This window comes from Pseudobdellovibrionaceae bacterium (assembly GCA_020635075.1).
Lineage (GTDB): Bacteria > Bdellovibrionota > Bdellovibrionia > Bdellovibrionales > UBA1609 > JADZEO01.
Map to the genome: position 1 here is coordinate 690,500 of JACKAM010000002.1, position 57,671 is coordinate 748,170.

Below are 57,671 nucleotides of genomic sequence, written 5' to 3' on the forward strand. Positions count from 1 at the left end.
GCAAAACTCTCGCTAGCCGTCCTGAGATCTTCAGGAAGTTTGTCTACTTCGCCCTTAAGAATGGGCAACAAGGTGTCCACACGAGAATCCGAAAAAGCCCGACGTCTTTCGTCCGCGGCACCAGTAGGGAAAACTCCCACGCCATTATCGGGAGCTGCAATAGCGCCATTTGAAGGCAACACATGGACAACGGTGTTGGTGCCGGTCACCACAGTTGCCGGCTCTTCGGCCACACGCTCAATCACAGCAGGGACTGTTCCATCTGAGGTGGACACAATCACCGTCGAACGGGGGTTGGCCGCCGTGGGAATCACCACCTGGGGAGTTCCGGTAGCGGTTGGTTGCACAGTCGGCTGAGTGGCCGTGGGCTGCACGGTCGGCGTTTGTTGAGCCGGTGTCTGTTGAGCCGGACGGGTTTTACCGTCGCGGATCGGGGCCTTTTTCTTTTTGCCCGAACAGGCAACAAAGCTCACAGCCAAAGCTGCAACTAAAGCGACTTTTACCACTTGGTTCAAACGTAACATCATCTTCCAAACCTCGATTGGCGTTGATTAAAAACGTTCACTCCGTAGTGAGCAATTGGAGGGCCAATGAGGTGGCTATCAGATCGAAATTAGGTAGGTTTTACAGGGTTTAGGTGACTCTTTTGGGCACCTGAAGCTCAACTAGGGCCAATTCAGGGACTATATAGAGGTGGCTTCCACGTGGGCCACACAGGAGTCAAAGCTCCCGCCGGTGGAAACTTTGACCTCGCGGCCGTCGTTCATAGCCTGACGAAGAAGAGCCATTTTGTCTTGGTTCATGACGTGGCGAAAGAGCTGACCGTTGTACTCAGGACAAACTTTTATCAGGATTGAACCCTGCTCCCGACTGGCCAGCCGCACGGTGATCTCTCGAGTGTTGTCGTCGACGGCAATGGACTTGACTCGTCCAGACACTGCAGTTGTGTCGCGCTTGATTTGCTCCCAAATGGAGATGTTTTTCCGCTCGCTCCATGCAGCAGCGGTCACAGTTAATACAGCAAATAGAGTCGTTATGCGCCAAGCTTTAGTCATCACCGGTCATCCTTTCGGCGAGGACCTAGAGCAGAGCTTGTGCCAAGTCATTGTTAGTTTATTTGCAGTTCGGCTTATTGGGACCATTAATTTTAGCGGTGAGGGACGACGGTGAGGGGCACTTGTCTAGGACTTCGACAAGAGGATCTACTCCTCCAGGGGGTGGATTTCGGATTCTTTGGCGAGGAAATCAAATTCATATAAATGATCGCGCAGCCACTTGCGGTGCTTTTTGTGTTGTGGCGAATGCTGGGAAACCAACTTCCAAAAGCGATCCGAGTGATTGAGGTGCTGTAGGTGAGCCAATTCATGAATCACCACGTAGTCCATGACCTCTTCGGGTGCGGCCACCAGTCGCCAATTTAGGCTAATGGAGCCCTCGGGAGAACAACTCCCCCAGCGGGTTTTCTGAGAGCGAAAAGACACTGCGGTTGGGATTAGCCCCATCGCCTCTGAAATATCGTGCACCCTTTCGGCCAGGACTTCCCGCCCCTGCTGTTCATAAAATTTCATCAGGTAGGGTTTTATCTGCGGTTGGGGCTTCACGTAATAAGCGTTCGACCATTGAGCCTTGGGGATGTAACAGATTAATTGTAGATCTTCGCGCAGGATTTCAAACGTAGGCTTTTTGACTTTGGCGCTGGGAGTGAAATTTAAATAATGGTATTCGCCGGCGAACAAAACTCCTTCACCTTGGAGAAATTGTTTGCGCGGATACTGAGTGCGAAGGTCTTTGAATTCGCCCAAAACTTTTTTGAGCCACTGCTCGTTATGGCGCAAAAACTTTTGAATCTCGTTGATCGAAGTTGTTTTGCTACTAGTAACGCGAATGTTGCCGTTTGGTTTTACAGTCACGCGCATCGATCTTTGATAAGCGCGACGCAAAAGTTGCACACGATGACCTTGAAAATCCAATTCGTTGCGAACGGATTTTTCTTTCTCAGCTGTGGTCTTCTTTTGCGTTTTGTTTTTTGAATGGCTACGCCATTTAAACAAATTGAGCTGGTTCACAAAGGCCCCGGTCCCTTTTTCAATTCCCGGACGAAGACCAACCTACCACAGGTAAAAGTATGAAACCACACAGTTTTTAGGTGAGCTCCCGGAGGGCCCTTTTGCGCGCGACCGGGAAATAAATGCAATCTGAACAAATTCACCTGGCCCTCGATGGCTCGTTGCGTTATTAGGTTCCTGCGATCTTGTCCCTGGGGCATTGGGGCAAGTAGCACGGGTTAATTTGGAGGCAGGTTTAATACTCTAAGAGCACAGACGGCAGGGGGCTGCCATCTGATCGGGGCTCTTAAATATTGAGACTCTTGGTTCCTTCTCTCCTTTTTCCAAATAACCCAAAGATTTGAGTGTGACCCGCCATAGGGGTATGCCCGGGCCTCGGCTATGGGGCCCGTGATTTTTGAGCAACGTGAGACCTATGTGACTCCGTTCTATTTCGACCAATCACTTTTGGCGCCAGCTTCAGAGTTCTCTGGAGCTGGCGTTTTTCTTTTCGCCCGCCTCATAAAAGAATGCTAAGTATCGATTAATGGACTCCTTTTACGACCTCACCCCTGAAACTGTGATGACCGGAATTGAGCAGGCGGGACTGATCCCCACCGGGGAATACACCCAGCTGAATTCCTATGAAAATCGGGTATTCGACATCCGCCTGGAATCTGAAGGCAATCCCGAAAACCTCAACGGCCGGGTCATTGCCAAGTTTTACCGTCCGGGACGATGGGATGAGGCCACTATCCAGGAAGAACATGACTTCCAAATGGATCTGCGCGACTCGGGCCTGCCCGTGGTGGCCCCACTGAAGCAGGCCAACGGCAAGACCATCTCCTCTTGCCAGGGGATGTACCTGGGACTTTTCCCCAAGGCCGTGGGAAGGATGCCCCAGGAGTTGTGGCTGAACGACTACGAAAAAATCGGCCGCACCCTGGCCCGCCTCCACAACGTGGGGGAACTCAGACCTGCCCAACACCGACCCAAGCTTCATCCGGAAGTCATGGGCTGGCCGTCGTTGCGGATATTAGAAAAGTGGGCGGCACCCGAGGTGTGGTCCCGCTATGAAAGAGCGGCGGTTGATATTTTGGAGTGGCTCGAAGAGGCCCTTGAAGATGTGAACTATCAGCGTATTCATGGCGACTGCCACAAGGGGAATCTCTTACTCAAACAAGTCCGCGAAGAGCCTGAAGAGTTCTTCCTGGTCGATTTTGATGATTTTTGTATGGGACCTGCCGTTCAGGATTTTTGGATGCTCTTTTCAGGAGACCACGAAACCCTGAACGAAGAGGAACAAGCCATTTTGTCTGGCTATGAAGAGCTGAGAAACTTCGACGACCGCGAGCTGGACCTGATCCCCGGGCTGAGGGGCTTAAGGATCATTCACTACGCCGCCTGGATCGCCCGCCGTTGGGAAGACCCCTCATTCCCTCGCCTGTTCCCCACCTTTCGCGAGTACAACTACTGGGCGGAAGAAGTGGAAGCTCTCGAACGCATCGCCTGGGCCCTTAAATAGCTGAGTCATTCCAAAATTTTAGACTCGCTGTAAGAGCTCTTTTTGCCGATAGTTCGTTGATGAGGACTGTCTTGTTTTTACTCTTAGCCTGGGCTTTCGTCTTACCGCCGGCATTTGCCGACAAGCTGGTGTGGGACCAGTCCGAAGAGGGTTCACTTTGGCTTTATCCCGAGTGCGCGGATAAATTTATTCTCAACTGCGAGACTCTCCCGCCCGTTCTCGCCACCAAGATCGACCAATGCAAGATCGCCAAAGTGGCCAACAAATGCGACGAGTATTTTAAGGGCCAAACCGAAGTCCGAGAGTATGTGAAATCCTGCACTCCTGAAGAGATCTGTGCCGAGTATGTATTCGAGTCGGCCTACAAAGCCTATGGCTGCACCAAGGGTTTTGGCGAAGTGGCCTGGGATATGGCTGTGGGGATTGTCGATCTCGGGAAAATGCTCATTGATCATGTCTCTAAAACCGCCCGCCAGAAATCCGCTTTTTTTGCCTACTGTGAAAAGAGCGTCGACTGTAAGAGAGCTTTGGTTGCGGACCACCCGGCCTTCAGCCGTTATAGTGACGAGCAACTTCAAGAAATGTCAGCCTTTGATCTCTACACTCGCGCCCAACACTATGAAGAAGCCAAGAGACGGAGTGATTCCTATCAGTTTGCCATGAAGTCGTGGACCGAGAGGCAGAAGATCCTGGATGAAAAAGCCAAAAAGGCCAAGCCCCCCGAGACGCCATTTAAGATTGAAGCCTTGGCCGCAGCGGCCACCAAATATCTTGAAGACAAAAACATTAAACTTGCTTGCTTCAATGCAGAGGCGCGCACCCAATTAGTGTGTTACGGCATCTTTTCCATTCTTGATCCTGCGGCGGTGGCGGGTGCAACCATTAAGTCGGCTAAACTGGCTAGGTGGATTAAACGCCTTGATCCACCTAAGTGGTCAGATGATGTCGGTCGGAGATTTCGTTCCCGCGCCACCAGTGGGTCGCGTGATGTCCTTACCGAAGCTGTGCGCAGCACTTTTATAAAGGACTATGCCGAAACGGTTTTCACCACTCCCGATCAAAATCGGGGATGGATACGGGCGGCCCAATCCACCAGGGCCGGATCAGGCACATTATTTTTTGATGTGGAAAATGCTGTTCTTAAACAACTCAACGACGGACTTAAAAATAAAAATCTGGTCACGGCGCTCACCAACCGCCACAAGGAGCTTCTGCTCGATAAGATGACCGCCTTGGAGAAGCGCTATCCGGGACTTAAGGTCGAGCGCTATTCGGATTTTAAGTCCACCCGCTTTGCTTTTTCAGGGGAGATTCCGCCCAATCTCAATAAGGAACTCAATAAGCTTTACAAAGAAGTGAACGATGCCTTTTTCTCTGACGAAAAAGTGCGAGCCATTGTTCGCGATGATGACCTGACCGGAGATTGGTTTCGCGCCGGTGTTGGAGAAACCGCTGATCAGGCGACGACGGCAGCCAGATATGCCCGTCGGCAGAAGCCCGATCAGATGTTTGTTCAGAGCTTTCAAAGTCGCATCCTGCAGCGCCGACTGGAGAAGGACCGGGTTGCGGCCGGCAATATCCGACTAGACCTTGAAGCAAGGTTTAAGGACACGGGCATCATGACCAAGGCCGACCGGTCAGATGTTTTGATTCCTGACGAAGGAGTCTTTGATTTGGTTCGCAAGATCGAAGATCCGGCAGAGCTCAAGGCCGCTATTGAAGCCAGGTATGGGATTAAAAACCTAGAGGCTCGCGACATTGAAGACTTCAAAAGGTACTCCGCTCTGGTGGATGAGTTTTCCCCCGGCATTCACGTGGCCAAACGTGAGGTGGTCAACTTTGATGAAGCCGTCCATGGTGGGCTTTCCATCGACTTTGCCGGCATGGGCTCTCACAACGCGCGGGCGACAGCCGAGGCTCTGGCCGCTAGTAACAACTTGGACGAGGCCGTCGATTTAGCACGCGTGGGAGAGCAAAAAGTGACCAAGGTTTTTAATCAGAAAAAAGAAACCCTCACGCAAATCATGAATGATGTCTTCCCAGAGGGCACCGTCCGCACTATTTGCACGGGCGACGACTGCGCGGTGATCCCTGTGCGTCCACTGAATCCCCGCGACAAGAAAGCCATCATGAGCCGCATTGCCACTCAATCCGATCCGGCTTCGGTGCGCTTGAGCTTTATCCCGGACAATGTCACCGTCCCACTTGATCGAACCTTGCTGGGTACTCATGGAGAGAGCATTGAAAAGGCTTTACGCAAGAGCCTGAGTGGCCATATGGAGCCTGCAAAACTCAAGGGTTTGCTTTTTGCCGTTGATATGCAAGGGACACAAGCGGGAACGGGCAAGGTGGGGCTGTTGATTGAGTCGGCTCCATCACTAAGGCTTTCTACCTCTGAACGGCGGTTGATCGAAAACCGATTCAAGGACGCCATTGAGAGCGTTAATCAAAGCTTGATCAAGCAGGGCGATGCCAGCGCCTATAGCTCCTCTGGTGTCCTCTGAAGCCCTGACTCACACGACCAATAATGCAATGCGTTTTTCGGGTGGGATTGCCTCCTCAAACTTGAAGCCCCTAGGCCCTTCCGTTAGAGTGTCGGCTCTTTGCCTTGGCCCATGAAAGTGGCCCTCAGACTGGCTTTTTGCCTGGGTTGGGGGAATGTTTTGTGAGATAAGGCTGTATGGCCGGGTCCCATACAATAGCGAACCCAGTGAATCCCGCCAGGTCCGGAAGGAAGCAACGGTAGCTAGGATCCTATGTGATATGGGGTGCCTGGCCGCTTTTTTGGAGGCTGATTTGTCCTATCAGGTGATCGCCCGTAAATGGCGGCCTAAAACCTTTGCAGAACTCGTTGGGCAATCCCACGTCAGCCAAACTCTGCTTAATGCTCTTCGCAACAATCGTTTGCACCATGCCTTGTTGTTTACGGGACCACGTGGAACCGGCAAAACTTCTTCGGCGCGGATTTTGGCTAAATCCCTTCGTTGTCCAAATGCTGTCGACTTTGTTCCTTGCCATGAATGCCGCGACTGTCAGGATGTGGCCAACGGCCGCTCCATTGATGTGATTGAAATCGACGGAGCCAGCAACAATGGTGTGGATGCCATCCGCGAGCTGCGCGAGACCGTGGGCTATATGCCTTCGTCAGGAAAGTACAAACTCTACATCATCGATGAAGTTCATATGCTTTCCACCAGTGCTTTTAATGCGCTTTTAAAAACTCTGGAAGAGCCGCCTGAGCATGTGATTTTTGTGATGGCTACAACTGAAGCGCACAAGATCCCCAATACGATTTTGTCCCGCTGTCAGCGCTTTGATTTTCGCCGTATTCCGGTGCGTGACATTGCCGCCCGCCTGGGTGAGATCTGTCAGGCCGATGGCATTAAGTGTGATGAAGAAGCCTTGTGGCTGGTGGCTCGCCAGGGCGATGGTTCCATGCGCGACAGCCAAAGTCTTTTGGATCAGGTGATCACCTTTAGCGATGGACAGGTGACGCGAGATAAGACCATTGAGGTCCTTGGTCTTACGGATCGCACCTTGCTCCTTGAAACTGTGCAGGCTCTTGTCGATCGCAACACGCAAACCGTTGTTGATATTATCGAGCGGGTGTTCACTGCCGGATATGATCCCAAGATTTTTGTTCAAGATCTGCTGGAGGAGCTTCGCCATTTGCTGTTGGTTAAAATCACCAATGGCCAGGTGGGTTCGATTGTTGATCTTCCTGATTCAGAAGTAACTCACTTGCACCAACTCTCTGAGTCGCTAACGGAAGAAGACATTCATTTGCTTTTTGATATGGCCTTAAAAGGTGGCAACGACCTATTGCGCTCCCAGGACACCCGTGTGGTTCTGGAAATGATTCTTCTGCGTATGTCGTCGGCCCCCCGGGTGGCTCAACTGTTGAGTTTAAATCTCGGCCAGGCTCCGAGTGCTTCGGCAGCTCCGGCAAGACCTGCAGCTATCTCTCGTCCCACACCTACGCGGTCGGCTGAGCCAGCAAAGAAGAGTCCGGCCCAAACCGCAGCTGAAAAGCCCGCAGCCCCACAACCCGAGCCAGAGGTGGTTGCACCTGCTCCGGTTATGTCGGCGACACCGACGGTTTCTGGTGATGAGCGGTGGCTGGAGTTGATTAAGAAAATTAAACGGGTGAACCCCATGGTCAGCGCCAAGCTTGAGCACTCGTGCTTACTTGGCATTGAAGACAAGGTGATTCGCCTGGCTGTGCCGGATAAAATGAAGTTTTTGTCCGGACAGATTGAAGACAAGGAGTTTCAGAAGAAGCTTTTGAATTACGTGGGAACTTTCTGGGGACCTGGTTACCAGGTCGAAGTTGGCTCCGGCGGCACAGAGGCGGAAAAAAAAACTCCAAAAGCAATAGAGAAACAACGCCAGGAGGACCAGGTTAAGTCCACGCGCGAAGAGGTGGAAAATCACCCCTTTGTGCAATCGGCGCAAAAAGTTTTTAAATCCCAGATAAAGGCGATTAAGGAGACAACATGAAAGGAATGGGCGGCGGCTTGCAACAGATGATGAGACAAGCCAATCAGATGCAGAACCGTATTAAGAAGCTTCAAGAAGAGCTGGCGACCCGTGAGTTTGAAGGGACCGCAGGCGGCGGTGCTGTTCTGGCCAAAGTCAGTGGCGACAACAAAGTGGTGGCCATGGAAATTAAGCCTGACGTGGTCAGTGCTGATGACATTGAAATGCTCCAGGACTTGATTGTTGCTGCAGTCAACGATGCCCTGAAAGTGGCTAAGGAGACTTCTGATCAGGAAATGTCCAAGATCACTGGCGGCGTTAACTTCCCTGGCATGTTTTAACCTGAGCGAGCATCAAGGATGATTCAAAACGTTCCTTCGTTGGAAAAACTCACTCATGAGCTGGCAAAGCTTCCTGGTATTGGTCCAAAAACCGCCCAGCGGTTGGCCTATTTTGTTTTAAGGTCTTCGGATGAGTATGTGGCCTCTTTGCGCCAGGCCCTGCAAATGGTGAAAGACAATATTCATGAGTGTCCTGAGTGCTTTTCCTACACCGAAGAAGACGAGCTGTGCCGCTTTTGCCAAGACGCAAACCGGGATGATCACCTTCTGTGCGTGGTCGAAGACCCGGCGGACATTGGCCGTATTGAGTCCTCGGGTGTTTTTCGTGGGCGCTACCATGTCCTGCATGGGTCCATCTCCCCTCTTGATGGGATTTCGCCCCAGGATTTGAAGATTCCGCATTTGCTGCAAAAGATCCAAAGTGGCCTGGATGGGGCCCGCCCCAAGGTGACCGAAGTGATTTTGGCCCTGGATGCGGACCTGGAAGGGGATACGACAGTTCTTTATCTTGCCAAGGTGCTCCGAGAAAAGGGGATTCAGGTCTCCCGGATCGCTCACGGTGTTCCCATCGGTGGTGATATCGACTATATTGATCACAGGACCCTGGGGAGGGCCCTGGAAAACCGGGTAGTACTTTAATGTCATTTGTTAATCGAGATACCAAAGAAATCCACTGTAAGATCGTTTATTACGGTCCATCTCTCGGCGGCAAGACCACCAATTTACAGTGGGTCTATCACAAGGCCGTTAGTGAGGAGAAATCCGACTTGGTTTCTTTGCCTGGTGATGTGGACCGGACTTTGTTTTTTGATTTTCTCCCCATCGATATTGGCGACATTCGCGGCTACCGCACGAGATTTCATTTGTACACCGTGCCCGGCCAGGTTGTTTACGAACCCAGCCGCAAGTTGATTCTTAAGGGTCTGGACGGAATCATCTTTGTTGCCGACTCTCAGGCCGAGAGGATGGATGAGAACATCCAGTCCCTTGTTGATTTGGAAAAAAACCTGAAACTTCAGGGTTACGACATCGCTGACTTGCCTCTTGTGTTTCAATACAACAAGCGCGATCTTCCTAATGCACTTCCTGTTGCGGAATTGCGCAGTAGCCTGAACCGCTTCAACGCCCCTGACTTTGAGGGAACTGCTCGCGAGGGAACCGGTGTGTTTGAGGCCCTTAAAACGGTTTCAAAATCCATTATTACGGTTCTCAAGGGCGGCGAGATCTATTAAAAGTCTCTTACGTCTCTATTAAGGGAGGCTCATGATGAAGGCCTTGGCCCGTGATATCCAAGAGCTCAAGAAAGAAAAAAACGCCGTTATCCTTGCTCACTACTACGAAGAAGGTGACATCCAGGACATTGCCGACCATGTGGGCGATAGCTTGTTTCTCGCGCAAATGGGGCAAAAAGTGGACGCCCCGGTTGTGCTTTTGGCTGGCGTTTATTTTATGGCCGAATCGGTAAAGATCCTTTCACCGGAAAAGACGGTACTTGTACCCGATCTGGCGGCTGGGTGTTCCCTGGTGGATCATTCACCTGTCGAGAAGTACCTTCACTGGCGGCAACAACATCCAGACGCCTTGTGCATGACCTACGTCAACAGCAGTGCGGCCGTAAAGGCCATCTCGGATGTGGTGTGCACATCCAGTAACGCGGAAAAGATCTTGGCTGGTATCCCCAAAGACAGAAGAGTTTTGTTTGGCCCCGATCACAATCTTGGCAGCTATCTCTCCAAGAAGCTGAACCGTGAGATGATCCTGTGGCCCGGTGCCTGTGAAGTCCACGTGCTGTTTTCAGCGCGCAAGTTGTTTGAGCTCAAAAGCCAGTACCCGGAAGCACCAGTGCTGGCCCATCCAGAGTGCTTGGATTCGGTCCTTCAATATGCTGACGTGATTGGCTCCACATCGAAACTTCTGCAAGAAGTGAAGGACAACCCTTCCCATCAGTTTATCGTCGCTACCGAATCCGGGATCTTTCATCAGATGAAAAAGGTGCGCCCCGAAGCTGAGCTCATCCAAGCTCCGGCCGAAGGAAGTTGCTCGTGTAACGAATGCCCCTACATGAAGCTCAACACTCTTGAAAAAATCAAAGCGGCTCTTGAAAACCTTAAGCCCGAGGTCACGCTGAACGAAACCATTCGCCAGCGAGCGCAGGTGCCACTGGATCGTATGATGACCTTAACTCAAGGTGGATGTGTGGAGTGGCCTGAGACATTTGCCGTTTCCAAAGAGGAGCTGGCTCTTGTTTGAGGTGCCCCTTAAAGACATTCGTCACCACCTGGGTGATGAGAGTTTTTATTTTGAAGTCAGCGAAGACTGGGCTTCCCGGCATGAAAATCACCGGCGCTCCATTCGCCATCACTTGTTTAATCACCTATCTGATCTGGGGTGGAGTCCTTCCCGAGGAGTCCTTGAGCCCGGTAGTGAACGCCTGGCGAGTGATCCCCCACTGAGCTTGAGTCATTGCCCCGCAGCCGGAGGCTTTGCCTATTTGTCGCCAGAATCAAATACCCATGTGGGCTTTGATGTGGAAGATCCGGACAGAGTCACGGTGGAAGTGGTGGCGAGGATTTCCCGCGATGAAGAAGTGCAAATGGCCCCTGATCCGGCCTCCCTCTGGGTGGCTAAAGAGGCCACTTATAAGGCTCTACCAAAGGAAATTCAGCCCCTGGTGATTGGTCAAATTGAGATTCATAATTGGTTAACACTTGGCCACAACTTCTACACCTTTACTGGTGGGGTTTTTGGATCACAACACTTTCGAAACGCCCAGGGCCTCGTATTAGGATCTGGGGGTCTAAAAATGGGATTCTTTCTTTTTCCCGCTTAATATTCTTTGACCCATACCGATAGATTTTACAGCAGGCCTTTAGTCATGGGTGAAGTGATGCGGGGCCAAATGTGAAAATGAGAGCGAGGAACCGACATGCCTGTAAGAGCGGAAAGAAGGCACGCGGACAGAAAGTCAGTGGATAGTATTGAGGTCTCGGACCTGACAAGTCTGTCGAATTACCGTGTCATAGCAAAAAAGGGAAACATTGTTGATGCCTCAACAACAGGTTTCATGATTCAGATCGAGCGCAAAGATCTGCTACCTACCGACTTAAAATCAAATTTGAGTTTGGACTCTTTGATTGGACAACAAGTTGTCCTATTTCTTCCTCAGATGAACTTGGACCTTGATGGCACGGTCAACCGCACAGCCCACAAAGGTAAGGGCTGCTTTGAAATTGCCATTGAGTTTTCTCGTGATGTGCCAGAGTACTGGCGGGAATGTCTGATTGATCTTTTGCCCGCACCGGGCGAAATGGAAGACGAAGAAGAGGCCGGTTGAGACCGGCCTTTTTCATTTATGCGAGCGACGTAAACTCCGGAAGCCCTTCCTCACCAATTAACACCAAAGAATAACTAGCGGGAAAAAACCAACTTAAGGCCTCAAGTATTCCCATGTGCTCTTCCTGCGGGGGATTTCCCAAGGACTCGGCCGAAAAACAAAGATCAAATGCATCTCCTTGCTCCGACATCACCAACACCCGTGGGTCTTCAACCCCTTGTTGGCTGAGAAACTCCTTCACAATTTTACGGGCATAGGTGGGAAAGTACTCCTCCGTGGGAGGGCCTGCAACAATCACCTCCCCCTCAGCGATCTCAAAAAGACCACCACCCTCCATGACCGGCTCGTGATCGGCAAAAAACTTACCTGTGGTTTGATAGAGCCACAGCTGGCCATAGGTGAGAACGTAATCCGGAGTGGGCTTTTGCGGATTTAGGGCCAAGCCGACGCCTTGATTCAGAAGCCACTGAAAGACCTCGGTAACAGGCTCACCCTCAACGCCCTCACCAATTTCCACAAACAGATAGGGCCACCCATCCGGGCCGGTCTGGGGGGTGTCCGTCAAAATGCGACAGTCCAGAGAGGGGAGCAGACCAAGAAGCTCCTCTTCCCACTGTTCATTACGTAAGGCATCGGGCTGAGAAATAAGCTTATTTAGATTCATGGGTCGGGATATAGCACAGACCTGAGGGATTGCAATAGGAGGCTGTGTGTTACTTCTTCTCTTCTTCTTGAGGAGGAAGTTCAACCGCGCCAATGTCAGGACTGGCGTCCCTTTCTTTGCCTTCCAAATCCAGCTCGGCACCGACAACGACAACGCCTTGGTCACGGACTTTGCTGATGACTTCTGCGTGCTCAGGGTCGAGGCGAATACCCAGATCGGGATCCGATTTAAAGTACTCGGGCTTAGAGATCACGTTGGCCAAGTAGGTGTTCGGTGATCCTCCGCCGCGTGTGTAAGATGTGGGATAAAGCAGGTTATTGGCCACATCAGGGTTTGAGTTCACAAAGCGAATGTCGAGAGCGGCAAAGGTGGCGGCATCGGTTGAATACACCGTATTGTGGTGAACCTTGGCATCGATGGCCTGCTCAAGGCCAATACCGGTATCAAAGCGGTTCTGCGTAGAAGCCACAATCAGATTATTGCGAATCACTCCACCGAAGTGGCCGACGTATTTGGCAGCCTCAGTTGTCACTCCCGGATAATCAGTATAGGATCGACCGATTTCATCTTTTGTTTCGCCCAGGCCAAAACCAATTCCTCTGGCGCAATTGTGAATAAAGTTGCGCTCCACCAAGGTATCGCGACTGGAGTTCCAAAAGTGAACCGCATGCTCAGCCAGTCCGCCATTGTTACAATAGATGTCTTTAAAGACGTTATCGCGCACCCACCAATTGCGACTCTTGTGGGCATCGATGCCGCCCGTGTAGCAGCCACCACCAGATGGATCCACTTTGGCCCGCCCGCTGGCGGTTAGCACAAAGCTGGAACAGGCCACTTCCACGTTGTCACTTGGGGTGTTGAAGGAACTCGACTTGATAAACTGTTGCCTGCCATCTTCCAACTGAACATTGTAGACCTTGCCGCCCACTCCCCCATCCACAAAGTGAATGAGATGATAAAAGCTTCTTCTCACCGTCACGTTGGCAATGACCACGTTTACGGCACTGATTTGGATGATGGAACCACCCTGGTGATTGCCATCGAGAATCACATCCTCCGGACGACCCGTAGATGAAGCCAATCGCAATCCAGCGGTGTTGAATTGGAGGGTGGCGCTGAGGTTGTACACTCCCGGCGAAAGAATAAAGGCCGTGCCCGGAACCGCACTTTGAATAAGCCCTGGGAGGGCACTCGCCTGGCTCGGATTAATCTGCTCCACTTGAACTGAGCCCTCGCGCACGTCCAGCTCTGGACAAAGCTTGCTGGCTTCAGGAATGACCGGGCCACCGGGGCCGTTGTTGTTATTGTTATTATTATTGTTGTTGGTGCTACCGCCCTGGTTCTGGGCCTCCTGGCCGAGGAGCTTGTTGCCTACGCCCATACCGCTGCAGTTTTGATTGATCATAAGGACCCCTGTCACCATTAACATGACAGCGGCCATCAGGCCCACACGACGCAAATTTCCCCCTCGCAGGCCACACTCCTGGCCCTCGACAATTGTAGCATGAGGGCTAGCTGTTAGGCGCCCCCGTGTTTCATCTTGAGATGCTATTGAGGAATTCCCGACCACTCGAGTTCGTTAGGGTCGTCGATTGGTCTGAAGTCAGACAGCCACAGGGGCCTTGGCTTCCTTCACAGCTACAGGGGGTGAGGTGGTTGAGCATGTCCTCAAAGAGGCTTAGGTTGCGCCCGGGGCGGTATTTTTCAACTGAAAAGTCAGAGCCAAACAAGATCCTGTGGACGCCAAATCGGTTCCACTCTGAGAATGACGGTGCTCTCAAGGATTTAACGATCGGAGATGCGGGCAATAGTGCGCTGGCGACGATACTGACAGCACGAAAGGTGGTTGAGGACTCGATCCACAGATTGGCCAGACGACTACCCGCTTCGAGATCATTGATCATCTTAAGGTTGCGCCAATCATTAGCCCCGTGAGCAAAAATAAACTGAACGCGGGAGAACTTTTTGACAATCGGAAGCACCGCCTGAAGCTCGGCTGCATTTTGGATTTCCGTAATTTCATTTTCCTGGGCAATATGTCGAAAGCCTTCGGAGGCGAGGGCCTGCTGGCGAATAGCTTCGCGCTTTTTGCCATCGATATCCTCATCCTCACTTTCAGTGATCTCTATCATCGCATCGTACTCAATGAAGTCCTCAAGAAGCTCATCGCGATACTGAAAAAAGGGCAGATTAAGGTGGATGAGGACAAACTTCGCCTTATCACCAGCCTTTGCGAGAGCTCGGCTCAAGCCCTCCGTGTTTTGTATGTTGGTAAAGGACACCTGGTCTCGGGTGAATTGCTCGTAGGGGTTGGACTCATTGCGCAGCTTTAGTCCCTTCATACCCGGGAGATTCAAGCAATCGTTCAGATAGGAATCTAAATCCGGCCAAAGCAGATTGCCACCACACAAGCCCGTGGCACGATCTTTAAGTAGGCCAACCACTTCGGAGGTGATGCGATCACCCAGCTGACGGTCTTTTTGCCAATCACCGCTCGGACTATATCCCGAAGTAATCAGATAAGAAGGTGATATCAACAAGAGGTGATCGACCCTTTCCAGGATGCCGGAGGCTTTGAGCTTTTCTACCTGTGCTTCGGCTGGCTCGAAGTTTAAGTGAACATGAGTGTCTAGACTTGCACGCAATGGAGCCACCTTGCCTGCCTGGGCCTGGATCAGCCACGACAAAGTCAAAAGGGCAAGAAATGTCTTAGTCCGCACACAAGTCACCGCTCTACTCCCTATTGTTGAGACTTCTTTTTTAGTGCTTCTTCAGCTGCATCATGAAAGCCCTGGACGAAATCCTTGAGTAAGAAGGGATCAGATGTCATGCCGACTAGCCGGCTCATGCGCTCATGGAGGGATTTCCAAATGCGCTCAGACTCCCAAACCTCAGCTGGCGTTGGTTTTCCGCTATCGATGTAAGGAAGATAAGCCTTGGCGTGGGCAAGCAGCTCCTCACCGTGAGCGGCAGAAAGAATAAAAAACTCAGCCAAGACATCAAGATCAGAGGCAGTGGGAGTTCCAAAGTAGTAATTTCTGCGGAACATCTTGTTCAATTCAGTATCAAGAATCTGAATGGCTCTCAAATCGCCATCGCTCAGCTTGTCCGGATCAATTGAGGGTCCACTGATTCTCCCTGCCAGACGGGCTTCGACATAGGCAACCGCTGCATCCACTTTTTGCTGAGGGGAGACTTCTTCTTTTAGGCGACTGAGATCCATTTCTTTGCCGCCATGTTTTTTAATGTTTGTCGCCATGATTCCCACGGCCTGGGAGAAGGTAAGCGAGGGCTGAGTGAGAATGGCCTGAGATGTGGCTCCTTCACTCAGGCAGCTGCGCCAACCATACCAGCGCAGGTTGTGCTGGGTGAGCATCAAGGGGTCCAAACGACGAAATGTGGAGCCGTCTTTTGTTCTCGTCGTGATGTCGTCGGACATTTGCACGGGAAAGCTAAACTTGGTCTTGCCGTTCTCGTCACCCTTGTACAGAAGCTCAAAATTGAGGTTACGCGCCAGTGATCGACAAACGGCCGACCAGGTTTCGCGTAGGGGTTTGTCGATCGTTTCTGCTTCCGCATCACAAAGCTTAACGGCTGCATCCCAGGCTTTGTCCGAGGCATCGTCTTTCTTTTCGCCTCGAGCGACGTGAATAGGAGCGTACAACAATGCCCCGGCCATACAAAGGGGGCCCGTGAGTACACAGGCCAAACCGCCCACATAAAAAGCCGTGATAAATCCAGCCGAGCTCTCCTCGATGTCGGTCGGGCAATAGTGCCTTCGGCTTGGCACCTCCTTTAAGACCTTTTCATCGTCGGCGTCTGCGGCAAAGGCCGGAGGAGCAGCAATCATTGCGGCAAGGAGTAGGGTCAAAGGAAACTGGGCCAGTGAATCGGGGCATTTCATGGCACGACCTCTTGGGGTAAAGGTTGGGGGCTTTTTTCGAGGCTCCAGGGTGCAAAGGGCAGTCCAGTCCCTTTCCTGGCTAGCTTCCAAGCCAAGACCCAGCCCTGGCCATTTTTCTGTCACCCCTCACCCAAAATTGTCTCTTCTTTCCCAGGACTTATTCGACATCAGACCTGTCCGGAGGTTCTCCTCAAGTTACACGTACTGGCCTTTCATCTCGATGGGATTAGTCTAGAAGGCTTCGAGAGCCTTCTGATTGGGGGCGGTTGGAGATATACTGAGCGCAGTTCTCCATTGAATCGAGGCACTGGCATGGCTGATGTAAAAAAGACCTTTTTCTGCATTGGTTGCCTACAACACATGAAGATGCCCATTCCTCTGCGGGGACCCCTCGCCTGGCCTTTTCGGGTTTTTGGCATCAAGCCGAGCCAAATGAACCCAAACCTTTGCACCATCTGCGAAGTGATGTTCACCAAGGTCAAGAAATCGAAGCAGATCTCCATAGATTCGACCATTATGTTTGCCGACTTGCGCGGCTATACCAGCATGTTCGAAGCCAGCGAGTCGGATAAAATCATGAGCCTTCTTCATGATTTTTACGATACCTGCTCAAACGAGGTGTGGGCCCGGGGGGGAATCATCAATAAATTCATTGGTGATTGTGTACTGGCAATTTTTAACTTTCCTATCATGCAGGAGCGCCACGGGAGAGCAGCAGTACTCGCTGCCCTTGAGCTGCTTCGCCAATGTGTTGAAAAGACTTGGCTGGATTGTACGTCAGATCCAAATATGTGTATTCCTGTGTGTGTTGGTGTTGGCATCCACTCCGGCAAGACTTCGATTGGCGAAGTTGGCTCCTCTTACAAGGATTTCACGGCAATCGGTCCGGTTGTGAACTTGGCCTCGCGCTTACAAAGTGCTGCAAAGCCAGGTGAGATTCTCATTACCCCTCAGGTATACAGTGAAGTTCAGGACATATTTCCCAACCTTAATCCTAAGACAATTTCCATCAAGGGATTTAAAGATCCCGTTGAAGTCTATTCCATTGACCAGCAGGTGATCATGCAAGCCAAGGAGGCCATTGACCGGGCCCTAGGCCCTTCAGGCGGGGAAAAATCCGACCACGCATCCGCCTAATGGGAACCCGGCAATTGTCTCAATTTGAGACAAAAGTTGGCTGAATTTGCGAACAGCACACTCATAGCTGTAACATGAACATACTTTGGGTTGGTGAGTTTCCATGGATGTGGTGGTGCCCTGGGCGATAGGGCCTTCGATCTTACCCTTGACTATAACCAATAGTGGAATGTTGTTGGCTTAAGCAATTAAGGGTGTTTCATGCTTAGAATATTAGTGCTCGGAATCTGCATAGGCGGGTTCACATCTGCTTTATATGCCAAGGAGCCTTCCGTCCATGATCAGGTGACATGTCGTAAGATCGGCGAGTGCCAGGACTTCTTTTTCGAGCAGGGCTGCGAAGACTTGGCTGTCGATCGCGAAATACGCTCCATGATGATCACTTGCTCAGCCAATGAAATCAACCAATCAGATTCAAAGACAATGGAAGAAGTAGTGAAAAGCTGTGGTATTTCCGTTGGTGATTCCGTCGTCAGCGCTCTTGAGGGCATTGCTTCGCTTCCTGCCTTCGCACAGAATAATTTGGAGAAGCACATTGCCGAGAACAAACTAGCCCAGGAAATCTGTTCCTCGCAACTAGGGTATACTTATATTGACGGTACAGTCCTCGACTCCCAGCTTTTTGGTCAATATAAGGAAAAGGACAAGCCATCACTCAAGTGGAAACGCTGCTATGGAGTTGAAGTAAAAAAACTTAGAAACTACAGTTTCCCAACGATTCCTGACCTAGAAGAACTCGTAGAGGCCGCAAGCGAAGTTTACACGACTGCTCGCTGTATCAAACCTGAGGCCCAAGCCAAATTTGTCTGTCCAACACTAGCCAGTATGGTGGCTGGTGGCGTTGCCGGCTTTGCGGCTAAAAAAGCCTTCCTTCGTCTGGCCTCTCGTATAGGTAAAGGGCCAGATGTCAGTAAATACATGGATGACCTGGAAGACAAAGCTAAGTCCCGCAAAGAGATTTTGTCCATTGCCCACCAGGATGATCTGCTGTCGGCCACCGAAAGTCCGGCCGGGACCAAAGCTATTCGCGAGGCCGGACTTGATAAAGATCAGATGCTCATGGGTGTGATGGACTCAGATGTAGGTAAAATCCAGGCCTTTTGGACCTCCAATATCATGACTCCGAGTCGTACCAGTGACACCTTTATCCGCAACCTTCAAGGGCGGGGGCGCTCACCTGCGGGTGTTGCGATGAGAGAGGTGTTTGATGATATGGGCTTTAAGGGCAAGGGTCTGTTGACCCCGGATCTCAATCCAGATCAGGTGCGGGGGGTGATTACCAAGAACCCGGCTCTGTTTGGCTACCTTCACGAACTCCCTGGCCTTAAGCGAGCAATGGACGATTTAGATGCCGGCAAGATCACCAAAGCTCAATTTAAAACCCGGGTTCGCGCCAATCTCTTTCACAACGGACCCAACGACGGCTTTTGGAAGATCTTTAGCGATGTCATTGTCGGCGGTGGATTTTCCCAAGGCGATGACGTAACCAAGAAGTTCTTTCGCAATACCGTTTTTGATCAGGGTCCGGACGCTAAAGGCGTTCACGTCCCCAAGTACCCCGGGGCCACCTCTCCAGAAGGGGCGTTTCACACCTTGTTTGATCGCCTGAGCCAGGGGACCAGGGGTGGTATGGTTAAGATCTTCCATGAAGTTGGCGGCAAGCCCTTGGCTGATAAGCCCAATATGAAACTCCGTGAAATTAAAAACATGAAAGGGGACCCCGCTGGCTTGAATAACCTGGGTGAAGTCGTCATCGGCAATCCGCAGAAAACCATGTCCCAGGTGTCAGCTCTTAAGGAGCACCTCAAAGACATGGTAGCAAAAAACCAGCTGAGTCCCAAGCAGCACAAGGCCCTTGATGGTCTTGTCCTGCAGGCTGAAAACCGACTTAAAAAGCAAGATGAGTTTATCAGGCGCCACGTGCGCACCCATCCTGAAAATCCGGGCTCGCCACCCAACTATTCAAAAATTGAAATCTCCTACAGAGACTCGACTGGTCGACAGGTAGTCGAAACGATAACCGACGACAGCCCGTCGGACAGGGCCGTCGATTCGCTTAATCGCCTGATGCTCGCGGAAGAAAGGGCCAACGGTGACCCGATGAGAGACCTGGGCAAATCCTCGGTCCCAAGGCTTGATCCCGCCGTCGTATTAGGATCAATCGGTGGCGCCTTTGTTCCCGCCGATTCCGACGATGAAAAGCTCCAGTGCCCGCAGCGACCGGCAAACACCATATCCAATGGCGTCCGCCGCACCAACGCCGAAGGCACAAACTAGTCTCCGCCACTCAACAAACGGCGAAGCTCCTTAAGATAGGCCTCGCTCTTACCGCCGGGCTGGGCCTGTGCAAGATCATAGATGACCTTAAGTGGCGCCATCTCCGAAGTAATCATGAGGTCCTCATAGGTCCACTGCCCCTGGAGCCGCATTCTGTGAAGTGATTCACTGGGGGCTGATAGCTGCCCCAGCCTCATTTGCTGAACAAGCTCTTTTGCGACCAGGAAGTATTTATTGACCAAGGGGCTTTGATCCAAGGCCTCGACAAGACTCTTATCGAGCATCAAAACATCTAGATCGCCCTTTTCGATTTCCAATCGCAATCTCTTGCTAAGATTATACCTGTGATAGTCATTGACGTCCCGGCGAGCGGACATGAGTTCGCTCATGACCATTTCTGGAATTTCTCCGCGCAGAATGAAATACTGATTGAGCGCCTCTTCGAACATATAGTTCCGATAATGATCATAGTCCCCGCGCATGACTGAGCGAACAGGGTCGGTCAGCCCACGCCAAATGGCCATGGAGGAGATTGCCAAGGTGTTGCGCACCATATTCTCCAATGCGTTCGGAGTTACGGAAGGGTCTAAAGGTGAAACCCCACGGTTTTGAACGAACACATTGGTTGCTTCGGCCACTTCGCCAATCGTCAAGGGTACTAAATCCATGGTTTCCAAAATTGCCCGAGGGACCGGACCAATGTTTCCATAAAAGGAGCGAAACTCGCGAACCAAATTCATCAATTCCGGATTTTTCAATAGGGCCAATTCGAACTCTGAAAATCCACGGTGAGGCTTGTCAGCTCCGGCCTTTTCGGCAGCCAGCAGTCGATCACACAGTTTCCAGGTAGATTTCAGTTGGCCGGTAAAAAATGGGTAAGAAAACAGCTCAGCAACGAAACGATTGATGATCAGATCAATTTCCCGACTTCCCGTCGATTGGCGCAGTCCCCGCAGAGTGGACTGAAGCTCAGCAATCACTTCGGGATTCAGGTCACCCCGCCCACCAAGTTCTTTCGCCACCTCTTGATTGATACGCACAAAGGCTTCCATAGCCACGTTTAACTGGTCAATCGTCTCCACCACGTTTTGTGGCTGGGTTCCCCGTCGTCTTCCCGTATACAGGGGCCCCTCAGGAAGGGTTCTTGGCAAGCGACCCAGGCGGCTCAGCACTAATTCCTTGGCGTCGATGTAACTGGTTTTTCCTGGCTCTTCGCCAAAAAACATGATCACCGGAGTTGGTTTGTCATGAGCAATGCGCACCACGCGGCCCGGTCCTTGGATGTATTCTGGAAACTTGACGTACTTTTTAAACGACAAATACCAACCGGCCTGAGGGAAATCGAGGCCCTCTTTGATGGTGCCAACAAGAGCGTGAATCACCTCACCTCTGTAAGGTGTACCGGTGCGGAAGGCCTCATAGGCCTTGGTGCGCTGGTTGGCGGACAAACGCTGAAGGGAAAGAAATCTTTTCCCTGTCAGCTCCGTTAACATCGAAGCAACCGGCTCCGCATCACGCGGGTAAGTATGAATAAGTCCAACGCCATGACCATCGATAAAGGTCTCTATGTCGGGCCAGGCCTTTTTAAGTTTGGTGAGGCTCACTCGCGAGTGAGTTCCCGTCGCTCCCCTTTCAAAGATAGAGGCAAATTCAAAACCCCTGCTGGAAGCATCGTAAAAGATAGGATCGGAGGCATTGAGCTCTCCCCTGTGCCAGGCCTCCTGATACTGATCGGCCATCCGCTTCCATTCGAGATTAATATCTCCATCCGGATCCGCCCGAGTCCCACGGAGGCGTCCGATTTGATGTCTTGCCCATAGCCCTGGCTTATCTAGAGCTGCCGAAAAGGTGGCGTCGTAAAGTTCCGAGGTCAAAAGGGTTCTGGTAATGGGAGAAGCGGTGACTCCCAAGATATCAAGGGCAAAAGACACATCAGAGGCCGCACGATCCCGAGTGGCCACCCTTAAGGCACTATTGAGGACCTGAGTGAAAACGTCGCCCGTTGCATTGTGAGCTTCGTCCACCAACAGGGCTCGCGAACGTTCGAAAAAGGCCTCTTTGGCCGGCTCGCCACGGACTCGCATACCGAAGGTTGGATAACTGGTAACCAGCACCACGGGAATGGGCGAGCGATCGACAAAATCAAGGAACTCCTGATTCGAGATGTGCTCTGATCGGCCACCTCCCCACTGGACGATGCGGAACTTCTGGGCTCCCACCTGTTCATTGAGTTGTTTGCCAATATTCAGTGCCAATTCACTGGTGAGATCCGGAGTTTTGGTCATGACAATGACAAGCTTTCTGGGCCCGGCCTCTAAGATGTGATCGGCTATGGTGTCGACCAGCACTCGCGTCTTTCCAACTGCTGTTGATGCCGTGAAGAGCAAGGACCTGACACCTTTGCGCAGCTCAGGTGACTGTTGAATTTCCTGGCGAACGGCGATGGCTTCGTCCTGGGTCGGCCGATTAAAGGAAGCCTTCCCCAGGTGCAGAAGAGAATCAATCAGCATTAGAGGCGAACTCTCTGTACTTATGTAACGGTTAAGAGCGCTTCCAGAAATCAAGGATTGGATGATCGAGGGATTGATTTCACCAAGTAGTTGACGGGTTCGGAAACCAACGGGCAAGTCCAAGACCTGGGTCAATACCCCGTTGATGGACTGAGCCTGAACGGGCTGAACTTGGTTGATCCCTTCGCGCCAGCGCACCATTAGGGGCATGGCATCCGCCTGGTGCTTGATGACCAGGGTGGCGTCATCAAGCTTTTCAAAATTCATAAACGGCCGGCACAGTCCCCTAAGTCCCGTCACTTTTTGAAATGGGCCTTCGAGAAAGAAGATCATTGGCGCGGTTAACTCGGACAGGTCGACGCGCAAGGTGCGGCCGCGAGCCTTTTCAGTCATCGACTGCTCCACTTTGCGTGCTGTCTCCGGATCCGTTTCTTTTAACTTCGACACCTGAACCCGAAGCTGATCCTGAGGCTCAAGAGGGGGTTTGCTCTGAGGAAGGGCCTGTTCAACCAAACTTAAACGATCATCAAGTCGTCGACCCGAACGCACCTTGGTATATTGAGTTTCTCGAACTTCGGCCCGACAGGCACCAATGGCCCACGCCGACTGGCCGTAAACTGCCAATGATAAACTCACGCCTAATATATAGATGATGATCCTCATAAAAGGATTCGCCTCCCGTATTCCTCGTGCCATGGGCCGCTCAGATGCAAGCCAATGGCCAGTTACAAAGGCGAGGCTTTCTTCCTCAATTCCAATTAAATCAGGATTGGCTTCACCCATCAGTCTAGGCATGGGCCTTTTTTGTTAACGATAACAAACCCCTAGCTCAAATTGGTCACTTGCGCCGACCCGAGTGCTCGCTTTCATTTCCAAAACAAGACCTTCTAAAGGGAGTGCCGGGTTTCGAGAACGAAGTGGAACCGGCGCCACTGCCGCGCCGACCAGTTGGGTCGGCTCGTCACTTGCGCCGAGTTTTCTTTTTCGCCTGAGCCTAGGCTCCGATGGAGCCCTCAGGCTTACGTAGCCGAGAAGTCCGACTGAGACTTGCGAGCGAATGGCTCGGAGACCATCAGGGCGGGGCGCCCTCACCAAATAAAAGAACCCTCTTAAATGAAGGCCAAAATGGCGTTCGTTTAAGAGGGTTCTTTTATTTGGTAGGGAGTGCCGGGGTCGAACCGACGACATCCACCTTGTAAGGGTGGCGCTCTACCAACTGAGCTAACTCCCTATTCCATTAAGATGTGGGAGAGAAAGTAAAGAAAAACGCCCTGGATGTCCAGAGCGTTTTTCAGGGAAACCACATCTCTACCAGTTGATCGCCCCCCAGCTAGAGGGGAGATCGATAAGTCCAGCCCTAAGGAGCAAATTGCCCCTGTTGGGTGCACTCATTTTTCTTAATCTTTTCAATAACATAGTGGCTGTCCTGGCTCTTATCTGAAATGTAAGAGCGGACAGTCACCACGGTGTGAACCTGATCGTGCTCGCAAGAGAACTTGTCTTTTTCCACGTAGTTACCCACAAAGGCGGTGTAACTGCGAGGCTGAACATCAGGATCCACATTGTACATGGCAAGGCGAACCACGGTTTGGCCCTTGGGAGAAAGGCCGCGGCCTGTGGCAATAAGCTCCATGTTTTCGTCGTAGCGATTCACTTCAATGATACGAGCGCCCGTCTGGGTGGTGCTGACTACGTGAAACTCAAAATAGTCGGTGATCTGACCGTCAACAACCTGCCAGACACCATCTATAGTCTTCCATGGGAATGGGCAACGAGAGGCAAATGGCCACGGAACTGGATCATCTCCTGCCGCCAAGCTGACCTTCGCTGACGCACCCATCGTCAGCCCGAGAGCCAGTATCAATAATAGTTTTTTCATCCCATCCCCCAAGTCAGTCACAATTCCTAAGCATTGTTGTGATTATCAAACAGTACTCGAGCATTCTTATTCAAATAGTAACCATTCTTCGCACGGTAGATGTACTTCGGCTTGTCGTAATCAGGTTCAATCATCTTCCGCAAGCGCTTGATGGTTACGTAAATCTTATTGTCATGCACAGCCGGGTCGTATTCCTGCTTCCAAACTCTCTCTACCAGAGCTTCCTTGGTGTAAACCTCACCCGGATTTTTCAGGAACAAGCGGAGCATATCCAAAAGGATAAATTGATTCTTAAAGTCCACTTTTCCCTTTTTCTTTTCCATCACCGTGTTGGTGCTGGAATCAAAAACAATGTCGTACTCAGAGTCTTCCATGGCCCCTAGGCGCTTAAGCCTGTCGTCGATACTGCGAGCCAAGTAACGAAGGTTGGCCGGATCTACAGATCTCTTGGCAAGAGTCAGGTACATGCGACCCAAATCCACTTCGCCGGAATCCGCATAGGTGATCCCCATGGCAAAGAGAAGACTCACATACATATAGAGATTTTTTTGCTCTTTAAGAATGTCGTAGCACTGCCAGAACACATCAAGTGCCTGCTCGTACTTACCCATCTTCAAGAGAATATGTCCATTTAAGACCTGGCTCGACAAACGCAGCTCAGGAAGATCCAAAACCTGAAAGAACACCTGCAGATTGTAGATCTCTTTGAGTGCATCTTCATAGCGGCCGAGGAAGTGATAAACAATGGCCAAACCATGAATGGCGTAGCAAATGTCTTCTTTAGCATCAGCCGAAAGAGCTAAGGCCAATGACTTTTCCAAATACTCAAGAGCAACTTTGTGCTGTCCCTTATAGGAAGCACAGAGAGCCAGGGTGTAATAGGTCTTGGAATTCAGTTCGACATTTTTGTTGAGAACCAAGTCCTGAAGAGTTTCTTTGATCGATTGGATCTTTTCACTCTCTTCCATCTCGGCATACATACGCAGCAAAACGTTTTGGCACTTAAGGTAAGCCTCAAAGTTTTTTTCGGTATAAAAAACTGCTGCAGCTTTTGTGATCTTATCGATGGCGACGCGGAAATCCCCACGCTCAAAATAGAGCTTGCCGACTTCATATGTTGATTCCGGCTTTATGATCTTTTCTGCCACCGAGAGGTCCCGCCCTTTAAGAATCTGTATTTGGTCTTTCATTTTCTTACAAAATCTGACCTGAAGGTCAATCATTTGTAAAAGAATGCCAGGAAAGCCCCAAAATTGGGGTAATTGAGCGGAGCATCAAATGAAATTGGGAAAATTTTAATGTTGCCGACTAAGAAAGCAACGAGGGCCGGACACTGCCGGCCCCTAACTTCAATGATGCTGCATGGAATGGCCCGTGTATTGGGCCTTAATCCCTGAGCCCCGTTCTGTGCGGACTTTAAAGATCTCTTTGGCGTTTTTCACATCCAAGGCGTTCACCAAAACCTGATCCACATGGTCGACCAAGATAATTTTCAACTCCTTGCGAATCTCTGCGGGTATATCTTTCAGGTCTTTTTCGTTTTCCTTGGGCACAATCACGGTTTTGATGCCACCCCGGTGGGCTGCCAGCACCTTTTCCTTCAGGCCTCCGATGGCCAAGACCCGGCCCCGGAGGGTGATTTCACCGGTCATGGCTACCGTCTTTTTCACCGGAATCTTGGTCATGGCCGAAACGATACTGGTGGTAATGGCAATGCCCGCAGATGGGCCATCCTTGGGGATAGCTCCCTCTGGGACGTGGATATGGACATCGATGTTGGAGTAGTATTCCTTATCGAAGCCAAACAGAGGGCCCCGCGAGCGCACATAACTCATGGCGGCAGAACAAGACTCCTTCATCACGTCTCCGAGTTGACCAGTAATAGTGAATTTGCCCTTGCCCGGCACCACGGAAACTTCCACCACCAGAAGGTCTCCTCCCACTTCCGTCCACGCCAATCCATTGGTGAGGCCGATCTCGTTTTGACCTTCGATCTTGCCGTACCTGTATTTGGCAGGCCCCAAATAGGTGACCAATTTTTTCGGTGTCACCGAATAGCTGGTCTTCGGGGCTTTGGCCTTCGTGGTCTTTGCCTTCTTGCCGCCCTTTTTCGACATGTCTGCCACGATCTCGCGGGCCAGCTTTCGACAAACAGTTCCGATCTGACGCTCCAGATTTCGCACGCCCGCCTCCTTTGTATAGGAACGGATGATTTCGCGAACAGAAGCATCAGTAAAGCTCACCTTGTAGTCGTCCAATCCATGATTGGAGATCTGCTTGGGGATCAAATATTTTTTGGCGATATTGAACTTTTCTTTCTCGATATATCCCTCAAGGCTAATCACCTCCATCCGGTCAAGCAAAGGTCTGGGGATGGGGTGCAGTGAGTTGGCTGTAGTGAAAAAGAGGACCTTCGACAAATCGTAGTCCACTTCCAGGTAATGATCCTGAAAGGTGCAGTTCTGTTCCGGATCCAATACCTCAAGTAAAGCTGAAGAGGGATCGCCCCTGAAATCCGTACTCATCTTGTCGATCTCATCGAGAAGGATGAGGGGATTTCCTTTTTCCACTTTTCTTAGAGACTGAATAATCTTGCCCGGCATGGCCCCAACGTAAGTCTTACGGTGACCGCGAATCTCAGCTTCGTCCCGCACGCCACCTAGGGAAATACGCGCAAACTGACGATCCAAAGAACGCGCCACTGAGCGAGCCAGGGAGGTTTTTCCCACACCAGGAGGGCCCACCAGGCACAAAATGGGACCCTTTAGCTTGTCGTTCAGAGCCTGAACGGCCAGGTGCTCAAGAATTCTCTCTTTGACCTTTTCCAGCCCCCAGTGGTCCTCATCCAGAATGCGCTGGGCCTCTTCCAGGTCATGCTTGTCCGTTGAGTAATCCATCCACGGCAGATCCAGCATCCAATCAATATAGTTACGGACCACGGTCGCTTCGGCACTCATGGGTGACATCATCTTAAGTTTTTTGATTTCCTTTTGGACCTTGTCCCGGCCCTCTTTGCTGATTTTCTTCTTAGCTAGCTTTTCTTCCAGCTCCATCAGCTCAGCCTGATAGTCGTCCTTTTCACCCAGCTCTTTTTGAATGGCCTGCATTTGCTCATTCAAATAATATTCCTTCTGGGAGCGTTCCATCTGCTTCTTCACGCGATTGCGAATCTTCTTTTCGACCTCGAGAATCTCGATTTCACCACTCATCATGTTGAGCAGCTCTTCCAGACGTTCAGATGGATCAGAGATCTCAAGGATTCTCTGCTTGTCTTCGAGCTTCAGGTTTAGTTGGGCCACAATAATGTCAGCCAATTCACCGTAGTCCTCAATGGTCGATACGCGCATGAGAATTTCAGGCGGAATGCGCTTGTTGAGTTTGACGTAATTTTCAAAGGTATTTTTGACGGAGCGAATAAGGGCTTTTGCCTCAAGCTCGCTTACCACCTTTTCAGGCAGTTCCTCGGCTTCGACCATAAAGAAGTTGTCGGTTTGGACAAATTCCTTAATACGCACCCGCCGCTTGCCCTCGACAAGGACTTTCACCGTCCCATCGGGCAGCCGCAAAAGCTGAATAATAGTGCCGATGCTTCCCACTTCATAGATGTCTTTGGGCTCCGGATTATTGGTTTTAGCGTCCTTTTGGGCGGCCAAAACAATATCGGTCTGCTTACTCATCGCCTCTTCCAGCGCATTAATACTCTTTTCCCGGCCCACAAACAGAGGCATCATCATGTGGGGGAAAATAATCAAATCCCGCAGGGGAAGCAGGGGCAAAGTTTGAGTATTAGATTTACGAGTGCCTTCACTCATAGGTTCTCCTTCCCTAAAGAAGCCTGAGCTGAGCTCAAAAGCTTAATTGTCTTTTGAGTCGAGATGGAATCGTGGTCAAGCACTCTCTGCAGAATCATCTTTGGGTGCCGCAGCCTTCTTAGCCGCTTCTTCACCCATTTCTGCTTCGGTCTTGTAGACCAAGCGAGGCTTCTCTCGCTTAGTGATTACATCCTCTTCAATTATACATTCTTTAACATTCTGCTTGGAAGGAATTTCATACATGATGTCCAGCATAGATGATTCCAGGACTCCGCGCAGCCCCCGGGCTCCTGTATTGCGCACAATCGCCTCTTTGGCCACGGCACGCAAAGCCGGGTCAGTGAAGGAGAGGTCCACTCCCTCATAGCTAAAGAGTTTCTTATACTGCTTAGTTAAAGCATTTTTAGGTTTGATCAGGATGTCGATAAGCGCTTCCTCGTCCAATGGATCCAGGACGGCAATCACCGGCAAACGGCCAATAAACTCGGGGATCAGACCATAACGGGCCAAATCATCCGGCTCCACAGCCTTCAAAGGATTGGAATGGTCGTGCAGGCGCTCTTCTTTAGTCCTGATATCAGCCGCAATACCCAATGCCTTGGCCGTGGTCCGGTTTTCAATCACCTTATCCAGTCCCACAAAAGCTCCACCGCAGATAAACAGGATGTTCGAGGTGTCGACCTGGATGAACTCCTGTTGGGGGTGCTTACGACCGCCCTTTGGTGGCAAATTGGCCACCGTGCCCTCAAGGATCTTGAGCAGGGCCTGCTGCACTCCCTCACCGCTTACATCGCGAGTGATGGATGGGTTTTCCGACTTACGGGAGATCTTGTCGATCTCGTCCACGTAGATCACTCCACGCTGGGCCTTTTCCACATCGTAGTCAGCGGCCTGAAGAAGATTGAGAACCACATTCTCCACATCTTCACCCACATATCCAGCCTCAGTGAGGGCTGTGGCATCGGCCATCGCAAATGGAACATTTAAAATCTTGGCAATGGTTTGTGCCAATAGGGTTTTACCCGAACCTGTCGGACCAATGAGAAGAATGTTGGACTTGGAAATCTCCACATCATCCTTTTTGGTATTACCCTTAGACATAGCGTTGATTCGTTTATAGTGATTGTGAACGGCAACCGCCAAAGACTTCTTCGCCGCATCCTGCCCAATCACGTAGTCACTGAGGAAGGCATTAATATCCACCGGCTTGGGAACTTTAAGAGTGGTCTTTGTCCCCTCTTCTCTCTCCCGCTCCTCGGCAATGATGTCATTACAGAGCTCAATACATTCATCACAAATGTAGACGCCAGGACCGGCAATCAGCTTTTTAACTTCTTTTTGGCTCTTGCCACAAAAACTGCAGCAAAGAGTGCCGTATGTATTGTCCTTTTTACTCATCAGCTTTGGTTCCCTTGTTTGGTTGCTTTCCGCTCTTCCACAATTCTATCAACCAGACCGTAGTCTCTTGCTTCCTGAGCTGTCATAAAATTGTCGCGATCCATTGCTTTGCTCAGCTCATCAAAAGACTTCCCCGTGTGGCGCTGGTAAATCTCGGTGAGCCTGTTCTTGGTGCGAATCAATTCTTTGGCTTGGATTTCAATATCGCTGACTTGTCCGGAAATCCCGCCCCCCATGATGTGAGGTTGGTGTATCATCACCCGAGCATTAGGCAATACGTATCTTTTTCCAGCGGTGCCCGCGCAGAGTAGAAGAGAGCCCATGCTCGCCCCAAGCCCTATGCAATAAGTACTCACATCACACTTCACGAACTGCATAATATCGTAAATGGCCAATCCAGCTGAAACACTGCCCCCGGGAGAATTGATGTACAGGTGAATGTCCTTCTCCGGGTTTTCCATTTCGAGAAAAAACATCTGGGCAATAATACTATTAGCAACGTCGTCGGTTACAGGAGTCCCTAGAATAATAATCCGGTCCTTGAGAAGACGGGAATAGATGTCATAGCTGCGTTCACCGCGGGGAGTTTGCTCAATGACTATGGGAACTAGAGACATGGGACCTTCCTTCATTGCTGCTCTCTTCCAGTAGGGTTGTTCATCTCTTCATTTTAGAGTCAAACTGCCTGGGAGCGAATCCTTTTCCTAACCACTTGGCCCTTCGGAGGGCCTCACTTTTGGCTGCCCTCAATATGGGTCCGCATTCACTCCTGACAAGCTACTTGTCGGGCTTTTAAGGTCCTGACTTTATCAGTGAGAAAAATACTTTATTCCCCCGCCGCCATGTGCTAGACGGTTCGCTTATTGATCTCATTCTGAATAAATTCTGTAGCGCGTTATTCGCCCAAGGAGAACTCACATGAAGCTGACTCTCGGCAAGTCGACGAAGGAACTCTCAGCCAACACAACCTTGGTCGTGTTTGTCCCAAGTGTAGGCGATTCAAAGAAGGACAAAAAGAAAAAATCTTCTCTTCCTTCTGTTTCGGAGCTGGATGGTGAATTAAATGCGTTGTTGAAAGAGGCAATGACAGAAAAATCCTTCCTTGGTGGTGAGAAGGAAACCTGTTTTTTTCGCTCCTGCCATGTGGGTGGAGTTAAAAATCTTCTGGCCATAGGTCTGGGTGACAAGTCAAAAGTGACTCACGAAACTCTGCGCTCAGCTGCTGCGACGGCCCATGGAGTGTTGGGTGCAGCGAGGATCCCAAAGGCACATTTTCATTTGGCCTCGGCACTTGGTGGTCAGAAGGACGGCGCCGGCGCAGTACAGGCTCTGTGTGAAGGATTGTTATTGGCTGACTACTCAATGGATGAGCTTAAAGGCAAAAAAGAAAGCAAAGATGACGCCCCAAAGTTTGTTGAAAGTGTTTTGGTTCCCGCTGCTCGCGCCAATGCCGCCAGCATGAAAAAGGCCATCGAGACAGCTGAAATCCTCTCTGAGTGTGTGAACGCTTCACGCCGCCTTGGCGATTTGCCTGGTAACTTTATGACTCCCGAGATTTTGGCCACCGAAGCTACCAACCTCGCCAAGGGCACCAAAATCAAAGTAACTGTTTGGGACAAGGCCCGCATCAAGAAAGAAAAGATGGGTGGCCTTTATGGAGTTTCGACCGGTAGCGGGCACGACCCCCGCTTTATCATCATGGAGTATAAGGGTGGGGCAAAAACCAAAAAGCCTGTGATCTTTGTCGGCAAGGGACTCACTTTTGACTCTGGTGGAATCAGCATCAAACCCTCTCTGCAGATGGATGACATGCGCTACGATATGTGTGGGGGCGCCAATGTGATCGGCGCCATCCTGGCCATCGCGAAATTAGGCCTAAAGGTCAACGTCACTGCCTTGATTCCTTCAACTGAAAACATGCCGGGCCCCCTTGCGACAAAGCCTGGTGACGTATTGACTTTTCGTAATGGCAAAACCGTTGAAGTCCTCAATACGGACGCGGAAGGCCGCCTGATCCTGGCCGATGCACTTTGCTATGCAACCGAACAAAAGCCGGCGGCTATTTTTGATGCCGCCACATTGACTGGAGCCATCGTTGTGGCTTTGGGTAATACACATACAGCCTACTTCACTCGCGATAAGAAACTGGGTGCTCAAATTGAGGCGGCAGCGGACGACTCTGGCGAACTTGTGTGGCCGATGCCGATCACCGACTATCATGTTGGCGATATGAAGGGAACACTTGCAGACCTGGCCAACATCTCTTCCTACAGAGGAGCCGGAAGCTCAACGGCTGCTGCCTTCCTGGAGCAGTTTGTGGGCGAAGGCATTTCCTGGGCCCATTTTGACGTGGCTGGGACGGCCTGGGCTGTTGGCAATCGCTTGCCTTACTGTCCTAAGAAGGGCGCTTCTGGGGCCATGGTGCGAACATTTGTTGAGTTAGCTAAGAAATTCTAAAAGGGACTACCAGGTCATCTTGATCGAGTTTTTGGCCGAGATCTCCTGGACCTGTCTGTTGTCGATAAACAGTTCCTGTCCGTGGACCCTTTGATTGTAGAGCTTCACTGAAAAGAGGGTCCACTCGCGGGGCCACTGTCCTGCGACATGGTCGAAGCGAATAAGGACGGGGTTTTCTTCCATGTATTGAAGCTCCAATTCGCCAGGATTTTCCTGCAATATCTTTGAAACGGGAATTGGGATGGCAGAGATGCGATTGATGTCATCACCAATTCGGCAATCCGCTTCGACGATCATTAGGGGCTTTTCCCCAGCGATTGCCATGCCTTCCGCATAAAATGTCAACTCCACGCGATCATAGGCATGGCAGGCAAACTGCTTACCACCAGCCTCACCACGAGTAATGAAGTGCCCCAGCTCCACGCCCAAATCCTGGCTCTCCGCTACTGCAACAACCCGAGCGTCAGACAAAAGTCTCTTTTGAGAAGCCAACTCTAGGGCGCTGCCCTCAAGATGAGAAAAGTCAAAGACCTTGCGCACAGCCGCGGGATGCCGTTTATCGCTATCCAGATAGTAATAGCTGATGCCGTCCCAAGAGCGCAGTGAGACCCATGAGCCAATTAAGGCTGCACAAATCACCAAAACGCTTCCGCTCAACACACGACTGTCATGCATAAATGGGCCTCATCCAAATCACCAAAATGGTGAAGATTCCTTGTTATTTTATCGGATCAGGCCCCCAAGACTTTGAGGGCAGGTGTGAATACCAGACCTAGGGCGCGGAAGACTTAGACCTATTTCCAGAAGCTGGTAGGTCTATCCAGGAAATGGGCAACAGTTTTCATAGGCGCGAAACTCGACGCCAGCATCCCGTGCTTCGTGGGCGATAGCCAATACTCCAAGCTTGGCAAGCCACCCATAGACGTTTTCAAGGGGCGCCCCTTCGATGGAGATATTGAGATCAGATACGCACAGACGTTTAAAAACTGCCCCAGGAGAGTTCAAACTGTCGTCCGGGCCTTTTTTGCTATGGGCGCGCAGGAATCCTCCTGCCAACTGACAGCCGATAAGATAAATCGCCGGCTCCGCCGTTTCAGCCTCTGTCGTCATCGAGGTAGGAATTCCCTCCTGAATGATCACTTCTCCAACTCCCCGGCCGCCTTTTGAAGCCTTCATCTTTTTGCGGGACTTGTAATTCCAATTGCGAATCTCGTCACCACTGCGAGCCTGAATCACAGCCAAACCGTAAGTGCCGGCATTATTCTTAACAAACACAAAGGGCTTATGCTTAACTCCATTTGCTGCGTATTTCCTCTCAAGTCTGGACATAAACTCTTCAACCTTCACTGCGAGCTGATTGCGACTTTCCTCGTCCGCAACATCAAAGCCCTTAAAGATTTCAGTTTCGACCTGGAGAATATGGGATGGAATCTTAATCACTTCGGCGAACTCTCCGGCAAGCTTATTGTACCAGTCAAAGAACTCGCTCTTGCGTCTACGGTGCCAACCCAGTGTATGGGGCGGGTTCATGGGTGTACGCAAGGCGCTGGCCCACTCTTCATAGGCTTCGGAAAAATCGTTATTGCAAACAATCAGGTCCGCCTTTTTCCCTTCGATTGTGACTTCTCCATCGACGAGATGGGCTCCGTGTACAGTCAACTCTCTGCCAGAGGCACTCGTGAGCTGCAGTGGGGCATCCAAATTTTTGGGGAGGGCAATCTGCACTTCCCGCCCTGAGCCAGACAGCAGATCATACAACGCGGCAACATTATCCCAATAATAAAGATTTGCCGTATGTTCCTCGGTCAACAAAACTATTCGCTTACTGTCTTCACCGTAGTGGCAATCCAAAAAACACTTGGCCAAGACCACCGAACCCTCTTTGTCGACCTGGCAAATGTTGTTAAATCCGGCCGGGAAAATATTGGCATCCACTGGAGCCACGATTTCTCCAGAATCACGAATGTCAAAACTGGAGTAAAAAGGAAAAGCCAGCCCTTCTCCGCGGGTCTCAAACCACTGATCAACAGCGGTCCTGTTTTCGACGATCTTCTTATGAATCAATTCATGAATTACCAAGATTTTCTCCCAAGATTAGGTACGGAACTTAAAATGCTGGCCCCACCAACAACGGCAGCCGGCATGGCCAACAGCGTGAGTCCAGGCAACAAAAGAGTCACTGCAAATGCCCCCGCCATTCCGTTGGCCTCAGGGAAAACCTGCTTAAAGACCTTCAAGCGCTCTCGCAGGTTAAGCTCTAATATCTCGTAAGAATAGTCCATGCTATCGAAAGACATGACCATCAGGGCTAGATAGGAAGACAACACATTCAGGACGGGCACAAAAGAAAGGGCAAAGATAAAAATACCCAGAATCAGAAATACCCCGGCCTTGATGAGTGCCGTGACCATCATCTTGACAGATGTGGCCGTCCATTTAGCCATGTTAAACGGACGCTCGGCAATCATCCCAATCTTCATCAATGTGCGTTCGGCCAATATGGCATTGAATGGGGCCGCTACGACGCTGGCCAAAAGATAGATCAGATAAACCCACACGATCAGGAAAACCAGCCAAAAGAAAAACAAAACCGGATAATAAAATACAGAGAAGATCCATCCTGTCGTGGCAGGTATCACCCACCCAACGCCGGCAGCCACCCATCCCGGCAAAAGAGCACTACCACCCAAAAATCCAGCGACAACCAGGATCAGATCAATAACAAAAGGAACGACGGCCCACTTACGCAGATCTGGATTATCCCGGATTAATCTTAGACCCTCTGTTAAAAACGAAAAACCGCGAGCTGTTCTTCTGACTGGAATCATCACTGGGCCTCTTTGGCTTTCTTTTTTGAAGGCAATTTGTAGCGCTTCCTTGCCTTACGCTCCAGGGCGCTGCTTTCATCGGTTTTCACTTGCCCTTCACGTTTTATCCCCTCGCGTTTTTTTGCCTCTGGAGTGAGGTCCGTCGATACTGCCAGATCTGCCAAATATGCCTGAAGCTTGCGCTCCTGTTTGTCCATCTCTCGAAAAATATCCTGAACTCCCACAGATTCCTTGGGATCGGGAAATCTCAATGTTCGCAGGCTTTGGATATTGTTCACCGCACCCTGGGCCAATTTGGCCTGCCAACGCCTTAGCGCCGTTTCCTCCACCGCCTTATCTTTCGGATCAGCATTGAGTTGCGGGGGCCTTTCCAGTGCCAACCAAATAACTTTGTAGGCTTCAACCAAATTTTCAGCCGCCCGAGGGGACCACTCTCTGCTTTCCATTTCAGTACTCTTAAGCAAATAGGCCTGAAGATATTTTAGACTGCCAATATAGGCTTCAGACAATTTTGAAACCCGGTCAGGGTCAGGCTGAACTCTGCCCATAAAATAAAGGGTTCTTGCCAGAAGCTCTTTGCGCTGGAGGGGGTCACCCAAATCTGCATGAACTTGCATGAGACCCTTTTGGGCTTCAGCAAAATACTTCTCCGCCGTCTTTAGATTTCCAGTTCTGGCATAGGCTGCAGCCAATCGGGCGGGCAATTCAGCAGCAGAAATTTCCTGACTCAAAAATTTCCGCCTTCTCATGGCATCCCGCAGACTGGCAATCTGCTTGGGAATATCTCCTAAACACTCATAGGTGTAGGCAAGGCGAAAAAGAGACTGGGCTTCGATCCGCCGATAGCGCTTGTGGGACCGGCGCAAGGTCTGCCGATAGACCTTCGTCGCCTCAGCACATTTGCCCATTCCCTCCAATGCCGCTCCCCGATTGAACAAGGTCACCAGGTGAAATTCGGAGGTTGGATTGGAGCTGATGATGCGATCAAATTCTTCAAGGGCTAACTCAAACTCTTCTTTCTCCAGATGGCCCATACCCCTTTCAAAGGTCTGTTGGTCGGCAGATGGTATGGGACTCTCATAGGCTTCACCTTCTGCGAGTGGCGTGGGCTTGGTTTTCTTTGCCGCACAGCCCATGAGGACTATCGCCAACAGATTTGCGACCACCACCACAAGAGTTTTGAATTTCTTCACGGATTCTCCTTTACGTAGGGCTCAAGCTTATCCGCTAGCCTCTGCAATCCCTGCAGACCTGCCACATCAGACACCAAATCTGGGACTCGAATCAAGGGTGTCAAGCTGCCTAGAAACCCCTGAAATTGCGCAAGTTCTTCCTCTCTATCTTGATTGAAGTGGCGAAGGGACTGGTAAAAATCCAAAAGTTTTTGGTACTCGGGCTCCCCGGACAGCTCCTGGCCCAACTGCTCATTGGGGTTCCAGTTGGGAAAACATCGATTCACCACTACCGAATTTAATGTATAACCACCTTTACGAAGCTCATTTATAAAGTCCCTTGTGGCGCCCAACTTGGCTCGATCAAATCCAGTGATCAGGACAAAGGCGGTGTCCGGCCCCGTCAAGAGGCGATGAACGGCAATGCTTCGGCCGCTGACTTCATCCTGGATCTCTGCCACACCCTCAAAGAAATCCGATAGCTCATGAATAAAGTGAGAGCCGGTGACTTTTTCCAGAGCCGCTAAGGCTGTTTTGGTTCCGCGATGAAAAAGCCCTTGCAGAAACCCACGCGACCCTGGCTTTTGCACAAACCATTGAGTGATGGCGTTTTGAAAGAGGCTGTAGATCTTTTGCGGAGCATAGAGAAAGTCAACCGCATGCTGGGATGGTGGGGTATCGAGAATTATCAAGTCAAACTTCCCGCTATCAAGTGCCGTCTGCAGCCGCTCAAGGGAGGTAAACTCCTGAGATCCGCTTAAAGTCGTGGACATCTGACGGTAGAGGCTGTTGTTGAGAATTCTTTGCGCCAATTCGGGCCTTCTGGCTGCGCGATGAATAAAGCGATCAAAAATCGAGGCCGGATTAATCATCGCGGCCGACAGACTGCCACTAACCCCATCAATCTGAACAAGCATTTCCTGTTCGGAGGTAGCATCAATCCCGAGAGCGTCGGCCAATCTCTTGGCCGGGTCAATTGTGAGCACCAGGGTGCGCTTACCCGCCCGGGCGGCCAAAATTCCCAAGCAGGCAGATAATGTGGTTTTTCCCACGCCACCGGTCCCGGCACAAATGATGACTTTGTATTCGTCAAACATCCAGGCCATTCCAGTCAATCCTTTCCGCCAAACGCTCTACCAGTGATTCTCCTGTTTCTCCGAATGACAGCGGCAGAGTTTTGTACCCGCCGTCGATGGCCGCCAAATTCTTTAGAGATTGGTCCTGTCTTTCCTCCACCACCTGAAGATAGTTGGTCAACTCAATCCCTCCGGGGTCACGACCTAGAAACTTTTCACCAAGCGCCGATAGCTCTGCTGGGGAAAGGGGAATGTCCCAGACTTTGTTGCAGAAGATTTTGGGCGAAATGCCGAGATCCTCACTGAGATCATGATAGAGCTCTCCGCACTCTGAGACCGGAAGTTCCTCGGGCAGAGTGACAATGGCGTAAGAGCAATACTTGGGGTTTCGCAAAAGCTCGTCAATTTGCCGACTTTGATCACCCATTGGTCCCAGCTTAACCGCCTCTGCTAACCCCTTTGGGGCCCGCAGCAGGGCCTTAAAGTGCCCGGTGGCGTAGGAATCGATGACGATCAAATCAAAGTCAAAAGAAGGACCCACATTACGAATTCCACTAGTGGCCTTACCAAGTATGGAGATTTCCCTCAGTGCCGGAGCCGCCTGAATGAAGGTCTTCATTACCACATTATTAAAGAAAAGATCGACGATGGCCTCAATTCGCACATAAAACTTCAGGTACTCGCGAAGGCTGGCGTCGCCTTCCCAGCAGGAAACCCACAGATTCTCCCGCCACGGGGTGGGCTGATATTGAACCTCCACATTCAACAGGTGGCGAAAATAACTTTGCTCGGCCAGCTCCACCAGTAGGACCTTTTTACCCTGTCCTGATGCCCTTAAGGCAATCGCAGCTGCCACGGTGGATTTCCCCACACCACCCTTGCCGGTCACAAACAGGATTTTTTGATTCTTCTGGCTCACTCGCTCCAGGTCCTCATAAATGGATTGTGCGCCGCGCTATGTCCTTGCCTTGGTGCCGCGCATCTCTTAAAAGGTTCCATCTGATCCGCACATCATATAGGCGCTTGCACCAGAACACAATTGGCTAAAAGGGGAAGACGTCCCATGAAAATCACTCTCGATAAATTAGAGGGCTTGGCCCACAAACTGAGCATTGAAGTTCCTGCTGACCGAGTCCGGGAGGAGTTTACCAAGGCCTTCAAGGACCTGCAGAAGGAAGTCAGTCTTAAAGGTTTTCGCAAAGGCAAGGCTCCACTCAATGTCATTCGCACACACTACGGTGATCGGGTAAAGCAAGATGTTCTGCAAAACCTAATTTCGGACTCCTACCAAGCGGGACTTGAGGAGCATTCTCTTGATCCAATTGGTTACCCCAAGATTAAGTTTGAAAATTTTGACGATGATAAGGACTTCATTTTTACGGCTGAGTTTGAAATCCGCCCGGAAATCAACTTGAGCAAATACGAAGGGCTCGAGGTCGAACAGCAAAAGATTGAGATCAAGGACGAACAAGTCGATGGCGTCCTCAAAAACATCCAGTCTAACCACGCCGAAATGGTCCCTCTTTTGGAGGATCGTCCCGCTCAGGAGGGCGATATGGCTGAGGTGGCTTTTGAAGGTTTTGTCGATGGTCAGCCTCTCGAAGGTGCCCAGTCTGAACGCCATATGCTCGAACTAGGCAGTGGTCAGTTTATTGATGGCTTCGAAGAGGGCGTGATTGGTATGGCCATTGGCGCTGAGACAACTTTGAACCTCAAGTTCCCCGATGAGTACCATAACAAGGAGATCGCCGGTAAGCCGGTTGAGTTCAAAGTTAAACTGAACTCTCTTAAAAAGAAGTCTCTTCCTGAAATCGATGATGAATTAGCCAAAAAGCTGGGTGAATTTCAGACTCTTAATGAACTCAAGGAGCAGATTCGCAAGGACCTTGAGTCTTCTGAAAAACAACGCGTGGCTGAGGAGTTGAAAAATAAAATTCTTCGCGCGCTGGTTGACGCCAACCCCGTTGATGTTCCCAAGTCTCTTCATGAGCGACAAAAGCAAATGCTTATTGACGATGTTCAACAACGCATGAAGCATCAGGGCCTTAACGAAACTGACTTTGAAGAGTACAAAACCAAGTGGGATGATGATTTTAATCAGTCAGCGACATTCGTCGTTCAGTCCAGCTTTTTGGTCGATGCTCTGGCCGACAAACTCAGCCTGCGCCCGACTAAAGATGATTTCGAAAAGAAGATTGAGGAGATCGCTGGCCAGACAGGACTGGAGGCAGACCGCCTGAAGGAGTACTACCTCCAACAGGAAAATCAGTCTCGCCTTAGCTTCCAAATCATGGAAGAAAAGGTCGTTGCCTTCCTTATCGATAAGGCAAAGATCCAGGAAGTTTAAACCTTCTCAAAAGGTACCGGAGGATACCCGGTACCTTTTGAATTACTCGCAATAATTATAGGCTCTGAAGTGCCGCCAGCAGGTGTCGCTTGGAAAGCGGCAGTCGTTCAGGCGGCTGGAAGTGTAGTAGCCCCGTGGGCAGGCACGCTGTCCGCCGTCGTTTACTTGAACGGAGAAATTTCCGGCTGCGACCAACTCACCGTCGCCCTTCATTACCCATGTGATATCGTTTTTACCCATATCGAGAAGGGGTCTTTGAAGCAATGTTGAAATCCACAGGTTGAATGGTTTGTCGGTGCGGCCCTTTTGATTGTTATAAGAGCCTGACTTTTCATGAATGGACCCATCCTCCCAGGTCGCCCGAACCTCGACTTGGTCGCCAGTGACACCATCGGGACCGACAAAATAGGTGTATTCGCCCGGATTGAGAATGTTTTCCACACAAGTAATGGAGCGAAAATCCCTTTGCACCCCCTCTTGGCAGCTGATGGTAATGTCGGCAACAAGGTCGATGGACTCAAAGGTATCTCCCCCGCTGAAGCCTGCCCCGGCAAATGCCAATGGTGACACGAAAACTGCCATCGATAACCCGAAACACAAAATTAACGCTTTTCCTTGCGCCATAATCCCTCCCTGACTCTTGTCTCACGGATGTCCCGAGGCTAACATAGGACTATTAGATCGCCAAACGGAAGGATTTGTATGGCTGACCCCAAGGCAGAGGACTCCTCAGGCAGTAGCGATGCTGCGAAGCAAGAAAAGCCCAAGAGGCTTTGGCGTAATTACCTTCTAAACCCTCAGTTTCAATTGAAATTCTCAGTTTACTTTATTGTCAGCGTGTTGGCTGTGGTCGGGGTTATGGTTGCCTTGATTTTTACCCGCCTGCAAGATGTTCGTGAAATCATCCTCCAGTATTATGGCGAGGACACCATCCTTCAATCCCACTTGGATCAGACTATATTTGAAATCACCCTGATTTCTTTTTCGATCTTGATCGGATTTTCGGCGATTTCCTTCTTTTACTCCCTCATCATTACCCATCGCATCGCCGGCCCGACTCTGGTGATTTGTCGCTTTATTGAGGACCTAAAGAAGGGCGACTACGAAGGGAACCGAAGGCTGCGCCAGTACGATGAGCTAAAGCCCATCATGCAAGGGCTTAATGAGCTCGCCTCGGTTCTTAAATCAAAGGAGTCCTAGCCTGGCGGAGTCTCTATTTTTTTAAGGTGGGATTTCCTTCAAACTGGCGCATGACGTCCCAAGCTCGTAAATAGTTGTAGGCCTGGAGAACCTGGAAGTCCTCGGACAGTAGGGTGTCCCGTGGACTAAGATTTTTCTTGCTGCTCCCGCCGGTGTCGGCCCACCAGTATTCGATGACGGATTTGCTGGCGCCCTTGCCGTTTTTGGAGCTTGCTCGCTCTTTGTCGCCAAGAAGGTGACCTTTGATATCCTTTTCCCGCTTGATTCGGCCCTTGCCCGCTTTAGCTTTTTCCAAGATATCACTAGAAAGGTTGTCAACGATAACGTCTGGGGTAATGCCTTCAGCCTGGATCGACTTTCCACTGGGTGTATAATAGCGCGCCACAGTTAGCTTTAGGCCGGAACCGTCACCCAACTTAACCACCGATTGAACGGACCCTTTGCCGAAGCTCTTTTGACCCATAATCAGGGCCCGCTTGTTGTCCTGAAGGGCCCCAGCCAAAATCTCACTGGCACTGGCAGAATACTCATCAACCAAAACCACCAATGGGAACTCCGGCATGGTTCCTGACTGTTTGGCAAAAATAACTTCCTTTTCTTTCTCGTTTCGCCCCTTGGTGCTAACGATGGTGCCGGTCTTCAAGAACATATCGCTGATTTCCACGGCCTGCTCCAATAGACCACCTGGATTTCGACGTAAATCGATCACCATTCCATTTATTTTTTGGTTGGACTTTGAAAAGGTCTTTAGAGCCGATTTCATATCCTTGGCGGAGTTTTCAATAAAGCTCGTAAGCTTCAGATAGACATATCCATCCTCCAAATCGGTCACTTTGACGCTGCGGATTTTTACCGTTCCCCTTTTGATGGCAAACTCTTTTGGCCGCTCGAACCCATCGCGGAAAATGCCCAGTTTGACGGTGGTACCTTTTTTACCCCTCATGTGCTGAGCGGCCTCAACCAAGGTCATTCCTTTTGTTGAGTCCCCATCGATTTCCACAATCTTATCGCCGGCCTTCACTCCGGCATTAAAGGCCGGGGTGTCTTCGATAGGACTGATGACTGTAAGTATGCCATCCTGAACCGTAATTTCGATCCCGAGACCACCAAACTCACCCGCGGTTTCGGACTCAAACTCCTTGTAGATGTTGGGCTCCAAAAAGTTGGTGTGAGGGTCCAACTCTTTCAACATCCCCTTAATGCCACCGTAGATAAGTTTTTGGGTGTCCACTTCTTCAACGTAGTATTGCTGGACCAGGTTGAGAACTTTTGCAAACAACTGCAATTCGGAGTAGCGCTCCTTTGCCCACGTCGTCACACTTGCGCTGGATAGAACACCGAGAAACACTCCCATCCCGACCAAGATCGGGGCTCCTAACCGAATGTATTTTCGATTCTTGATACCAGCCGGCTGACGGTGACTCATGGTTGCTCCCTTCACAGTCGTGTTTTTTCCCCGTCGGGATTCCAGTTAACCCATTGCATAGGATCAACCGGATCCGAGAAGTGCCTGATTTCAAAGTATAACCCTGGACGACCCAGGGTACTTCGGCCGGCACTCCCCAGTACCTCTCCTTCGGTAACCTTCTGTCCTTTCTTAACTTTTACACTCTCGTTGTGACAGTAAACGGAATAATAGTGATCTCCATGATCAAGAATCACGGCATTTCCATATCCGGAGATCTTACCAACAAAACTCACCTCCCCAGGAAAGACCGCCTTAACCAATTCCCCGACACGAGTGGAGAGAAATACACCTTTATGACTAAGTTTAAATTTGTAACGGTCGTGCTGATCCAGGCCAAAAGTCTTGGAAACAACTCCCGCCGCCGGAAGACCTAGGCTTCCCTTTCGTTCAAAGAAGGTCTCATTCATAAGACTTGCGATTTCCGAATCCGGAACCAGACCTCCTGCCTTCTGCCGTAGCCCCTTTAATTGCTGGACGTAAGTCTTCCTGGATGTACGAAGTCGGGCCAGCAGTCTGCTTTTTGAATTCTGCTCCTGCTCTAAGGATTTCTCCTGGGTCTTTAATTGCCTTTCCAAATGAACAAGGCGTTTGACGTTTTTTTTGAGCTTGGCCCGGGTCACCTCCAACGATTTCAGATTGCCCTCGAAATCGCGGATGAGTTCATAGTCGCGATCAGCGACCCTCTTCAAATAAGCCAAATTCCGATCCAACTCACTGGCACTCTGACTCGAAAAAATGGCCTGCAGAGTTCCCTGTTCCCCCAGCTTATAAAGAGCCCGCATTCTTCTGGCCAGCATTTTCTTCTGTTCGCCTATGCGACCCTCCAGACGGGCAATTGACCTCGCCAAAGCCGAGACATCGCCTTGGGCCGAATACATTTGATTACTTAGGCGTACCTTCCTGGCGCTCATCTTTTTGATCTTCTGATTGATTTCGTATAGGTTACCGAGAATCTTTCGGCTGTCCTCCTCTGCAGATATCACTTTGTCACGAACTTCAACGATATCCTCGGCAATTTGCTCGGCCACACCGTCCACCCCTTCTTGTAGAATGGGAGGTGAGACTTTTCGCATCTGGACCGGAGAGGCTTCGAGGGTGAGCGATAAACCGAGGAAAAAAGCCATCGACAGAATTTTTGCAGATCGGTTATTACCGACTACCACTTGGACTCCTCCACTTGAGAGGCCGCCCAACCATTACATATCCGATGTACACACAAGTAGGCTCCGACTGCACCAAACATGGCGCCCATAAGCACCAGCCCAATAGCATCAACCCAATTAACAAACCCAATAACACGACTAAGGTTTAGGAATCCCAGTTCAGTCTTAATCATGTCGGCCTGCCATATATATAAAAGGTAGCAAACTCCTATCGACATCAGACTGGCCAGGGCGCCCATGAGTAGACCTTCTATCACATAAGGTAGACGAATCATTTCAGGAGTGGCACCGACTAGCTCCATAATTTCTATTTCGTCTCGTCTTTGAGCAATCGCATTGCGGATGGAATTTCCTATGACAAATAGGCTGCCACACAAAAGGACAAATATAAGAAACCAACTGGACGCCTGAAAGGATCGAACAACCGCTGTGTAATTTTCCACCCAACCTTGTCCATAATAGACGTCTTCCACCGTCGGCTGCCCGGAAATCTTGCGAGCCAGATCAATCAAGAGACCATAACGCTTTTCAGAGGGAATGCCGTCCCGGAGGCTGGCTTCAAAGCTGGCCGGGAGCGGATTCCCAAATTCCGGGTCAGACAAAAAGTCCGGGGAGTAAGATCCCATTTGCTGGTCAAATCTTTGCGCGGCCTCCTCTTTGGTCAGAAATTCGATTTTCTTAAACTGGCCAAGGCCCTCTAAAAACCGATGAGTAGTCTTTACTTCTTCGTCTTTGACTTGCTCCTTAAGAAATACTGACAGGCGGGCGGACTCTCCCCAACTGGCCAGCACCCGATCCATGTTTCGATGAACAAGCCAAAATAGAGTGATTACTACAAAAGTGCCACACAGAACAGACAAGGTCGCCACCTGCATTCCCGTCTGCTGCTGCCATGATCGCCAAAATCCTTTTAGCCATCGATTATTCATCAGTGATCCCTAACAATATGTCCGTTTTTGATTTCTACGATTCTTCTTCGACTTGCATTGATCAGCTCATGATCATGGGTCGCAACGAATACAGTTGTACCTCTGGCATTGACCCTTTCCAACAGCCCCATGATTTCGCGGCTGAGGTCCGGATCCAAATTTCCCGTAGGCTCATCCGCAATAAGTATTCCTGGATGATGAACCAAGGCCCGGGCAATGGCGACCCGCTGCTGCTCCCCGCCCGAAAGCTGTGTTGGATAGCGGTCCGCCTTGTGTACCAGTCCCACCTCGTCAAGAATTTCGCGAACCCGCTTTTGCATTGACTGCTGCCTTTCACCACGCACCTCCAAGGGAAGGGCCACATTCTCAAAGACAGTTCGCCGCTTTAGAAGTCTGAAATCCTGGTAGACAACTCCTATGTGACGTCGAAAAAAAGCCACCTCTCGCGCCTTGAGGTCCTTGAGTGTGTAGCCGGCGACTTTTAGGTTACCTGAGGTCGGATGATCGAAGGCCGAAAGAAGGCGAAATAAAGTTGTCTTACCGGCACCGCTTGGTCCGATCAAAAAGACAAACTCGCCCTTTTCGATATACAGATTGACGTCGTTTAGGGCACACACGTCCCCCGAATAAGACTTATATATATGATGAAAATCGATCATCCTTAAATTTTAACGGTGACTAGAGGAGTTGACCAGAAACCAGAAGGTCTAGAATTTTCTGATGCTGAAATTGCATAGCCATTTGTATGGATTTTATGTCCGAAGCTGGCCCATTGGGGAGAACCTCCAGGTAGGCCGTTTTAATACTCTTCACCACAGCACCATTATAAAAGACCCGACTCACCAAATAGGGATTGGCTAGACCCCAGTCCTCAGTCTGAACATGGTAAGTCATGCCGTTTAAGTTGATGTCGGAATTGAAACCCTTCTGCACTTAAGTCCACCTCAAATAGGGGCTTATTTTGCAGCTAAGCCCCCCCACGAATCAAGGGTAAAAAATCTGTTTCAATTTAGTACAGTGATTCCGGTAATTTATTGAGACGACTCTGTTTTCCTGTTTAACGGAGTCTGGGGCCTACCGATAAGTCCAATATGAGTACCAGGGGCCTCTTCTTTCCGCTAGTGCAGATCTTTATCCTCGCCACCTCTATAGGCCTCAGTACGTCCTGTTCAAAAGGCTACAAAGACAAGACTGGTACAACGGGCAGAATCAGCCCCACCTACCAAGGACCAAAGGAAGCCGACTATTGCGGAGGAAGCCCCTCCACTTATTCCGATTCCGTCACCATTTCGGGAACGGCCCAATACACAGCCCGCGAGCCTTTTGGTGATAAGTCTAATGGGGGCCTTGGTGCTCCCGGCTCAGCAAGACCTATTCGCCGAGCAGAAGTGCGAGTGACTAATTCGAGTGGCGAAGTCGTTCAGTGTACGGAGACCGATGGCTCTGGCGCCTTTTCATTCACTCTTCCCCGTGGGGATGGACAGTTTTTGGTTTCAGTAAACTCCCGAGCCAATAACAATTATTTCAAAGCCACGGTTTTTAATGCGCCGGAACAGAATGTTTTTTACGCCATCACTCAAAACGTCATCGCTAGTTCCAGCCAAAACCTGGGCACATTGACCGCCAATGGCGATGGAGACGTCCTTGGTGGGGCCTTCAATATTTTAGATCAAATATTAGAGGCTAATGATTTTCTTCGCTCCAAAGTAGGCAACTGCTCATCGTCATTTTCTGAATGTCCCAACTTCACCGTGGCGCCCAAAGTTAATGTTTACTGGGAGGCCGGATTTAATCCTGGAAGCTATTTTGCCGGCACGGGACCACTTAGCTTTTATCTTCCCGGTTATAGCCGCCTATTCATTCTTGGCGGGGTCAACGGTGACGTCAATAGTTCGGATACTGATCACTTTGACAACTCCGTCATTCTCCACGAGTTTGGTCATTTCCTGGAAGACGTGGTGTTTAAGTCGGACTCGCCCGGCGGAGAACACAACGGTAATAAAGTCATTGACCCACGCCTTGCATGGTCTGAAGGATGGGGAAACTTTCTTCAGGGCGCTGTGCAGGGTTCCAACTATTACATGGACACCATGGGTAATGTCAGCGGGTCGACATCTTACATTTTCCGAATCGACATTGAAGATCTGGTAACCAGTGGGCCCAGCAAATCTAATGACGTAGCTGAGTTCGCAGGCGAAGGAAACTTCCGTGAGTTTTCAGTCACCCGATTGCTTTATGACGTCACCGATGCTGTGGACGCCGGAGATGATGGCGACGACGTGGGAGATGGATTTGCAGAGATATGGGCCAGCCTGGTTTCTAGTATAGGGATGGTTAAGCCCACCTTTGCCTTTCGCGAGATCGGCTTGGTCCACGATGTGGTGACGAATCGTCTGAGTGGAAGTCCACAGGACTGGAGCACCCTGCGCACCACTGAGAAGCACGGCAATGACTCCGCTCACTTCCGGAAGGAGTACGCCCGGTACGTCACTACTGTCCCCGGAGGTTGTGGCTTGACTGGCACACCCTACTCTATTACTCCGTACAATGACTCCTATGACAATGGCTCATTTGCCACCTCTCATTTGCTGAAGAATAATGACTTCTACCACTACAAGCATAGTGGCGGCGGAATCACACTGACTCTGAATTACGAAACTCCAAGCGGCACTGAGGCCGATCTGGATTTTTATCTCTACAACGACTCGGCCCGCTTCGGCATCTCTGACGACATTGTTGGTTTCAGTCGCGAAGAGCCTTCAAACCCCGGCGGCGAGACGGAGTCGATCAGCATTTCTAATCTTCCAGCAGGGGATTATTTGATCAATGTGATGGTATACACTGGTGGCCCCAGCATCGGCGCCGCCACTAACTACGAAATCAAAGTGGGAGGCACGGTTCTATGTCCCGACACCCATCCTTGAGCAGACGACGATTACGTCGCCTAAAGATGCGACTGATAGTCAGCATAGCCAGTGCTCTGGGGGTCTTGTTTATGGTTGGAGTCAGTCTGATGGTGGGACTTGGCTCTTCTGAATCTGATGTTCGTCAACCAGCCCAGATCGCAGGAAAATCAATGGTCCTTAAGGCCAAACATGGCCTTGGCCTGACCCATACCCACAAACTTAAGGGCCCCTTGCAAGTGGCAATTAAGCACCTGGATCGGGATCGGGCGATCACTTCGGGCTCACCCTTTACTCTGGAGGCTATCGTCGTCTCCAGTGAGTACCTGGAAAACGTCAGACTGAAGTGGGTGTTGCCTGAAGGCGTCCGCCTTGAGAGTGGATCAAATGAGGTTGTTCTCAACTCCCTCAATCGGGATGAACCGCAAAAGATCTCGGTCCAACTGGTCAGCGATAGTGAAGAAAATCAGCAGGTCCATATTCAGGCGTCAGCGCAATTACGTGGCATGAGCTTTGGTGAGTCGGCCCAGTTCAACACCACAGACCAACAGCTGATTGATTTGCAAAAGGAAGAGCTTTTGGAGAGATCACAGAAGGAAATGGCCAAGGACTCAGGAAACCAGCAAAAAATATTTCACTGATTGGTCTGAACACAATCTAAAACAACTAGATTGGATAAACGATCAAGTCTGGATTGCCCAGTTCGTGGCGAAGAATGCTCTGAATGGCGTCCAGTGTTCCCATCATGGCGCTCGGGCACCCTCCACAGGCTCCCTGATAGAGAATCTTAATTTCATTATCTATATATTCCAATACTTCCAGATCTCCGCCATCGGCCTGAAGGCCTGGGCGAATGGTTCGATCCAGTATCTCCTCAATCCGCTGCAACTCTTCAGAAAGATGTGATCTGTCCACCGGCCCCTTGCTGGGAACCTCATCTGGAGTGCGAAATCCTGCATCGTGAATAGGCAGCCTGCTCTTGATCACCGCAAAAGCCTGTTGCTCTATGGTGTCGCCGTCAAGAGAGCCATCGTGGGTCATGGTGATGGTGTTCTCAAAAAAGTAAAGCTGTTTGACGCCCTTGATGTCGAATAGAGAAAAAGCCAAGGGAAGCTGCTCGCACTCCTCGCGTGAGTAAAACGTCGCCTTACCCTCCTCCTTGACCGCGTGATTCATGATGAACTTAATGGCAAAGGGGTTGGGGGTTTCCTGGGCCCGAACCAAAACATCTTCCTGAGTAAACCTTGGGGTCATACAAAAAACTCCCGCGCCTTGCGCGCTGCCTCTACAAGTCGCCTAACTTCACCTTCAGTATTGTAAATCGAAAAAGAGGCCCTTACCGTTCCGGGAATTCCCAGACGATCCATTAACGGTTGGGTGCAGTGATGTCCCGTCCGTACAGCAAGGCCTTCCCGGTCAAGAATTTGCCCTATATCGCTCGGGTGTATACCGTCGAAAACAAAAGAGACGATATTGCCCCGATTTTCGGCACTACCAATGAGCCTAAGGCCATCGATTTGTCGCAAATCATTTCTCGCCATTTCCGCCAGCTCAGATTCATGGCGCTGAACAGACTCTATATCCAGACCAGTAAAATAATCGATGGCCCGAGCAAGGCCAATGGCACCGCCCACGTTCGGAGTTCCGGCCTCAAAGCGGTGAGGAGATGTCAAAAAGCTGGTCTCCTGCAGGCGAACACGATCGATCATCGAGCCACCGCTCTGGTAGGGTGGTAGCCGATCCAAAAGGTCCAAGCGCCCCCACAGAACACCAATGCCAAACGGACCAAACAGCTTATGTCCTGAGTAAACCAGGAAATCACAACCAAGACCTTGAACATCCATAGGAAGAAAAGACACCGACTGGGCGGCATCCACCACCGTCAAGGCTCCTGCCCTTTTAGCCTCTTCAATGATCAACTTAGCCGGATTGATAGTTCCCAGAGCATTCGAACAGTGAACAAATGACACAATCTTGGTCTTGCTGGAGAGCTGACCGCGAAAACTGTTGAGATCCAACTCCCCACTAGGCGTGACTTCAACAAACTTTAGCGTCACCTGTTTCTTTTTGGCCATCACCTGCCAAGGAACCAAGTTTGAGTGGTGCTCCATTTCAGTCAACAGGACCTCGTCGCCAGGAGAAAGGGTCTCACCAAGTGTGGTGGCGAGGAGGTTTACCCCCTCTGTCGTTCCGCGGGTAAAGACTATTTCCTTTGCATTGGTGGACCCAATAAACCTTGCTACGGTTTCCCGCGCCGATTCGAAGGCATTAGTAGCCAAATCACTTAGATAATGAGCTCCCCGATGAACGTTTGAGGCCTCTTTCAGGTAGAACTCACTCATGCGCTCTACAACCTGGCGCGGCTTTAGAGTAGTTGCGGCATTATCCAAGTAAGCCAATGGCTTCTCATATACCCTCTGCCCGAGGGCTGGAAAATCTTCTCTGATTTTGGAGACCTGGTACTGATTCATGTTAGCCCCTCGCCCCAGACGTTCGATTGCGATCCACCCAACTACTAATGTGGAGATCTAACTTTGAAACTATGGCTCCACAATCACGATAGTGGTCCAACACCTCTCCTGTGAATCCCTGAGCCAGGAGCGTTTCCGCCTGACTTGGAGGGATTCCTCGCGACACAAAATAAAAGACCTGTTCCTCGTCCAACTGACCAACAGTCGCTCCGTGGGTCGCCTTGACATCGTCCGCGTAGATTTCCAGCTCCGGCTTGGCATCGACCTCTGCCGTATTGCTCAACAACAGCGTCTTGTTGAGCTGACTTGAGTCGACCTTTTGTGCCCCTTCGGAGATCAAAATTTTACCATTAAATACAGCCCGCGCCTTGTCGCTCGCAATCCCTTTGAAGAGCTGATGACTGGAGCCACCCTCAAAGCGATGGTTGATTTCAGTTCGCAAATCAACGTGCTCCTGTCCTTCCACCAGGTAGATCGCGTCGGCGCGAACAAAGGCCTGTGGACCAACAATGTCGCAACACAGCTCCTGACGGGAAATGCGCGCACCGCTTGCCACCTGCAAAAACCGCACGTCGGCTGACTCCGCCAAGGAGGCGCGAACAAAGCTGAGGTGATAGGACTTCGGATTTTCCAGTTGCACTTTGAAGTGATATACTTTCGCGCCCTCGCCCACTCGTAGGCTTGTCACCGTATTGGTCAATGACCTCGTCTCCGGGCTACCAATAAATCCTTCGGTGATGGTCGCTTTCGATCCTGCACCAATGAAAAAGAAGTTTCTGCACATGGAACTTTGCCAATGGTCGCCCTCACCGGACTGTACATGAATCACCTCAATGGGCTTATCAACCGAAGTCTGAGGGTCGACCACCAATACGCAGCCGTCCAAACACAGGGCCGAATTCAACCAGGTGAAGGCCTGTCCTCCTGTGCCTTCTTCAGCTTCCCAAATCATTTCTAGGCGGCTTTTGATTTCCATCGGTCCCTGGCCCGAAACAAGGGCGGCTAAAGAGAAACAACTCACTCCGGATTGCTCCGGGAGCCGAGAGAGGCCACCGACAAAATGACCATTAACCAGCACCACCCGATAGGACGAAGAATCAAATGTCGCTGTCATTTCGGCCAGTGCCGAATCAGACAAATCAAATGACCGTTCTTTTTTTGGAGTCACGTAATGCTCTTGGAGCAGGGGTGCTGTGTTGGTGTAGCGCCACTCTTCAGTTTTTCGACCAGGAAAACCCCTGCCCTCTAGCCTGGTCATGGCGCTTTCCCGAAGACCCGACAGGTCGCTCGTACCAATCAGCCTCTGGTCCTGCTTCAGAACTTCATAGGTTTTTTTAAATCTAAGTATGGCATCAAATGACGTCTGCAAATCCAATTCTCCTAAGCCTGAGCCTCAGCCAGCCAATCGTAACCACGCTTCTCTAGCTCTAGGGCCAAATCCTTGCCTCCCGAGTGGACAATCTTTCCGTCCATCAGGACATGAACAAAGTCGGGGACAATATAATCTAAAAGTCTTTGATAGTGAGTAATCATTAAAATTGCGTTGGACTTCTTTTTGAGTTTGTTCACGCCATTGGCGACAATTTTCAAAGAATCAATATCCAGGCCCGAATCGGTTTCGTCCAAAAGAGCGAGGCGAGGTGAAAGAACCGCCATTTGAAGAATCTCGTTGCGCTTTTTTTCGCCACCAGAGAAGCCTTCGTTGACTGAACGAGAGAGGAAATCGGGATTCATGTCCACAAGCTTGGCCTTTTCCGCCACAAACTTCTCGAACTCCGCCTCATCCAGCTCTTTCACCCCCTGGTGTTTGCAAACAGCATTAAATGCCGTCCGCAAAAATACCATATTGGAGACTCCATGGACTTCCACGGGGTACTGAAAGGCCAGAAACAATCCTTCCCGGGCCCTCTCGTCGGGCTCAAGTTCAAGAAGATTTCGCCATTTCATATTTATCTCGTATTCAACAGACCCTTTGGTCACCTCATACGAAGGATGGCCGGCGATCACCTTAGACAAGGTACTTTTTCCAGAGCCGTTGGGTCCCATAATAGCATGAACCTCACCTGGGTTGATTTCCAGGTTGAGACCCTTGAGGACCTCTTTGCCGTCAATATTTACATGTAGATCTTTGACCTTAAGCACCCATCTCTCCTAGCCAACACTGTTTTCTAGCTTCATTTCAATCAACTTAACCGCCTCCACTGAAAACTCCAGTGGCAACTGTTTAAATACATCTTTGCAAAATCCATTCACCAATAACGATATCGAAGCCTCTAGGTCCATTCCACGGGAACGAAGGTAGAACAACTGATCCTCCGAAATCCTTGAAGTAGAGGCTTCATGTTCGACGACCGCAGTTTTATTTTTCACTTCCAAATAAGGAAAGGTATTTGCCGAGCACTGGTCACCGACCAGCATGGAGTCGCATTGGGAGTAGTTTCTCGCTCCAGTCGCTGAGGGCAGCACCTTGACCAGCCCCCGGTAGCTGTTGGAAGATCTGTCGGTTGAAATGCCCTTGGAAACGATGGTGCTCTTGGTGTTTTTGCCAACATGGATCATTTTTGTTCCGGTGTCGGCTGTCATATAGTCATGAGTCAGGGCGACCGAATAAAAGGCACCCACAGAATTGTCTCCCTGAAGGATCACGCTCGGGTACTTCCAGGTGATGGCGGAACCTGCTTCCACCTGCGTCCAGCTAATCTTGGAATTGCGACCGATACACTTTCCACGTTTGGTAACAAAATTATAGATGCCGCCCTTGCCCTCTTTGTCACCCGTGTACCAGTTTTGCACCGTCGAGTACTTGATTTCCGCCTCCTCCAGAGCAACCAACTCGACAACGGCAGCGTGCAGTTGGTTACTGTCACGCATGGGTGCCGTGCAGCCCTCCAGGTAGTTCACAAAGCTACCTCCTTCGGCGACGATCAAAGTGCGCTCGAACTGTCCCGTATCCTCTGCGTTGATGCGAAAATAGGTCGATAAATCAATCGGGCATTTAACACCCTTGGGAATGTAACAAAAGGACCCATCAGTAAAGACAGCCGCATTGAGTGCCGCAAAGAAGTTATCCGTGTGGGGGACCACGCTGCCAAGATACTTCTTGATGAGCTCCCCATGGGTGTGCACTGCCTCCGAAATGGAACAAAAAACAACCCCATGCTTGGCCAATAACTCTTTATGAGTGGTGCCCACGGAAACCGAATCAAATACAGCATCAACCGCAACGCCGGAAATTCTTTTTTGCTCCTGTAATGGAATGCCCAGACGCTCAAAGGTCTTTAATAATTCGGGGTCCAATTCATCCAAACTTTGGGGTTTGTCTTTCTTAGGCTTGGGGGCCGAATAGTAACACACATCCTGATAGTCAATGGGCTGGTATTTGAAATGCCCCCAATGGGGCTCCGGCATCGTTAGCCAGTGACGGAAGGCCTTAAGCCGATATTCCAGCAACCATTCTGGCTCTTCCTTTTTAGTTGAAATTGTCCTGATGGTTTCTTCGTTGAGACCTTTGGCAACCCTATCGGTTTCCAACTCCGTGACGAAACCGTATTTATATTCCCTATCTAAAACATCACTTTGATCATTCACGTCCAGTCTCCTGCGACCCGGGTCACTGACCTCTCGTCGCCGACTCCACCCCGATGCCTGGCACCAAAACCTCACGAGATTGCGGCGCCGGCCTGTCCTTTAATTTGAGAATTTCATATACAGTTAAATTCTTATAGAACTCAATCAGGCGGGCATTAAGCTCCGCCAGCGGCGAACGGATATTGCAGGTGCCTTCGAGCTCACACATATTGACGGCATGTACGCACTTTACAATGCCCAGAGGGCCTAGGATCATTTCAATGAGGTCGTAAAATGAGGTCTTCGAAAGATCGCGAACGATTGCATAACCACCATGAGATCCTTGTTCTGATTTCAAAATCCCCTTTTGTGCCATTAACTGCATCACTCGTGCTGTGGCATCAAAGGGACAGCCCGTTTGGTCGACAACCTCTTTGGCCGTCGTCAGCTCACCCGGGACTTTTGAACACATATAGCGTAAGGCCATTAGTGCATACTCAACCTTGCGATTTAAGCGATTCATACCACCCTCTCAATACGCCGCCTCGAATACTGCAAATTTAGGCTGTATTATCAAATCAAGTTCCTGAAAGCTAATCGAAATCCCATTGAAAATCAACGGGATATACGTTTGTTTTTGGCGTATTTACTTAATAATAGCATCTCTTTTTTGGGGTGACAAATGCCAGTCATTTCACTAGGTTAGCTCCATGATTTCTGCATTTTCACGTTTAGTCCTGATGGGCGTCGGCGTCTTATTTGTGCTGGTTTTAGTCCTCTTTGGATTGCGCCAGGTTGGGTTTCAGCGTCAATTCCAGGCCTTTGACCATCCCCTCGTTCAAGATCCGGCCTTTTGGATCGTTGCCCTTGGAGGAGACGCCCAGAGGTTTCCACCCTATACCAAAGAGGCCTTGCTGGCCGCCGCGGAACTCGACAAGGACATGCTCATCGAACTCCCTCTGCACAGAAGCCAGGATGGAGTTTGGTTTGTTTTTCCCACCTATCAATTGGAGTCAGTGACCGATGGGAGTGGATTTCCAGAAGTCTTAACCTGGGACCAGCTTTCCCAGCTGGATGCGGGATTTCAGTACCCAGGCCCCACCGACAATTTTCCTTTTCGGGGCAAAGGCCTGCGGCTTGTAAATCTGGAGCAAGCCGCTCAGCTCCTACCCAAAACACGATTCGTGCTGACATTTTTTGATCCCAAGGCAGACTTTGCTGAAGAGGTGGCCACCCAGATTAACTCCCTGGATTTGGGTCCGCGAGTCGTCATTCGCAGCCCCTTCTCAAAGTTCGTTCGCGAGCTGAAGAAGATTGAGCCAATGTGGATCTATGCGATTGACCGTCCCAGTCTTGATCGCGCTGTGATGATGGGGCGACTTCGTATCGAGACCCTGGCAAGCCTACCTACAGATGTAGTGATTAGCGAACTCACTCGTAATGGGACCGTCATCCTCTCTCAGCCTATTGTTTCTGAAATCAAACGGCAAAAAAAGAGGCTCCTCCTCATCATAGACGATTCCACACCTACAATACCCAAATGGATTCTCTCCTACATTGATGGAGTTTTGACGAATCGCCCCAGCTGGGCTGTGGAGCAATTTCGCTCCCCGGCGCCATAGCGCGCCACCGGGATTGTGAGTTGCCCGATTGACCTATTGCCGCTAGCCTATATGGCTATGAGTCAAGCATTTGCCGCCGCCAAAGAAGGTGTCTCCGTTGGTGTGAACATGAACGCATGGGACGCAATATGGTCCGCGAGCCCCATTGTTCAAATCACACTTTTGATTCTCGTCGGGATGTCCGTTGCCTGCTGGGCTGTTATTTTTGCCAAGCGAAAGCAACTAGATGGCCTTGCTACTGCCAATGCACCCTTTTCAGATTTGTTTTGGAAGGCCAGCAGCCTCGACGACATATTTGATTCCCTTAAGGACCACCCACAAAGTAATTTGGCCCGACTGTTTAAAGCCGGATATTTGGAATTACGCAAAATTGCCGATTCGAATTTGGTTTCTGGAAGAAAGGATTCGGAAGCGACTCCCTTGCTCACTGGCATTGACAACCTGGACCGCGCCCTTCGTAAGGCCACCGACGAGGAGTTGGCACAAATGGAGTCTCGCTTAAGTCTTTTGGCGACAACTGGAAGTACCGGTCCCTTTATTGGTCTTTTTGGCACTGTCTGGGGAATTATGGGGGCCTTTCAAAAAATCGGTGCGACCAAGGTGGCCAGCCTCGCCGTTGTGGCACCCGGCATCTCAGAGGCCTTAATCGCGACTTCAGTCGGCTTGGCGGCAGCGATTCCCGCCACCGTTGCATACAACCATTATGTCTCCCGCATCCGAAAAATGGAAATCGAACTCAACAGCTTCGCGGCGGATTTCCTTAACATCGCCAAACGCAACTTTTTTCAGGGGTAGGCTCGATGGGTATGTCTTCTTCACCAAGAGGAAGCCGGGCTGTTCTCAGTGAAATTAACGTCACGCCTCTAGTCGATGTGATGCTTGTTCTGTTGGTCATTTTTATGGTCACGGCACCCATGATGAATCAGGGACTGGATGTGGAACTTCCAGAAACCGCATCCAGCGGAGTGGAGACAACCGACGAGCCCATGACTCTTGTCATTCGCAAAAACCGAAAACTCTATATTGGAGAGGCCGCTGTCACCATGGACACCCTTGGCAAAAAACTCATTGCCATCATGGAGACGAGGAAAAATAAGCAAGTCTACATCCAAGCGGATAGACAAGTGGATTATGGTTATGTTGCAGAAGCAATGGGAGAGATTCGCGCCGCCGGAATTTACAGCATTGGACTGATTACCACACCAAAGGTGCGCTAGTCATGGCAGTGGGAACTCTCGTGCGAAACCAGCACCGTGACCCCTTTTCAAGATACGTTGGCCTGTCGGTTATATTTCACTGTACTGTTGTTCTTGTTTTTACCATTAAGACCGTTTTCTTCCCCTCCGAAGATCTGCAGATTCGCGACGCGATAAGGGTGGACCTCATTGGTCTTCCCGATAAAGCTGAACCGCCAAAGCCGAAGGAAGTGGTCCAAAAGCAACCCCCAGCTCCGGCCCCGACACCGAAAGTCACACCGAAAGAGCCTCCACCCAAAGCAAAAAAGGATCCAAAGGTCGACCTGAACAAGGCGAAAAGCAATCAGGACAAGGCACTGGAGCGTTTAAAGGCCCTTCAGTCGATTGAAAAAATCGAGTCCTCTCTCAAGGACAAGGCAAAAGTGGAGCCCGTTAAGGAATACAAAGGAAACGTCCTTAATGCCGGAGATAGTCTCACCGGTCTAGACAAGATAGATCATAGCCAATACTTTTCCACTCTCAAGGGGCATGTCCAGCAGCACTTTGTCCTTCCTCAGTGGTTGGCGGAATCCAACTTCCATGCCAAGGCCCTGGTGAAGGTGGATGAGCGGGGTTTTGTCATCAGTCGCGAATTGACCCAGCCCTCGGGCGACCCCACCTTTGATAATAAGGTTCTTGAAGCCATAGACAACGCGTCACCCTTTCCGCCGCCTCCCGGTAAACTCAAAAATGTGGTAGCTTTGAAAGGCTTAGTCTTCAATTTCCCAGACTGAGGTCGAGGTAGCTGATGTTGATCTTACGAATGATTCCCTTTGTGATGGCAATTCTTTTTTTTGTTGGCACTCATCATGCCCAGGCCCAATCCAGCAACATTTATATTGATGTGGGATCGGCAACAATCAAACGAAGCCTAATTGCTCTACCGGCCTTTCAGTATTTTGGCTCCGCAAAGGATGACAAGAAAAATCTGGCAATTGGACAAGAGCTCTTTAACGTTGCCTACAACGACCTCCTGGTTTCATCTTATTTTACCTTTATTCGGCAAGATGCCTTTTTGGAAGACACCAGTAAGGTTGGACTCAAACCCGCCCCTGGAGACCCTAAAGGATTTAACTTTCAAAACTGGCGATCAATTGGAACTGAGTTTCTCGTCCGAGCGGGCTACAAAGTCGTTGGCGACAAGATTAGCCTAGAAACCTACCTTTATCATGTTCCTCAGGCAAAACTGGTTCTCGGAAAAACCTATGAGGGCCCCCTGAGTTCTGCGCGCAAGATTGCCCACACCTTTTGCAATGATGCTCTCCAAGCCCTCACAGGGAAAAAAGGCATGTTTAACTCCAAAGTGGTCGTCGCCGCCACGGAACGGAACCAGTCCTTTAAGGAAATCTACATAATGGATTGGGATGGGGCGAACGTTAAAAAGATTTCCAACCACAAGTCAGTGGCGATTTCTCCGGCCTTTTCGCCCGATGGAAAAAAGGTGGCCTACACCGCCTTTGCTTTTCACGCCAAGGCAAAGACGCGAAATGCGGATATGTTCTTGTACGACCTAACCAACGGCAAGCGCTGGCTTATTTCTTATCGTAAGGGAATTAATTCCGGTGCCGCGTTCATGCCCGACGGCAACTCCATATTGCTCACCATTTCTCAGGGTGGGAGTCCAGATGTTTTTAACATGAGTCTTGACGGAAAAGATCTCCGCCGTATTACCAAGGGCCCAAATCGGGCGATGAATGTAGAGCCCGCGCCTTCACCGGATGGGAAAAGGATTGCATTTTCCTCGGACCGCAGTGGGCAACCAATGATTTACATTATGAATGCCCAGGGCGGAGACATCCAGAGGGTCACGTTTGCCGGTCGCTACAATGCGAGTCCCAACTGGTCTCCCGACGGAAAAAAATTGGCCTTTGCAGGCTATGACAAAAGCCACTTCGATATCTTTGTACTTGATGTCGCCTCCAAGCAGC

The 57,671-nt window shown here is 50.5% G+C and carries 52 protein-coding genes, 1 tRNA gene and 1 other RNA gene (2 of these 54 running past the window's edge); 22 read left to right on the top strand and 32 right to left on the bottom strand.

Going from position 1 to position 57,671, the window contains the following annotated elements; all coding sequences use genetic code 11:
* From H6624_12975 to H6624_12985, 3 genes are all read right to left on the bottom strand, one after another.
* A protein-coding gene (locus H6624_12975) for a PT domain-containing protein (protein ID MCB9085256.1) crosses the window boundary here: on the bottom strand, nt 1-527 show its 5' portion. The gene continues 868 nt to the left of window position 1, outside the view; the window shows 527 of its 1,395 coding nt (coding positions 1-527); the start codon lies at nt 525-527; its stop codon lies off the left edge, out of view.
* 156 nt (nt 528-683) lie between these two features.
* Entirely contained in the window at nt 684-1,055 is a 372-nt protein-coding gene (locus H6624_12980) for a hypothetical protein (GenBank protein ID MCB9085257.1), read from the bottom strand.
* 147 nt (nt 1,056-1,202) lie between these two features.
* On the bottom strand, nt 1,203-2,066 hold the full coding sequence (locus tag H6624_12985) for a M48 family metallopeptidase (GenBank protein ID MCB9085258.1): 864 nt from the start codon (nt 2,064-2,066) through the stop codon (nt 1,203-1,205).
* A gap of 526 nt (nt 2,067-2,592) precedes the next feature.
* On the opposite strand from H6624_12985, the gene H6624_12990 reads away from it, so the two are divergent.
* The 10 genes from H6624_12990 to H6624_13035 all read left to right on the top strand — a co-directional run bounded on the left by H6624_12990 (nt 2,593) and on the right by H6624_13035 (nt 11,724).
* Nucleotides 2,593-3,570, top strand: a complete 978-nt coding sequence (locus tag H6624_12990) for a serine/threonine protein kinase (protein ID MCB9085259.1) — start codon at nt 2,593-2,595, stop codon at nt 3,568-3,570.
* 71 nt (nt 3,571-3,641) lie between these two features.
* On the top strand, nt 3,642-6,074 hold the full coding sequence (locus H6624_12995; GenBank protein MCB9085260.1) for a hypothetical protein: 2,433 nt from the start codon (nt 3,642-3,644) through the stop codon (nt 6,072-6,074).
* Between the two features lie 178 nt (nt 6,075-6,252).
* Nucleotides 6,253-6,351, top strand: an RNA gene (gene ffs, locus H6624_13000) — signal recognition particle sRNA small type.
* A gap of 15 nt (nt 6,352-6,366) precedes the next feature.
* On the top strand, nt 6,367-8,070 hold the full coding sequence (gene dnaX / locus H6624_13005; protein MCB9085261.1) for a DNA polymerase III subunit gamma/tau: 1,704 nt from the start codon (nt 6,367-6,369) through the stop codon (nt 8,068-8,070).
* 5 nt (nt 8,071-8,075) lie between these two features.
* Nucleotides 8,076-8,390 carry a YbaB/EbfC family nucleoid-associated protein gene (locus H6624_13010; GenBank protein ID MCB9085262.1) on the top strand — a complete coding sequence of 105 codons (315 nt, stop codon included), beginning with the start codon at nt 8,076-8,078 and terminating at the stop codon, nt 8,388-8,390.
* Nucleotides 8,391-8,408: 18 nt separating this feature from the next.
* Entirely contained in the window at nt 8,409-9,029 is a 621-nt protein-coding gene (gene recR, locus H6624_13015; protein MCB9085263.1) for a recombination protein RecR, read from the top strand.
* Entirely contained in the window at nt 9,029-9,622 is a 594-nt protein-coding gene (locus H6624_13020; GenBank protein MCB9085264.1) for a gliding-motility protein MglA, read from the top strand. The genes recR and H6624_13020 overlap by 1 nt, the downstream gene beginning before the upstream one ends.
* Before the next feature lie 31 nt (nt 9,623-9,653).
* A complete protein-coding gene (gene nadA / locus H6624_13025; GenBank protein MCB9085265.1) occupies nt 9,654-10,640 on the top strand; it encodes a quinolinate synthase NadA in 987 nt (328 codons plus the stop codon).
* Nucleotides 10,633-11,220: a hypothetical protein gene (locus tag H6624_13030; protein MCB9085266.1), complete on the top strand. Its 588-nt coding sequence runs from the start codon at nt 10,633-10,635 to the stop codon at nt 11,218-11,220. The genes nadA and H6624_13030 overlap by 8 nt, the downstream gene beginning before the upstream one ends.
* 96 nt (nt 11,221-11,316) lie before the next feature.
* Entirely contained in the window at nt 11,317-11,724 is a 408-nt protein-coding gene (locus tag H6624_13035) for a hypothetical protein (GenBank protein MCB9085267.1), read from the top strand.
* A gap of 16 nt (nt 11,725-11,740) precedes the next feature.
* Here H6624_13035 and H6624_13040 read toward each other — a convergent pair whose 3' ends face one another.
* From H6624_13040 to H6624_13055, 4 genes are all read right to left on the bottom strand, one after another.
* Nucleotides 11,741-12,388, bottom strand: coding sequence for a hypothetical protein (locus H6624_13040; protein ID MCB9085268.1), 648 nt, complete (start codon nt 12,386-12,388; stop codon nt 11,741-11,743).
* 49 nt (nt 12,389-12,437) lie between these two features.
* Nucleotides 12,438-13,847, bottom strand: coding sequence for a hypothetical protein (locus tag H6624_13045; GenBank protein ID MCB9085269.1), 1,410 nt, complete (start codon nt 13,845-13,847; stop codon nt 12,438-12,440).
* Between the two features lie 76 nt (nt 13,848-13,923).
* A complete protein-coding gene (locus tag H6624_13050; protein ID MCB9085270.1) occupies nt 13,924-15,108 on the bottom strand; it encodes a hypothetical protein in 1,185 nt (394 codons plus the stop codon).
* A gap of 20 nt (nt 15,109-15,128) precedes the next feature.
* Complete coding sequence (locus tag H6624_13055) at nt 15,129-16,292, bottom strand: hypothetical protein (protein ID MCB9085271.1); 1,164 nt, start codon at nt 16,290-16,292, stop codon at nt 15,129-15,131.
* A gap of 312 nt (nt 16,293-16,604) precedes the next feature.
* On the opposite strand from H6624_13055, the gene H6624_13060 reads away from it, so the two are divergent.
* Both H6624_13060 and H6624_13065 read left to right on the top strand, forming a co-directional pair.
* Entirely contained in the window at nt 16,605-17,429 is an 825-nt protein-coding gene (locus H6624_13060) for an adenylate/guanylate cyclase domain-containing protein (protein MCB9085272.1), read from the top strand.
* A gap of 201 nt (nt 17,430-17,630) precedes the next feature.
* Nucleotides 17,631-19,706 (top strand): hypothetical protein, encoded by a 2,076-nt coding sequence (locus H6624_13065; protein MCB9085273.1) that lies wholly within the window; start codon nt 17,631-17,633, stop codon nt 19,704-19,706.
* Here H6624_13065 and H6624_13070 read toward each other — a convergent pair.
* From H6624_13070 to H6624_13100, 7 genes are all read right to left on the bottom strand, one after another.
* Nucleotides 19,703-23,011, bottom strand: a complete 3,309-nt coding sequence (locus tag H6624_13070; protein ID MCB9085274.1) for a DEAD/DEAH box helicase family protein — start codon at nt 23,009-23,011, stop codon at nt 19,703-19,705. The genes H6624_13065 and H6624_13070 overlap by 4 nt on opposite strands.
* Before the next feature lie 360 nt (nt 23,012-23,371).
* Nucleotides 23,372-23,447, bottom strand: a tRNA-Val gene (locus tag H6624_13075).
* Nucleotides 23,448-23,573: 126 nt separating this feature from the next.
* Nucleotides 23,574-24,095 (bottom strand): hypothetical protein, encoded by a 522-nt coding sequence (locus tag H6624_13080; protein ID MCB9085275.1) that lies wholly within the window; start codon nt 24,093-24,095, stop codon nt 23,574-23,576.
* Between the two features lie 26 nt (nt 24,096-24,121).
* On the bottom strand, nt 24,122-25,285 hold the full coding sequence (locus H6624_13085) for a tetratricopeptide repeat protein (protein MCB9085276.1): 1,164 nt from the start codon (nt 25,283-25,285) through the stop codon (nt 24,122-24,124).
* Between the two features lie 159 nt (nt 25,286-25,444).
* Nucleotides 25,445-27,907 (bottom strand): endopeptidase La, encoded by a 2,463-nt coding sequence (gene lon / locus H6624_13090; GenBank protein MCB9085277.1) that lies wholly within the window; start codon nt 27,905-27,907, stop codon nt 25,445-25,447.
* Between the two features lie 75 nt (nt 27,908-27,982).
* Nucleotides 27,983-29,305, bottom strand: coding sequence for an ATP-dependent Clp protease ATP-binding subunit ClpX (clpX, locus tag H6624_13095; protein MCB9085278.1), 1,323 nt, complete (start codon nt 29,303-29,305; stop codon nt 27,983-27,985).
* Nucleotides 29,305-29,922, bottom strand: a complete 618-nt coding sequence (locus tag H6624_13100) for an ATP-dependent Clp protease proteolytic subunit (GenBank protein MCB9085279.1) — start codon at nt 29,920-29,922, stop codon at nt 29,305-29,307. Before H6624_13100 ends, clpX begins: the two co-directional genes overlap by 1 nt.
* A gap of 301 nt (nt 29,923-30,223) precedes the next feature.
* Here H6624_13100 and H6624_13105 point away from each other — a divergent pair, with 301 nt between their 5' ends.
* Nucleotides 30,224-31,762, top strand: a complete 1,539-nt coding sequence (locus tag H6624_13105) for a leucyl aminopeptidase (GenBank protein MCB9085280.1) — start codon at nt 30,224-30,226, stop codon at nt 31,760-31,762.
* 6 nt (nt 31,763-31,768) lie between these two features.
* Here the strand turns inward: H6624_13105 and H6624_13110 are convergent, their stop codons facing one another.
* The 6 genes from H6624_13110 to H6624_13135 form a co-directional block, all read right to left on the bottom strand.
* Nucleotides 31,769-32,437: a hypothetical protein gene (locus H6624_13110; protein ID MCB9085281.1), complete on the bottom strand. Its 669-nt coding sequence runs from the start codon at nt 32,435-32,437 to the stop codon at nt 31,769-31,771.
* A 141-nt stretch (nt 32,438-32,578) separates the two neighbouring features.
* Nucleotides 32,579-33,841: a glutamate--cysteine ligase gene (gene gshA / locus H6624_13115; GenBank protein ID MCB9085282.1), complete on the bottom strand. Its 1,263-nt coding sequence runs from the start codon at nt 33,839-33,841 to the stop codon at nt 32,579-32,581.
* Nucleotides 33,835-34,590, bottom strand: a complete 756-nt coding sequence (locus tag H6624_13120; GenBank protein ID MCB9085283.1) for an EI24 domain-containing protein — start codon at nt 34,588-34,590, stop codon at nt 33,835-33,837. Before H6624_13120 ends, gshA begins: the two co-directional genes overlap by 7 nt.
* Complete coding sequence (locus tag H6624_13125; protein ID MCB9085284.1) at nt 34,590-35,783, bottom strand: tetratricopeptide repeat protein; 1,194 nt, start codon at nt 35,781-35,783, stop codon at nt 34,590-34,592. Before H6624_13125 ends, H6624_13120 begins: the two co-directional genes overlap by 1 nt.
* The gene (locus H6624_13130) at nt 35,780-36,868 is read right to left on the bottom strand and encodes an ArsA family ATPase (GenBank protein ID MCB9085285.1); all 1,089 of its coding nucleotides are present in this window, start codon (nt 36,866-36,868) and stop codon (nt 35,780-35,782) included. The genes H6624_13125 and H6624_13130 overlap by 4 nt, the downstream gene beginning before the upstream one ends.
* Nucleotides 36,852-37,757, bottom strand: coding sequence for an AAA family ATPase (locus tag H6624_13135; GenBank protein ID MCB9085286.1), 906 nt, complete (start codon nt 37,755-37,757; stop codon nt 36,852-36,854). Before H6624_13135 ends, H6624_13130 begins: the two co-directional genes overlap by 17 nt.
* Nucleotides 37,758-37,901: 144 nt before the next feature.
* On the opposite strand from H6624_13135, the gene tig reads away from it, so the two are divergent.
* Nucleotides 37,902-39,185 (top strand): trigger factor, encoded by a 1,284-nt coding sequence (tig, locus tag H6624_13140; GenBank protein MCB9085287.1) that lies wholly within the window; start codon nt 37,902-37,904, stop codon nt 39,183-39,185.
* Nucleotides 39,186-39,227: 42 nt separating this feature from the next.
* Here tig and H6624_13145 read toward each other — a convergent pair whose 3' ends face one another.
* Nucleotides 39,228-39,767 carry a hypothetical protein gene (locus H6624_13145; GenBank protein MCB9085288.1) on the bottom strand — a complete coding sequence of 180 codons (540 nt, stop codon included), beginning with the start codon at nt 39,765-39,767 and terminating at the stop codon, nt 39,228-39,230.
* A 120-nt stretch (nt 39,768-39,887) separates the two neighbouring features.
* Between H6624_13145 and H6624_13150 the strand changes: the two genes are divergently transcribed.
* Nucleotides 39,888-40,385 carry a hypothetical protein gene (locus H6624_13150; GenBank protein MCB9085289.1) on the top strand — a complete coding sequence of 166 codons (498 nt, stop codon included), beginning with the start codon at nt 39,888-39,890 and terminating at the stop codon, nt 40,383-40,385.
* A gap of 13 nt (nt 40,386-40,398) precedes the next feature.
* Here H6624_13150 and H6624_13155 read toward each other — a convergent pair whose 3' ends face one another.
* The 5 genes from H6624_13155 to H6624_13175 are packed head-to-tail and all read right to left on the bottom strand — an operon-like array spanning nt 40,399 to nt 44,839.
* A complete protein-coding gene (locus H6624_13155) occupies nt 40,399-41,811 on the bottom strand; it encodes a S41 family peptidase (GenBank protein ID MCB9085290.1) in 1,413 nt (470 codons plus the stop codon).
* 11 nt (nt 41,812-41,822) lie between these two features.
* Nucleotides 41,823-43,016, bottom strand: a complete 1,194-nt coding sequence (locus tag H6624_13160; GenBank protein ID MCB9085291.1) for a peptidoglycan DD-metalloendopeptidase family protein — start codon at nt 43,014-43,016, stop codon at nt 41,823-41,825.
* On the bottom strand, nt 43,010-43,945 hold the full coding sequence (locus H6624_13165; GenBank protein MCB9085292.1) for an ABC transporter permease: 936 nt from the start codon (nt 43,943-43,945) through the stop codon (nt 43,010-43,012). Before H6624_13165 ends, H6624_13160 begins: the two co-directional genes overlap by 7 nt.
* Nucleotides 43,945-44,604, bottom strand: coding sequence for a cell division ATP-binding protein FtsE (ftsE, locus tag H6624_13170; protein MCB9085293.1), 660 nt, complete (start codon nt 44,602-44,604; stop codon nt 43,945-43,947). The genes H6624_13165 and ftsE overlap by 1 nt, the downstream gene beginning before the upstream one ends.
* A gap of 19 nt (nt 44,605-44,623) precedes the next feature.
* Complete coding sequence (locus H6624_13175) at nt 44,624-44,839, bottom strand: hypothetical protein (protein MCB9085294.1); 216 nt, start codon at nt 44,837-44,839, stop codon at nt 44,624-44,626.
* 197 nt (nt 44,840-45,036) lie between these two features.
* Here H6624_13175 and H6624_13180 point away from each other — a divergent pair, with 197 nt between their 5' ends.
* Nucleotides 45,037-46,869: a hypothetical protein gene (locus H6624_13180; protein ID MCB9085295.1), complete on the top strand. Its 1,833-nt coding sequence runs from the start codon at nt 45,037-45,039 to the stop codon at nt 46,867-46,869.
* Complete coding sequence (locus tag H6624_13185) at nt 46,848-47,489, top strand: hypothetical protein (GenBank protein ID MCB9085296.1); 642 nt, start codon at nt 46,848-46,850, stop codon at nt 47,487-47,489. The genes H6624_13180 and H6624_13185 overlap by 22 nt, the downstream gene beginning before the upstream one ends.
* 25 nt (nt 47,490-47,514) lie before the next feature.
* Here the strand turns inward: H6624_13185 and H6624_13190 are convergent, their stop codons facing one another.
* From H6624_13190 to H6624_13215, 6 genes are read right to left on the bottom strand one after another with little or no spacing between them, the layout of a single operon-like run.
* A complete protein-coding gene (locus H6624_13190) occupies nt 47,515-48,102 on the bottom strand; it encodes a NifU family protein (protein ID MCB9085297.1) in 588 nt (195 codons plus the stop codon).
* Nucleotides 48,099-49,319, bottom strand: a complete 1,221-nt coding sequence (locus H6624_13195) for a cysteine desulfurase (protein ID MCB9085298.1) — start codon at nt 49,317-49,319, stop codon at nt 48,099-48,101. Before H6624_13195 ends, H6624_13190 begins: the two co-directional genes overlap by 4 nt.
* A 1-nt stretch (nt 49,320) precedes the next feature.
* Nucleotides 49,321-50,688 carry a Fe-S cluster assembly protein SufD gene (sufD, locus tag H6624_13200; GenBank protein ID MCB9085299.1) on the bottom strand — a complete coding sequence of 456 codons (1,368 nt, stop codon included), beginning with the start codon at nt 50,686-50,688 and terminating at the stop codon, nt 49,321-49,323.
* Nucleotides 50,689-50,699: 11 nt separating this feature from the next.
* Nucleotides 50,700-51,461: a Fe-S cluster assembly ATPase SufC gene (gene sufC, locus H6624_13205; GenBank protein ID MCB9085300.1), complete on the bottom strand. Its 762-nt coding sequence runs from the start codon at nt 51,459-51,461 to the stop codon at nt 50,700-50,702.
* 9 nt (nt 51,462-51,470) lie between these two features.
* Nucleotides 51,471-52,907, bottom strand: a complete 1,437-nt coding sequence (sufB, locus tag H6624_13210) for a Fe-S cluster assembly protein SufB (GenBank protein MCB9085301.1) — start codon at nt 52,905-52,907, stop codon at nt 51,471-51,473.
* Nucleotides 52,908-52,929: 22 nt separating this feature from the next.
* Nucleotides 52,930-53,409, bottom strand: a complete 480-nt coding sequence (locus tag H6624_13215) for an Rrf2 family transcriptional regulator (GenBank protein MCB9085302.1) — start codon at nt 53,407-53,409, stop codon at nt 52,930-52,932.
* Nucleotides 53,410-53,596: 187 nt separating this feature from the next.
* Between H6624_13215 and H6624_13220 the strand changes: the two genes are divergently transcribed.
* The 5 genes in view from H6624_13220 to tolB are tightly spaced (at most 57 nt apart) and all read left to right on the top strand, a layout consistent with a single transcriptional unit that may run on beyond the window.
* Entirely contained in the window at nt 53,597-54,508 is a 912-nt protein-coding gene (locus tag H6624_13220) for a hypothetical protein (protein MCB9085303.1), read from the top strand.
* Between the two features lie 57 nt (nt 54,509-54,565).
* Nucleotides 54,566-55,303 (top strand): protein TolQ, encoded by a 738-nt coding sequence (gene tolQ, locus H6624_13225; protein ID MCB9085304.1) that lies wholly within the window; start codon nt 54,566-54,568, stop codon nt 55,301-55,303.
* A gap of 5 nt (nt 55,304-55,308) precedes the next feature.
* Nucleotides 55,309-55,725 (top strand): protein TolR, encoded by a 417-nt coding sequence (gene tolR / locus H6624_13230; GenBank protein ID MCB9085305.1) that lies wholly within the window; start codon nt 55,309-55,311, stop codon nt 55,723-55,725.
* Between the two features lie 2 nt (nt 55,726-55,727).
* Nucleotides 55,728-56,477 (top strand): TonB family protein, encoded by a 750-nt coding sequence (locus tag H6624_13235; GenBank protein MCB9085306.1) that lies wholly within the window; start codon nt 55,728-55,730, stop codon nt 56,475-56,477.
* A 29-nt stretch (nt 56,478-56,506) separates the two neighbouring features.
* Nucleotides 56,507-57,671 carry the 5' portion of a Tol-Pal system beta propeller repeat protein TolB gene (tolB, locus tag H6624_13240; GenBank protein ID MCB9085307.1) on the top strand. The gene runs 218 nt beyond the window's last position, so the window shows 1,165 of its 1,383 coding nt (coding positions 1-1,165); its start codon is at nt 56,507-56,509; its stop codon lies off the right edge, out of view.

Bases quoted from the DNA above. Each gene is read 5' to 3' on its own strand.
- H6624_12980 (MCB9085257.1), bottom strand. From the start codon at position 1,055: ATGACTAAAGCTTGGCGCATAACGACTCTATTTGCTGTATTAACTGTG.
- H6624_12990 (MCB9085259.1), top strand. From the start codon at position 2,593: ATGGACTCCTTTTACGACCTCACCCCTGAAACTGTGATGACCGGAATT.
- H6624_13010 (MCB9085262.1), top strand. From the start codon at position 8,076: ATGGGCGGCGGCTTGCAACAGATGATGAGACAAGCCAATCAGATGCAG.
- recR (MCB9085263.1), top strand. From the start codon at position 8,409: ATGATTCAAAACGTTCCTTCGTTGGAAAAACTCACTCATGAGCTGGCA.
- H6624_13020 (MCB9085264.1), top strand. From the start codon at position 9,029: ATGTCATTTGTTAATCGAGATACCAAAGAAATCCACTGTAAGATCGTT.
- nadA (MCB9085265.1), top strand. From the start codon at position 9,654: ATGATGAAGGCCTTGGCCCGTGATATCCAAGAGCTCAAGAAAGAAAAA.
- H6624_13035 (MCB9085267.1), top strand. From the start codon at position 11,317: ATGCCTGTAAGAGCGGAAAGAAGGCACGCGGACAGAAAGTCAGTGGAT.
- H6624_13040 (MCB9085268.1), bottom strand. From the start codon at position 12,388: ATGAATCTAAATAAGCTTATTTCTCAGCCCGATGCCTTACGTAATGAA.
- H6624_13055 (MCB9085271.1), bottom strand. From the start codon at position 16,292: ATGAAATGCCCCGATTCACTGGCCCAGTTTCCTTTGACCCTACTCCTT.
- H6624_13060 (MCB9085272.1), top strand. From the start codon at position 16,605: ATGGCTGATGTAAAAAAGACCTTTTTCTGCATTGGTTGCCTACAACAC.
- H6624_13065 (MCB9085273.1), top strand. From the start codon at position 17,631: ATGCTTAGAATATTAGTGCTCGGAATCTGCATAGGCGGGTTCACATCT.
- H6624_13070 (MCB9085274.1), bottom strand. From the start codon at position 23,011: ATGCCTAGACTGATGGGTGAAGCCAATCCTGATTTAATTGGAATTGAG.
- H6624_13080 (MCB9085275.1), bottom strand. From the start codon at position 24,095: ATGAAAAAACTATTATTGATACTGGCTCTCGGGCTGACGATGGGTGCG.
- H6624_13085 (MCB9085276.1), bottom strand. From the start codon at position 25,285: ATGAAAGACCAAATACAGATTCTTAAAGGGCGGGACCTCTCGGTGGCA.
- lon (MCB9085277.1), bottom strand. From the start codon at position 27,907: ATGAGTGAAGGCACTCGTAAATCTAATACTCAAACTTTGCCCCTGCTT.
- clpX (MCB9085278.1), bottom strand. From the start codon at position 29,305: ATGAGTAAAAAGGACAATACATACGGCACTCTTTGCTGCAGTTTTTGT.
- H6624_13100 (MCB9085279.1), bottom strand. From the start codon at position 29,922: ATGTCTCTAGTTCCCATAGTCATTGAGCAAACTCCCCGCGGTGAACGC.
- H6624_13105 (MCB9085280.1), top strand. From the start codon at position 30,224: ATGAAGCTGACTCTCGGCAAGTCGACGAAGGAACTCTCAGCCAACACA.
- H6624_13110 (MCB9085281.1), bottom strand. From the start codon at position 32,437: ATGCATGACAGTCGTGTGTTGAGCGGAAGCGTTTTGGTGATTTGTGCA.
- H6624_13120 (MCB9085283.1), bottom strand. From the start codon at position 34,590: ATGATTCCAGTCAGAAGAACAGCTCGCGGTTTTTCGTTTTTAACAGAG.
- H6624_13130 (MCB9085285.1), bottom strand. From the start codon at position 36,868: ATGGCCTGGATGTTTGACGAATACAAAGTCATCATTTGTGCCGGGACC.
- tig (MCB9085287.1), top strand. From the start codon at position 37,902: ATGAAAATCACTCTCGATAAATTAGAGGGCTTGGCCCACAAACTGAGC.
- H6624_13145 (MCB9085288.1), bottom strand. From the start codon at position 39,767: ATGGCAGTTTTCGTGTCACCATTGGCATTTGCCGGGGCAGGCTTCAGC.
- H6624_13150 (MCB9085289.1), top strand. From the start codon at position 39,888: ATGGCTGACCCCAAGGCAGAGGACTCCTCAGGCAGTAGCGATGCTGCG.
- H6624_13155 (MCB9085290.1), bottom strand. From the start codon at position 41,811: ATGAGTCACCGTCAGCCGGCTGGTATCAAGAATCGAAAATACATTCGG.
- H6624_13165 (MCB9085292.1), bottom strand. From the start codon at position 43,945: ATGAATAATCGATGGCTAAAAGGATTTTGGCGATCATGGCAGCAGCAG.
- ftsE (MCB9085293.1), bottom strand. From the start codon at position 44,604: ATGATCGATTTTCATCATATATATAAGTCTTATTCGGGGGACGTGTGT.
- H6624_13175 (MCB9085294.1), bottom strand. From the start codon at position 44,839: ATGACTTACCATGTTCAGACTGAGGACTGGGGTCTAGCCAATCCCTAT.
- H6624_13180 (MCB9085295.1), top strand. From the start codon at position 45,037: ATGAGTACCAGGGGCCTCTTCTTTCCGCTAGTGCAGATCTTTATCCTC.
- H6624_13185 (MCB9085296.1), top strand. From the start codon at position 46,848: ATGTCCCGACACCCATCCTTGAGCAGACGACGATTACGTCGCCTAAAG.
- H6624_13190 (MCB9085297.1), bottom strand. From the start codon at position 48,102: ATGACCCCAAGGTTTACTCAGGAAGATGTTTTGGTTCGGGCCCAGGAA.
- H6624_13195 (MCB9085298.1), bottom strand. From the start codon at position 49,319: ATGAATCAGTACCAGGTCTCCAAAATCAGAGAAGATTTTCCAGCCCTC.
- H6624_13215 (MCB9085302.1), bottom strand. From the start codon at position 53,409: ATGAATCGCTTAAATCGCAAGGTTGAGTATGCACTAATGGCCTTACGC.
- H6624_13220 (MCB9085303.1), top strand. From the start codon at position 53,597: ATGATTTCTGCATTTTCACGTTTAGTCCTGATGGGCGTCGGCGTCTTA.
- tolQ (MCB9085304.1), top strand. From the start codon at position 54,566: ATGAGTCAAGCATTTGCCGCCGCCAAAGAAGGTGTCTCCGTTGGTGTG.
- tolR (MCB9085305.1), top strand. From the start codon at position 55,309: ATGGGTATGTCTTCTTCACCAAGAGGAAGCCGGGCTGTTCTCAGTGAA.
- H6624_13235 (MCB9085306.1), top strand. From the start codon at position 55,728: ATGGCAGTGGGAACTCTCGTGCGAAACCAGCACCGTGACCCCTTTTCA.